This window comes from Brenneria goodwinii, assembly GCF_002291445.1.
In the GTDB taxonomy this organism is placed as follows: Bacteria; Pseudomonadota; Gammaproteobacteria; order Enterobacterales; family Enterobacteriaceae; genus Brenneria; species Brenneria goodwinii.
Window position 1 is genome coordinate 634,259 of sequence record NZ_CP014137.1, and the last position, 57,671, is coordinate 691,929.

At 52.7% G+C, this 57,671-nt stretch carries 53 protein-coding genes and 1 tRNA gene (2 of these 54 running past the window's edge); 33 read left to right on the plus strand and 21 right to left on the minus strand.

Annotated features, from left to right (window positions below; translation table 11 throughout):
* The 4 genes from dgcA to ACN28R_RS02865 all read right to left on the minus strand — a co-directional run.
* Positions 1-781, minus strand: partial view of an N-acetyl-D-Glu racemase DgcA gene (gene dgcA, locus ACN28R_RS02850; protein ID WP_095833528.1) — the 5' portion only. 200 nt of this gene lie to the left of the window's left edge; 781 of the gene's 981 nt are visible here — the first part of the coding sequence; the start codon lies at positions 779-781; the stop codon falls past the left edge of the window.
* Positions 778-1,779: an N-acetyltransferase DgcN gene (dgcN, locus tag ACN28R_RS02855; RefSeq protein ID WP_048638037.1), complete on the minus strand. Its 1,002-nt coding sequence runs from the start codon at positions 1,777-1,779 to the stop codon at positions 778-780. Before dgcN ends, dgcA begins: the two co-directional genes overlap by 4 nt.
* A 591-nt stretch (positions 1,780-2,370) precedes the next feature.
* Positions 2,371-3,834, minus strand: a complete 1,464-nt coding sequence (locus ACN28R_RS02860) for a coniferyl aldehyde dehydrogenase (protein ID WP_095833529.1) — start codon at positions 3,832-3,834, stop codon at positions 2,371-2,373.
* A gap of 69 nt (positions 3,835-3,903) precedes the next feature.
* Positions 3,904-4,047 carry a hypothetical protein gene (locus ACN28R_RS02865; RefSeq protein WP_183096828.1) on the minus strand — a complete coding sequence of 48 codons (144 nt, stop codon included), beginning with the start codon at positions 4,045-4,047 and terminating at the stop codon, positions 3,904-3,906.
* A 406-nt stretch (positions 4,048-4,453) separates the two neighbouring features.
* Between ACN28R_RS02865 and alaC the strand changes: the two genes are divergently transcribed.
* Positions 4,454-5,695 carry an alanine transaminase gene (gene alaC, locus ACN28R_RS02870; RefSeq protein WP_095835705.1) on the plus strand — a complete coding sequence of 414 codons (1,242 nt, stop codon included), beginning with the start codon at positions 4,454-4,456 and terminating at the stop codon, positions 5,693-5,695.
* A gap of 167 nt (positions 5,696-5,862) precedes the next feature.
* On the opposite strand, the gene ACN28R_RS02875 is transcribed toward alaC, so the two are convergent.
* On the minus strand, positions 5,863-5,922 hold the full coding sequence (locus ACN28R_RS02875) for a membrane protein YpdK (RefSeq protein WP_349874647.1): 60 nt from the start codon (positions 5,920-5,922) through the stop codon (positions 5,863-5,865).
* 363 nt (positions 5,923-6,285) lie between these two features.
* Between ACN28R_RS02875 and ACN28R_RS02880 the strand changes: the two genes are divergently transcribed.
* The 5 genes from ACN28R_RS02880 to ACN28R_RS02900 all read left to right on the plus strand — a co-directional run bounded on the left by ACN28R_RS02880 (position 6,286) and on the right by ACN28R_RS02900 (position 13,575).
* A complete protein-coding gene (locus ACN28R_RS02880) occupies positions 6,286-6,783 on the plus strand; it encodes a YbaK/prolyl-tRNA synthetase associated domain-containing protein (protein ID WP_082153040.1) in 498 nt (165 codons plus the stop codon).
* Between the two features lie 206 nt (positions 6,784-6,989).
* Positions 6,990-8,372, plus strand: a complete 1,383-nt coding sequence (dbpA, locus tag ACN28R_RS02885; protein WP_095833530.1) for an ATP-dependent RNA helicase DbpA — start codon at positions 6,990-6,992, stop codon at positions 8,370-8,372.
* 1,055 nt (positions 8,373-9,427) lie between these two features.
* Entirely contained in the window at positions 9,428-11,638 is a 2,211-nt protein-coding gene (locus tag ACN28R_RS02890) for a bifunctional diguanylate cyclase/phosphodiesterase (RefSeq protein WP_145957955.1), read from the plus strand.
* Between the two features lie 141 nt (positions 11,639-11,779).
* Positions 11,780-12,643, plus strand: a complete 864-nt coding sequence (locus ACN28R_RS02895) for an amino acid ABC transporter substrate-binding protein (protein ID WP_048638040.1) — start codon at positions 11,780-11,782, stop codon at positions 12,641-12,643.
* A gap of 11 nt (positions 12,644-12,654) precedes the next feature.
* Entirely contained in the window at positions 12,655-13,575 is a 921-nt protein-coding gene (locus ACN28R_RS02900; RefSeq protein WP_220701137.1) for an amino acid ABC transporter substrate-binding protein, read from the plus strand.
* A 561-nt stretch (positions 13,576-14,136) separates the two neighbouring features.
* Here ACN28R_RS02900 and ACN28R_RS02905 read toward each other — a convergent pair.
* Positions 14,137-14,565 carry a SemiSWEET family sugar transporter gene (locus ACN28R_RS02905; protein WP_095833532.1) on the minus strand — a complete coding sequence of 143 codons (429 nt, stop codon included), beginning with the start codon at positions 14,563-14,565 and terminating at the stop codon, positions 14,137-14,139.
* Between the two features lies 1 nt (position 14,566).
* Positions 14,567-15,973, minus strand: a complete 1,407-nt coding sequence (dalD, locus tag ACN28R_RS02910) for a D-arabinitol 4-dehydrogenase (protein WP_095833533.1) — start codon at positions 15,971-15,973, stop codon at positions 14,567-14,569.
* Between the two features lie 411 nt (positions 15,974-16,384).
* Between dalD and ACN28R_RS02915 the strand changes: the two genes are divergently transcribed.
* The 3 genes from ACN28R_RS02915 to ACN28R_RS02925 all read left to right on the plus strand — a co-directional run bounded on the left by ACN28R_RS02915 (position 16,385) and on the right by ACN28R_RS02925 (position 18,860).
* Positions 16,385-17,293 carry a DUF808 family protein gene (locus ACN28R_RS02915; RefSeq protein WP_048639849.1) on the plus strand — a complete coding sequence of 303 codons (909 nt, stop codon included), beginning with the start codon at positions 16,385-16,387 and terminating at the stop codon, positions 17,291-17,293.
* Between the two features lie 73 nt (positions 17,294-17,366).
* A complete protein-coding gene (locus tag ACN28R_RS02920; protein WP_048638042.1) occupies positions 17,367-17,552 on the plus strand; it encodes a hypothetical protein in 186 nt (61 codons plus the stop codon).
* An 825-nt stretch (positions 17,553-18,377) separates the two neighbouring features.
* Entirely contained in the window at positions 18,378-18,860 is a 483-nt protein-coding gene (locus ACN28R_RS02925) for a YjjA family protein (RefSeq protein WP_048638043.1), read from the plus strand.
* 78 nt (positions 18,861-18,938) lie between these two features.
* On the opposite strand, the gene ACN28R_RS02930 is transcribed toward ACN28R_RS02925, so the two are convergent.
* The gene (locus ACN28R_RS02930) at positions 18,939-19,337 is read right to left on the minus strand and encodes an H-NS family histone-like protein (RefSeq protein ID WP_095833534.1); all 399 of its coding nucleotides are present in this window, start codon (positions 19,335-19,337) and stop codon (positions 18,939-18,941) included.
* 813 nt (positions 19,338-20,150) lie between these two features.
* Here ACN28R_RS02930 and ACN28R_RS02935 point away from each other — a divergent pair.
* The 4 genes from ACN28R_RS02935 to ACN28R_RS02950 all read left to right on the plus strand — a co-directional run bounded on the left by ACN28R_RS02935 (position 20,151) and on the right by ACN28R_RS02950 (position 24,426).
* Positions 20,151-21,749 (plus strand): UbiD family decarboxylase, encoded by a 1,599-nt coding sequence (locus ACN28R_RS02935; protein ID WP_095833535.1) that lies wholly within the window; start codon positions 20,151-20,153, stop codon positions 21,747-21,749.
* A 62-nt stretch (positions 21,750-21,811) separates the two neighbouring features.
* Complete coding sequence (locus ACN28R_RS02940) at positions 21,812-22,771, plus strand: ABC transporter substrate-binding protein (protein WP_095833536.1); 960 nt, start codon at positions 21,812-21,814, stop codon at positions 22,769-22,771.
* Positions 22,772-22,813: 42 nt separating this feature from the next.
* Complete coding sequence (locus tag ACN28R_RS02945) at positions 22,814-23,602, plus strand: ABC transporter permease (protein WP_236840176.1); 789 nt, start codon at positions 22,814-22,816, stop codon at positions 23,600-23,602.
* Positions 23,593-24,426 (plus strand): ABC transporter ATP-binding protein, encoded by an 834-nt coding sequence (locus ACN28R_RS02950; RefSeq protein ID WP_095833537.1) that lies wholly within the window; start codon positions 23,593-23,595, stop codon positions 24,424-24,426. Before ACN28R_RS02945 ends, ACN28R_RS02950 begins: the two co-directional genes overlap by 10 nt.
* 168 nt (positions 24,427-24,594) lie before the next feature.
* Here the strand turns inward: ACN28R_RS02950 and ACN28R_RS02955 are convergent.
* Together ACN28R_RS02955 and ACN28R_RS02960 are read right to left on the minus strand one after the other, a co-directional pair.
* Positions 24,595-24,669 (minus strand) — tRNA-Arg (locus ACN28R_RS02955).
* Between the two features lie 85 nt (positions 24,670-24,754).
* Positions 24,755-25,702 (minus strand): formate/nitrite transporter family protein, encoded by a 948-nt coding sequence (locus ACN28R_RS02960; protein WP_048638051.1) that lies wholly within the window; start codon positions 25,700-25,702, stop codon positions 24,755-24,757.
* 358 nt (positions 25,703-26,060) lie between these two features.
* Here ACN28R_RS02960 and mlaA point away from each other — a divergent pair, with 358 nt between their 5' ends.
* The 3 genes from mlaA (at position 26,061) to ACN28R_RS02975 (ending at position 29,526) form a co-directional block, all read left to right on the plus strand.
* On the plus strand, positions 26,061-26,822 hold the full coding sequence (gene mlaA, locus ACN28R_RS02965; RefSeq protein ID WP_048638052.1) for a phospholipid-binding lipoprotein MlaA: 762 nt from the start codon (positions 26,061-26,063) through the stop codon (positions 26,820-26,822).
* Positions 26,823-27,198: 376 nt separating this feature from the next.
* Positions 27,199-28,788, plus strand: coding sequence for a malate dehydrogenase (quinone) (gene mqo, locus ACN28R_RS02970; RefSeq protein WP_095833538.1), 1,590 nt, complete (start codon positions 27,199-27,201; stop codon positions 28,786-28,788).
* A gap of 441 nt (positions 28,789-29,229) precedes the next feature.
* On the plus strand, positions 29,230-29,526 hold the full coding sequence (locus tag ACN28R_RS02975) for a YfcZ/YiiS family protein (RefSeq protein ID WP_095835709.1): 297 nt from the start codon (positions 29,230-29,232) through the stop codon (positions 29,524-29,526).
* Between the two features lie 92 nt (positions 29,527-29,618).
* Here ACN28R_RS02975 and ACN28R_RS02980 read toward each other — a convergent pair whose 3' ends face one another.
* From ACN28R_RS02980 to ACN28R_RS03000, 5 genes are all read right to left on the minus strand, one after another.
* The gene (locus ACN28R_RS02980) at positions 29,619-30,581 is read right to left on the minus strand and encodes a Csu type fimbrial protein (RefSeq protein ID WP_095833539.1); all 963 of its coding nucleotides are present in this window, start codon (positions 30,579-30,581) and stop codon (positions 29,619-29,621) included.
* A 4-nt stretch (positions 30,582-30,585) separates the two neighbouring features.
* A complete protein-coding gene (locus ACN28R_RS02985) occupies positions 30,586-32,982 on the minus strand; it encodes a fimbria/pilus outer membrane usher protein (RefSeq protein WP_095833540.1) in 2,397 nt (798 codons plus the stop codon).
* Positions 32,983-33,007: 25 nt separating this feature from the next.
* Positions 33,008-33,796, minus strand: coding sequence for a fimbrial biogenesis chaperone (locus ACN28R_RS02990; RefSeq protein ID WP_095833541.1), 789 nt, complete (start codon positions 33,794-33,796; stop codon positions 33,008-33,010).
* A 17-nt stretch (positions 33,797-33,813) separates the two neighbouring features.
* Positions 33,814-34,341 carry a Csu type fimbrial protein gene (locus ACN28R_RS02995; RefSeq protein ID WP_095833542.1) on the minus strand — a complete coding sequence of 176 codons (528 nt, stop codon included), beginning with the start codon at positions 34,339-34,341 and terminating at the stop codon, positions 33,814-33,816.
* A 179-nt stretch (positions 34,342-34,520) separates the two neighbouring features.
* On the minus strand, positions 34,521-35,066 hold the full coding sequence (locus tag ACN28R_RS03000; protein ID WP_048638057.1) for a Csu type fimbrial protein: 546 nt from the start codon (positions 35,064-35,066) through the stop codon (positions 34,521-34,523).
* Between the two features lie 848 nt (positions 35,067-35,914).
* Between ACN28R_RS03000 and sixA the strand changes: the two genes are divergently transcribed.
* Positions 35,915-36,400, plus strand: coding sequence for a phosphohistidine phosphatase SixA (gene sixA, locus ACN28R_RS03005; protein WP_048638058.1), 486 nt, complete (start codon positions 35,915-35,917; stop codon positions 36,398-36,400).
* Positions 36,401-36,454: 54 nt separating this feature from the next.
* On the opposite strand, the gene smrB is transcribed toward sixA, so the two are convergent.
* Positions 36,455-36,991, minus strand: a complete 537-nt coding sequence (gene smrB / locus ACN28R_RS03010; RefSeq protein WP_048638059.1) for an endonuclease SmrB — start codon at positions 36,989-36,991, stop codon at positions 36,455-36,457.
* Positions 36,992-37,162: 171 nt separating this feature from the next.
* Between smrB and prmB the strand changes: the two genes are divergently transcribed.
* Genes prmB through ACN28R_RS03040 form a run of 6 tightly spaced genes read left to right on the plus strand, consistent with a single transcriptional unit; the run spans position 37,163 to position 41,757 of the window.
* Positions 37,163-38,095: a 50S ribosomal protein L3 N(5)-glutamine methyltransferase gene (prmB, locus tag ACN28R_RS03015; protein WP_095833543.1), complete on the plus strand. Its 933-nt coding sequence runs from the start codon at positions 37,163-37,165 to the stop codon at positions 38,093-38,095.
* 52 nt (positions 38,096-38,147) lie between these two features.
* Positions 38,148-39,233: a chorismate synthase gene (gene aroC, locus ACN28R_RS03020; RefSeq protein WP_095833544.1), complete on the plus strand. Its 1,086-nt coding sequence runs from the start codon at positions 38,148-38,150 to the stop codon at positions 39,231-39,233.
* Between the two features lie 6 nt (positions 39,234-39,239).
* Positions 39,240-40,070, plus strand: coding sequence for a penicillin-insensitive murein endopeptidase (gene mepA / locus ACN28R_RS03025; RefSeq protein ID WP_095833545.1), 831 nt, complete (start codon positions 39,240-39,242; stop codon positions 40,068-40,070).
* A 7-nt stretch (positions 40,071-40,077) separates the two neighbouring features.
* The gene (locus tag ACN28R_RS03030) at positions 40,078-40,878 is read left to right on the plus strand and encodes a sulfite exporter TauE/SafE family protein (protein WP_048638063.1); all 801 of its coding nucleotides are present in this window, start codon (positions 40,078-40,080) and stop codon (positions 40,876-40,878) included.
* Positions 40,878-41,435, plus strand: coding sequence for an elongation factor P hydroxylase (locus ACN28R_RS03035; RefSeq protein WP_095833546.1), 558 nt, complete (start codon positions 40,878-40,880; stop codon positions 41,433-41,435). Before ACN28R_RS03030 ends, ACN28R_RS03035 begins: the two co-directional genes overlap by 1 nt.
* A 34-nt stretch (positions 41,436-41,469) precedes the next feature.
* The gene (locus tag ACN28R_RS03040; RefSeq protein ID WP_095833547.1) at positions 41,470-41,757 is read left to right on the plus strand and encodes a YfcL family protein; all 288 of its coding nucleotides are present in this window, start codon (positions 41,470-41,472) and stop codon (positions 41,755-41,757) included.
* A 56-nt stretch (positions 41,758-41,813) separates the two neighbouring features.
* Here the strand turns inward: ACN28R_RS03040 and ACN28R_RS03045 are convergent, their stop codons facing one another.
* The 4 genes from ACN28R_RS03045 to mnmC all read right to left on the minus strand — a co-directional run bounded on the left by ACN28R_RS03045 (position 41,814) and on the right by mnmC (position 45,904).
* Positions 41,814-42,125 (minus strand): AzlD domain-containing protein, encoded by a 312-nt coding sequence (locus ACN28R_RS03045; RefSeq protein WP_095833548.1) that lies wholly within the window; start codon positions 42,123-42,125, stop codon positions 41,814-41,816.
* On the minus strand, positions 42,122-42,772 hold the full coding sequence (locus ACN28R_RS03050; RefSeq protein ID WP_231604360.1) for an AzlC family ABC transporter permease: 651 nt from the start codon (positions 42,770-42,772) through the stop codon (positions 42,122-42,124). The genes ACN28R_RS03045 and ACN28R_RS03050 overlap by 4 nt, the downstream gene beginning before the upstream one ends.
* A gap of 179 nt (positions 42,773-42,951) precedes the next feature.
* On the minus strand, positions 42,952-43,815 hold the full coding sequence (locus ACN28R_RS03055) for an AraC family transcriptional regulator (protein ID WP_095833550.1): 864 nt from the start codon (positions 43,813-43,815) through the stop codon (positions 42,952-42,954).
* A 70-nt stretch (positions 43,816-43,885) separates the two neighbouring features.
* Entirely contained in the window at positions 43,886-45,904 is a 2,019-nt protein-coding gene (gene mnmC / locus ACN28R_RS03060) for a bifunctional tRNA (5-methylaminomethyl-2-thiouridine)(34)-methyltransferase MnmC2/FAD-dependent 5-carboxymethylaminomethyl-2-thiouridine(34) oxidoreductase MnmC1 (protein ID WP_095833551.1), read from the minus strand.
* A 159-nt stretch (positions 45,905-46,063) separates the two neighbouring features.
* On the opposite strand from mnmC, the gene fabB reads away from it, so the two are divergent.
* Together fabB and ACN28R_RS03070 are read left to right on the plus strand one after the other, a co-directional pair.
* Entirely contained in the window at positions 46,064-47,278 is a 1,215-nt protein-coding gene (fabB, locus tag ACN28R_RS03065; RefSeq protein ID WP_048638070.1) for a beta-ketoacyl-ACP synthase I, read from the plus strand.
* 284 nt (positions 47,279-47,562) lie between these two features.
* Complete coding sequence (locus tag ACN28R_RS03070; RefSeq protein ID WP_095833552.1) at positions 47,563-48,762, plus strand: MFS transporter; 1,200 nt, start codon at positions 47,563-47,565, stop codon at positions 48,760-48,762.
* On the opposite strand, the gene flk is transcribed toward ACN28R_RS03070, so the two are convergent.
* Complete coding sequence (flk, locus tag ACN28R_RS03075) at positions 48,742-49,932, minus strand: flagella biosynthesis regulator Flk (protein ID WP_095833553.1); 1,191 nt, start codon at positions 49,930-49,932, stop codon at positions 48,742-48,744. The two genes, ACN28R_RS03070 and flk, sit on opposite strands and share 21 nt — an antisense overlap.
* 183 nt (positions 49,933-50,115) lie before the next feature.
* On the opposite strand from flk, the gene pdxB reads away from it, so the two are divergent.
* The 8 genes from pdxB to cvpA all read left to right on the plus strand — a co-directional run.
* Entirely contained in the window at positions 50,116-51,252 is a 1,137-nt protein-coding gene (pdxB, locus tag ACN28R_RS03080; RefSeq protein WP_095833554.1) for a 4-phosphoerythronate dehydrogenase PdxB, read from the plus strand.
* A gap of 254 nt (positions 51,253-51,506) precedes the next feature.
* On the plus strand, positions 51,507-52,517 hold the full coding sequence (locus ACN28R_RS03085) for an aspartate-semialdehyde dehydrogenase (protein ID WP_048638074.1): 1,011 nt from the start codon (positions 51,507-51,509) through the stop codon (positions 52,515-52,517).
* Entirely contained in the window at positions 52,517-53,338 is an 822-nt protein-coding gene (gene truA / locus ACN28R_RS03090) for a tRNA pseudouridine(38-40) synthase TruA (RefSeq protein ID WP_048638075.1), read from the plus strand. Before ACN28R_RS03085 ends, truA begins: the two co-directional genes overlap by 1 nt.
* Before the next feature lie 76 nt (positions 53,339-53,414).
* Positions 53,415-54,077: a DedA family protein gene (locus ACN28R_RS03095; RefSeq protein ID WP_095835710.1), complete on the plus strand. Its 663-nt coding sequence runs from the start codon at positions 53,415-53,417 to the stop codon at positions 54,075-54,077.
* A 229-nt stretch (positions 54,078-54,306) separates the two neighbouring features.
* A complete protein-coding gene (gene accD, locus ACN28R_RS03100; RefSeq protein ID WP_048638076.1) occupies positions 54,307-55,221 on the plus strand; it encodes an acetyl-CoA carboxylase, carboxyltransferase subunit beta in 915 nt (304 codons plus the stop codon).
* Between the two features lie 90 nt (positions 55,222-55,311).
* Positions 55,312-56,580 carry a bifunctional tetrahydrofolate synthase/dihydrofolate synthase gene (gene folC, locus ACN28R_RS03105; RefSeq protein ID WP_095833555.1) on the plus strand — a complete coding sequence of 423 codons (1,269 nt, stop codon included), beginning with the start codon at positions 55,312-55,314 and terminating at the stop codon, positions 56,578-56,580.
* The gene (dedD, locus tag ACN28R_RS03110; protein ID WP_095833556.1) at positions 56,570-57,280 is read left to right on the plus strand and encodes a cell division protein DedD; all 711 of its coding nucleotides are present in this window, start codon (positions 56,570-56,572) and stop codon (positions 57,278-57,280) included. The genes folC and dedD overlap by 11 nt, the downstream gene beginning before the upstream one ends.
* Positions 57,281-57,438: 158 nt before the next feature.
* A protein-coding gene (cvpA, locus tag ACN28R_RS03115; protein WP_048638078.1) for a colicin V production protein crosses the window boundary here: on the plus strand, positions 57,439-57,671 show its start. It continues 259 nt past the right edge of the window; only the first 233 of its 492 coding nucleotides appear in the window; the start codon lies at positions 57,439-57,441; the stop codon falls past the right edge of the window.

The window sequence follows — 57,671 nt, forward strand, 5'->3', positions numbered from 1 at the left end:
TGGCGCGCAGACGAAGAGCTTCTGTCAGACCGCCGCTTTTGTCCAGCTTGATATTGATCATGTCATAGCGCCCGGCGATGGCTGCAAGCGAATGGCTGTCATGACAGGACTCATCGGCGCATATCGGGATCGGGTGCGGCAGTTCGGCCAATACGGCATCTTTTCCGGCGGGAAGCGGCTGTTCGATCATCGCAACGCCTAACGCAGCCAGTTCCGGAACCAGTTTCAGGTAAAGTTCGGCATCCCATCCTTCATTGGCATCGACGATCAACCGTGCGGATGGCGCGCCTTTACGCACCGCCGCCACCCTGGCCAAATCGTCTTTATCCGCCAGTTTCAGCTTGAGCAACGGGCGGTTGGCGTTTTGCTGTGCGGCCTGCTGCATTCGTGCCGGCGTATCCAGCGACAAGGTATACGCCGTTTCCAAAACCTGTGGCGTCGGCAAGTTCAGACGCTGCCAGATCCGCTGATTATGCTGTTTGCATTCCAGATCCCAAAAGGCGCAGTCGAGAGCGTTACGCGCCGCACCTGCCGGCAGACGGGTTTGCAGGCGCTCGCGATCCAGACCATGACGGATATCGTCGCTTAGCGCGGCGATCTGCGTCATCACGCTTTCGATGGATTCCCCGTAACGCGCGTACGGCGTACACTCTCCATAGCCGGTTGCGTCACCGCAACGAAGCGCAACCACCACCACGTCTGCCTGACTTTTACTGCCGCGCGAAATGGTAAACGTACCCTGCAGCGGCCAACTTTCATGGAATAGTTCTATCTCGGTCATAGGCTGGCCAATTGGTCGACAAGACGGCCTACGCCCTGGCGGAACGGATCCACGACAGGCAGACCGAATTTTTTCTCAAGATCGGCCATTAGTTGTAATGCCTCTTTTTCACTGAGTGCCGCCGTATTGACGGAGATGCCGACAAAACGCGCTTTAGGATTGGTTAAATGTGCGACCGATAAATTCAAAGCCATGCAATCGGCGATATCGGGAATCGGGTAGTCAACGCCGCGCATGGTTTTACGGGTAGGCTCATGACACAGCACCAGCGCGTCTGGTTGCGCGCCATGAATAATCCCGGTGGTCACGCCGGCAAAAGACGGGTGGAACAGCGAACCCTGTCCTTCGATGACATCCCAGTGGTCTTCATCATTTGCGGGAGCGATGGTTTCAACCGCACCGGCGATAAAATCGGATACTACGGCATCAATACTTACGCCAGCGCCGCTAATCAGGATCCCGGTTTGGCCGGTAGCCCGAAAAGTCGCTTTGCCGCCTCGTGATAGAATTTCCTTTTCGATCGCCAGAGCGGTGTACATTTTACCGCAGGAACAATCGGTACCGACCGGCAGTAGGCGTTTACCCGCACGTTTGCGTCCGTTGGCGACCGGAAACGTTTGCGACGGATGGCGGACGTCGAAGAGCGACCGGCCGAGTTTAGCCGCCAGTTCGCGTAGTTCCGGCACGTCAGCCAGTCGATTATGTAAGCCGGCGGCCAGATCCATGCCGCTTTCCAGCGCTTCGCGCAATACGGCGATCCACTGTTCTGAAATGATCCCGCCACGGTTGGCGACGCCAATGACTAACGTTTGCGCGCCTGCTGCGCGGGCGGCGCTGATGTCCATATCCGGTAAATCGCAGTCGGCATGGCAGCCGCTCATACGATATTGACCAACACAGTATTCCGGGTGCCACTGTTTAATTCCGATAGCAACCTTTGCCGCTAACTGATCGTGTGCATCACCAAGGAATAATAAATAAGGTTTTTTGATATCCATTATTCATCCTCATAAGTACTAGAGCGTAAGTCATTAATAAAGTGGTTGGGATAAAACTTCACTGGCATAAACATAATCTGCCGATTGATAATAACTTCAGCAATATAATTGTCAATAACAACACTTATTAAGTGATAACCTCTGAGTTTTTCGCATTTCATTGAAATTAAATCCACATATTTGGTGATTTATTGAAATTAAATATTGTTGTTTGCTTTTATTTTCAAATGTTGCGGTTTTTTATAAATGGCGAAAGGCATTAAACGCGGAAAATATTTTATTTCATTGAATTTATTAAGTTTTATATTTTTATGTTTTTTGGTGTTATGCTCTAATTTGGTGAGTTGACTTATTATGGTGCCCCAAAATAATGCATTGCTATTTTTTGTTTTTTATTTGTTAATCAGAAATAGGTTTCATATTATCAATATCAATGATGCTAATGCTTTTACGGTTTACCAGAAGAATAGTTAATATGCCTGTTAGCGGCAATTCGTACGTAAGATTGCCGCCATTTCCCAGGCGGCCAACACGGGTTGACGTCGGCCGACCGGTATACCGTTATCGCAAGGCTGTTACGCCTCCGTCGGATTACTCGTTCCCCATACGGTCGAGCTGTTCATCCACAAAGGCTCTGGTCTCGTTCCCGTATGGCGTACGCATAGGGAGATTGGAGTGGCCTTCTTCGCTCTGGATGAATAGCGGACGTGCGTGGCTAAAACGTTTAAAGCCTTCTATACCGTGATAGGCGCCCGTGCCTGATGCCCCGACGCCGCCGAAGGGAATATCATGGACCAGAACATGGGATAGGGCGTCGTTTATCACCAGCGCGCCGGAGAGGGTATGCTCACGTAACTGGTCGATTTCAGCCCGATCGCGGCCGAAATAATAGGCGGCCAGCGGTCGCGGCATACGATTGATGGTATCGATGCATTCGTCATAGGTGGAATAGCCTTGTACGGGCAGAACCGGGCCGAAGATCTCTTCCCGCATCGCAAGCGCCGAATCTGGAACGTTCACTAATAGCGTAGGCGCCATTTTATGTTGTGCTTCACTGTCCAGGTTTTCATTGGCCGGGTTGAGCTCGAAGACCTCTGCGCCCAGACTGGCTGCTTCTTTGACAAGCCCGTGCAGGCGGTTGAATTCCTTCGCATTGATGATGGCGGTGTAATCCGGATTGTCCTTTAGCGTCGGATAGGATGATGCGATAAACGCCTGTGCATGTGCGACGAATTCCTCAATTTTATGTTGGGGCACCAAGACGTAATCCGGTGAAATACAGATCTGGCCGGCATTAAAGGTCTTCACCGTCAGAATCCGTTCGACAGCCTGACGCAGATCGCTGCTTTCAGAGATGATGACCGGTGATTTGCCGCCAAGCTCCAGCGTAACCGGGGTCAGATTTTCTGCCGCGGCTGACATGATCTGTTTACCGGTCGCCGTGCTGCCGGTAAACACCAAATGATCGAACGGCTGCGCGGAGAAGAAGGTTCCGGCGCTGCGGCCCTGTACCGTCGAGATCTCTTCCGGGGAAAAGTGTTCGGCAATCAGTTGGCAGAGCAGGGCGGAGCCGTTCGGCGTCGTGCTGGAGGGCTTGAGTACGGCGCTGTTGCCCGCGGCGATAACATCCGCCAGCGGCCCAAAGGTTAGCACCAGCGGGAAATTCCACGGACTGATGATGCCGACGACGCCAAGCGGGCGGTAGTCGATAGAGGCCTGGGTATCAGGAAAAGGCGAGACGCGCGTTTCGCTTTCCATCCAGGCGGTTAAATGGTCATGAGCGTGTTGCAGCGCGGCAACCGATCCCAGTATATCGGAAATCAGGGTATTCATCGGGCTTCTGAAACCAAAGTCCTTGCTGTAAGCCGCTGCGAAAGCCTCTTTGTTCTGCTTTAGCAGGCGGATCGCGCGCAGCAGACGATCCTGCCGTTCCGCGGCGGAAGGGGGGAAACTGCGATTATGCTTTTTGAGCGACGCCAGTAACTGAGTAAAATCCTCATACGATGCCGAGCGGTTATTCACGATTAGCGCTGCTGGTGGTGTTTGATTTGCCATGATGATCGCCTCTTATCAATATTCAGGGTTATTCACGATAATAAAGGGACAAGCCTGTTCGGTGAAGTCTTATCCAGCCTGCTCCCCTATCGTCATGACCATGCGGAAACGGGCTTCGCTACGCATCATTTTCACGTATCCTTCCGCCGCCTGTTCCAGGGTTATCGTCTCGATTTTGGCACGGATATTTTGCGGCAGGTTGAAGTTGAGCATAGTCTCGAATTCGCTTGGCGATCCGGTGACCATACCTTAGGTTAAGCCGGCAAAACCCTATTCCACCGTAAATGCATCGGTGTGGCAGATCTCACAGGCTTCGACGGTTTATGTGTAAGGAAATATCTATTTTTATAAGCGCGTTTTCACGGCATATTATTTCCCTCAATACGTGCAATGGCGGATGAACACGATGGAAGCGGCTATCGGCGCGCTGCGGCACGCCATCCGCCGCCAAGCGATGGCGCAAAATGTGACGGGGTTATCCGATCCGCGCGCCGGAAAAAATTTATGCGGCGTTGTCTCGACAGATTCCCGAATCTGGGATAGTTTGGGTCACGGGTTCGTAAACCGAACCCAGGCGTCGCTCGGACGGTCCGGGCGCTTACGTTACTTCGAGGATGTTATGGCTGATTCTACTTCTTCGCGCCACTTTACGCGCATCGATCGTCTTCCCCCCTATGTCTTTAATATTACTTCTGAATTGAAAATGGCCGCCCGTCACCGTGGTGAAGACATTATCGATTTCAGCATGGGTAACCCGGATGGCCCAACGCCGCCGCATATCGTAGAAAAACTGTGTACGGTGGCCCAGCGTGAAGATACGCACGGTTACTCGACATCCCGAGGGATCCCGCGTTTGCGCCGGGCGATTTCGCGCTGGTATGCCGATCGCTATCAGGTGGAGATCGATCCGGAAAGCGAAGCGATCGTTACGATTGGATCCAAAGAGGGGCTGGCGCATTTGATGCTGGCAACGTTGGATCATGGCGATACCGTACTGGTGCCGAACCCAAGTTATCCGATTCACATATATGGCGCGGTGATCGCCGGAGCCCAGGTTCGCTCTGTGCCGCTGGTTGAAGGCGTGGATTTCTTTAATGAACTGGAACGGGCGATCTGCGAAAGTATTCCTAAACCGAAAATGATGATCCTGGGTTTCCCATCCAACCCTACGGCGCAGTGCGTCGAACTGGATTTCTTTGAACGGGTGGTCGCTCTGGCGAAACAATACGGCGTGCTGGTGGTTCACGATCTGGCGTATGCCGATATTGTTTATGATGGCTGGAAAGCGCCGTCGATTCTGCAGGTGCCCGGCGCCAAGGATATTGCGGTCGAGTTTTTCACGCTGTCGAAAAGCTACAATATGGCCGGTTGGCGGATTGGATTCATGGTGGGAAATCCGGAACTGGTCAGCGCGCTGGCGCGTATCAAAAGCTATCACGACTACGGTACCTTTACGCCGCTTCAGGTAGCGGCGATTGCCGCGCTGGAGGGCGATCAGCAGTGCGTGCTGGATATTGCGGAGCAATATCGCCAGCGCCGCAACGTACTGGTTCGCGGGTTGCACGAAGCCGGCTGGATGGTGGATGAGCCGAAAGCGTCAATGTATGTCTGGGCTAAAATTCCGGATGCCTATGCCCATTTGGGATCGCTGGAGTTCGCCAAGCGCCTGCTGTCTGACGCGAAAGTGTGCGTGTCGCCGGGGATCGGGTTTGGCGATTATGGCGATACGCATGTGCGTTTCGCGCTGATTGAAAATCAGGATCGTATCCGTCAAGCCGTTCGTGGTATTAAATCGATGTTCCGTGCGGATGGTATTTTGCCGCCGTCGAAATCTTCCGCGGGTAAGGCTTCCGCTGTCTAAGTCGTTGTTCCAACATAAATGAAAAACGGGCTGAAAGAGACGCTGCTTTCAACCCGTTTCTGACGCCTGAATCGGCTGATTTGTGATTTGCTGCACGGCTTTCGCTTATGTGTGCATCTACATCTTTGCCCGAATACTTGGTGTTTCCCTGTCGGACAAATAATGGGTTACTCAACCATCAACATAAAAGTACTCATCCAAACAACCAGACAGAATGAGATACCCATAAAAAAATACTTCACCGATATATTCTCCAGAAGAAAACACGCCAGCAACGATCCCGATTGTGCGTTTTATTATGGAAGGGAAAACGCTGTACCGTTTGCACTGCGCAATCGGATAAACGTTTTCCCCATTGTCATCACCAGGGCTCACACCAGTTATGACGGGATCGGCGCTCAATCTACGCCGAGTGAGGGGCATAATTCAAGTGGTCTTCGATACTATATTTATAGAAATAGCATTAAAAAGCGTTCGCTGCGTTCAGGCGTCGTGATGTAAAAGTCAATGTACGGCAAGGCGGCGCTGAAATAGAATTTGTTTTAGGCTGTCCGTTGATGATGCAACACGCAAGGATTACAGAAAACACAATGAAATCTAACGATATTTATCAGCAACTGCGCGCGCTGTTGGATCAACGGCAGGCGCGTTACCGGGTGGTGACGCATGCCAGCGCGGGGCGTTCCGAAGAAGTGGCGAAACTCAGGGGAACCCAACTCGGCCAAGGGGCGAAGGCCTTGGTGTGTCATGTAAAAGGCAATGGCGTGCGTCAGCATGTTCTGGCGGTTTTACCTGCGGACCAACAGGCGGACTTATCGCGTCTGGCTAAAGGTATTGGCGGGAGTCGCGCTTCGCTTGCCAGCCCGCAGGAAGTGGATGATTTGACTCACTGTGTGTTCGGCGCCATTCCGCCGTTCAGCTTCCATTCGGCGCTATTACTGGTAGCCGATCCGCTCCTGTTTACCCGTTTTGATGAACTGGCATTCAACGCGGGTTCGCTTGAATGCTCGGTGATTCTGAATACGCAAGATTATCAACGTATCGCACAACCGCGTTTACTGCCTTTCATTCGTCAGCCGGAAGCGTGAGGCGAGTTTACCTTGGAGCCTGGCGCATATTATCCCGGTCGGAGTGACGTCTGGAAACACGGCCGCTCCTTGATATTTTCATCCCCGCACGTCATGTAAATCGGGCAATAGCGATCATCTCTGTTATTATGGCCGCAAATCACGCGCCGGTTCGCTGAATCGGCGTCGCCTTTCTTATGTTGCCTTTGGTAATAAGAGTAATCATTGTGAGCACAACCTCTTTTTCTTCCCTCCCGCTGCCGACCGAGCAGTTATCCAACCTTGACGAACTGGGCTATACCGCCATGACGCCGGTACAGGCCGCGACGTTGCCCGCGATTCTGGGCGGCGCCGATGTTCGCGCCAAAGCGAAAACCGGAAGTGGCAAAACGGCCGCGTTTGGTATCGGTTTGCTCAATCATATTGTGGTCGGGGAATTCACTACCCAGGCGCTGGTGCTGTGTCCGACGCGGGAACTGGCCGATCAGGTGAGCAAAGAGCTGCGCCGTTTGGCGCGTTTTACGCAGAATATCAAGATCCTTACCCTGTGCGGCGGTCAGCCGCTGGGGCATCAGATCGACTCCTTGGTTCATGCGCCGCATATTGTGGTTGGCACGCCAGGGCGGATTCAGGATCACCTGCGCAGACAGTCGCTATCGCTGGATGCCCTGAAAGTGCTGGTGCTGGATGAAGCCGATCGCATGCTGGATATGGGATTCAGTGAAGCAATTGACGATGTGATCGGTTATACGCCGTCTCAGCGTCAGACGTTGCTATTTTCCGCTACCTATCCGACTGAAATTGAAAAAATCAGCGCGCGTGTGCAGCGTCAGCCATTAAATGTTGAAGTCTCCGATAACGATGATCAACCTGTTATTGAACAGCGTTTTTATGAAACCAGCAAAGAGCAGCGCCTGCCGTTGCTGATTTCCCTATTAAGCCACCACCAGCCCGCGTCCTGTGTGGTGTTTTGTAACACCAAGCGGGATTGCCAAAGCGTTTTTGACGAATTGGACGCGCGTGGCATAAGCGTACTGGCGCTGCACGGCGATTTGGAGCAACGCGATCGCGATCAGGTGCTGGTGCGTTTCGCTAACCATAGCTGCCGCGTGCTGGTCGCCACGGATGTCGCGGCCCGAGGACTGGATATTAAAGATCTGGAATTGGTGGTGAATTTTGAGCTGGCTTTCGATCCCGAAGTGCATGTTCACCGTATCGGCCGAACCGGCCGCGCGGGTATGGAAGGGCTTGCCGTCAGTCTGTGTACGCCGCAGGAAATGAGCCGAGCCCATCTGTTGGAAGATTATCTGGGGATGCGTATTAACTGGGCGTCGGCGGCCGGGCTTGGCCGGAGTGAAGTGGCCTCGCTGGAGCCGGAAATGATGACGCTGTGTATTGATGGCGGCCGCAAAGCCAAAATCCGTCCGGGTGATATTCTCGGCGCGCTAACGGGAGAGGCCGGTTTAACGGCGGCGGAAGTCGGTAAAATCGATATGTTCCCGGTTCATGCCTATGTCGCTATTCGTAAAGCCAGCGCGAAGCGGGCGCTCAAACAGCTACAGCAGGGAAAAATCAAAGGGAAGAACTGTAAAGTAAGACTGTTGAAGTAAATGTTGCACAATACCGTTCAGGATCCGGTAGGCCTGAACGGGTGTCCGCTATCATCCCATCATCCCATCATCCCATCGCCCCGAAGCGCAAATCGATATTTCGCCCAGTAAGAGGAAACAGCAAGAATACTAACGCATTGACTCTAAGCGGCTAAAACGGTAAAAAAATTGAATAGGTTGATAATGATTTTCTGAGATGGCGCCCATCCTGGGCGGTTTTCGGCGCAGATGGCGCACATCCAAGGGTCAGAACGGATAAACGCGGAAGGTCAATGCCGTAGCCACGTGAAAAAGATAGGTGAATAATAATACTGATACAAATTAGATGTTGTGTGGTAGGCTGGGAAAAACCGGCTTTTAGGCGGGGCACCATGGGAATCGGCCTATTACGCTTGAGGGGAGGGAAGGCGCTGGCATAAATTATTATTTAAAGAGATCAAGGACAAGCAAGGTATTCACAAGAGTAACTTGTGCTGCCTATTAAACCACGCACGATAGGTGTGTTATTATTTGATTGTGTTTAAAAAACATCCGTTTTATTAAGCTGGAATAATAATTTAGCGTCTTTTAATTTGTTTATTTATTATTTTATTCCAAATAGGTATTGTAAATATAATAACGCGTCGCTTTAACGTTGCATTTTCTTTCTGCCATAACAATAACTTCTTTCAGATAATGGGTTGTAGACCTTATTTTTAGTGGTATAAAAGGGAGAGGGATATGAGCATTCTACTATATTAATTATCATTTATTTTCTAAGTGACTATATTTTATGGGTTTATTTGGGAAATAAAACGGCAGTCATATGAATCTTCAGGAGCAGGTTTGACCACGCTTTCCTGCCTCAGGCCGAATCAAGCGCTATTTAGTCAAGCGAATAACGTGGGAGTCTAATAGGGAAAGGAGATAAAAAATAGTCCCTTACCCGATTAATAATAGATGGAAGCTCCAGATTTTTTCTTCTTTGAACGTTCGTGCTCTTTTTGTTTTTTTTGCTGCAATATATTTCACTCTCAAATACACAAACATTTGTAACGGATGAAGAGTTTTGGCTGATGATATCTCGGACCAGAGTAACTGAGGAATTAGACGAACAAGCACCGGAGGGAAAAGGTTCTGTTCCCCTGTATCGTCGGCAAGGTTGGCACCGTTCGATTTTAGGGCGAGTGACGTTATTCCTTCTCATCGGTATTCTTTTTTCATATGGCGTAGGCGCGGTGGCGGGGTGGTTTATCGTCGATAAAAACTCGCAGGAACAGTGGCGACGCCAGGCTGACACCAATGCCCACATCATGAGTTATCTCGTCCGAAGCATATATACGTCGGTCGTTGCCCGTATGGATGAAGCCGGGCTGGTCACGGGCATCGTGACGGAAAATTTTCTGGGCGATGACGAGTCTATTCTGCAAACCGGGTTTAATCCTGTCGATGTCCTTTCCCTGATTGCCATGCAGACCAATAATCGCGTTTGGCTGTTCCACTATCGTGAAAAAGAGGGATTTGCCAGTATCACGGATGCAAGCGGCAATCGCGGGGGTGACGTTCTGAAACTGGAGGATCGCGAACTGGCCGCGCCGGATGCGCTGATGAGCACTTTCGCTGGTTTTGTCCGTATTGAGGGTAAAACCTATTTTGCCAGTGTTCTGCCTATTCTGACGCCGACAGGGAAGTTGCTTGGCGCCGTGGTGAGCAGTATCGGCGAAAAGCATGAGCTTTACCGTATCCACGATACCTTGCTACGCAATTCGCTTATCGGACTATGGGTTGTGTTGCTGGTGACGGGGGTGATTATCAGTCTGCTCATGCGGCAATTTTTTCACTCGGTACCGACGCTGATTCAGGCTCTGACACGCATTGCGCATGGCGATACCGCTAATGTTACGCCGCTCCAGCAAAGAAATGATGAAATCGGCCATTTGGCCTTCGCCATCGAAAAACTGCGGCAGGCCATGGTGGAACGAGAGCACCTGCAACAGATCAAAGATACCGCGCGAAAAATGGAATACATGGCTCACCACGATCATCTGACCGGCCTTCCCAATCGTACTTTTTTCAGTGGGGCGTTGGAAAATTCAATCGCCATGCTGAAATCTAAAAACGCGCATTTTAATTTGATGCTGCTCGATCTCGATTATTTCAAAAGCGTCAACGATACCTACGGTCACCCGGTGGGGGATGCGCTGCTGATTAATGTCAGCGAGCGAATTTCCTTATTGATCGGTAATGAGGATATTGTTGCCCGGCTGGGAGGGGATGAGTTCGCGCTGATCCAACAGGTTAAGGGAAAACCAATACAGGAGGCGCGACAGTTGGCGGAGAAAGTGATCTCGGCAATATCGGCGCCTTTTTACTGTCAAGGGTATGAGTTTTGCGTTGGGATCAGCATCGGTATCGCCAGTGCGCCGCTGCATGGCGAGACATCGCATAGCCTGATGAAGAATGCGGATGTGGCGCTTTACGCGTCTAAAAGCGCCGGTCGAAATAATTATCACTATTTTGAATATGGGATGGTCATGCCGAGTTCGGTTCAGGATATCAAAGAACTGGATATTGAAGGCGCGATGTCCCGCAAGGAGTTTGAACTTTATTATCAGCCGCTGATAAGACTGTCGGACAATGCCATTGTCGGTTATGAGGCGTTGGTTCGCTGGCGTCATGACGCCCGGGAATTGCTGATGCCGGATATGTTTATTACGCTGGCGGAGAAAACCGGGCTGATTATTAAACTGGGCGAGTGGGTTATCCAGCAGGCTTGCGCCGATGCCATGCTGCATTTTTCCGAACATCAATGCGTTTCGGTGAATATATCGGGTATTCAGATTCACCATCCCGGACTAACCGATACTCTGGCCGATGCGCTGGAGAAAAGCGGATTGCCCGCTTCGCGTATTGAGCTTGAGATAACGGAATCTATTTTGCTGGATCGTCGAAGCGCGTTACCCGTGTTGCAGCAGATACAATCCATGGGAATTTCTATTGCGCTGGATGATTTGGGTACCGGCTATTCATCGCTGGACTGCCTTGCCGATTTTCCTTTCTCCCGGGTCAAGCTGGACAAGGGGTTGGTCGCCGACCTGGAAGAGAGCGAATCGAAGCGCGTTATTGTGAGCGGCATCATCAGCTTGGTGAATCAACTGGGAATGGAATGCGTTGCGGAAGGTGTTGAAACCGAACGGCAATTGGATCTGTTACGTGATGCAGGGTGTCAATATGCACAGGGTCACCAAATAGGTGAAGCGCTACCGGTAACAGCAATAATAGGTTGAACTATGCGGTATTTATTGAATGGCTTGCAAAACCGAATAAATGGATATGCACGGATAACCTATAAGGTCGCGTCACGCATTTTCAATCGCGCATATCACGCTTGTCAGGCAAGCTCCAGGCGAGGCGTTATCATTGCCATTATGCTGTCATTGCCGTTGCAGTCGGCGTTTGCTATCGAACCAATGGATGACGCGCTGACAAGAATCGCCCAGAGCAAAACGATCAAAATAGGCCACCGGGTTGATGAGCCGCCGTTTTCCTACTCGGTGGACGGTCACGCTGTCGGTTATTCGGTCGATCTCTGCCTGCGTGTGGTGGAGGGAATAAAAAGGTATCTGAATAGGGATGATATACAGATTATTTTTATCCCGGTGACAACGGCGACGCGTTTTCTCCTTATCCGTAATCACGGGATCGATCTGGAGTGCGCCGCAACGACGAATAATCGCGAAAGACGGAAAATGGCCGAATTTACCTATCCCCATTTTGTCACCTCGACTCGCTTTGTTGCGTTGAAGCGTACCGGCATCAAAAAAATTGCCGATTTGGCGGGACGCAGCGTCTCGGCGAGCAGCGGCACGGTCAACTTTGAGCAGTTGAACGCAGCGAACACGCGCATGAAGCTTAATATTTCCGTGGTACTGAAAAAACTGAATAAAGACGCCTTTGAACTGGTGGCGAATGGCAGCGTCTCGGCCTTCGTCATGGATGATATTCTGTTGGCGGGGCTGGTGGCTTCTTCCGCCAATCCATCCGATTTCGTTCTTTCAGAAGACTATTTAAGCCGTCCTGAACCCTATGGCATTCTGATGCCGCCGGGAGAGCCGATCTTCAAACAGGTCGTGAATGCGGAACTGCGTCATATTTTCGCCCAGGGTGAAATAAATGCCATTTATGACAAATGGTTTCTTTCCCCGATCCCGCCGGATGGCGTCAATCTTCGCTTCCCCATGCCGGAAAGCCTTAAGGCGGTTCTGGCGCAGCCGGAAGAGTACCTCGACTAAAGGAGAGATGGATGATGTCCGGATATCACAAACGTTTGCGTCATTTTCTTATTGTCTTGTTTATTGTCGGGGTTACGGGAAGCGATTTGTCGCGGGCGTCCGGAATGAGTTCCACGCTTGATCGGATCCGTCAGACCGGGACCATCCGCATTGGCTATGGCGATGAACCGCCGTTTTCCTATGTCGGCCCGGAGGACAGGGTGGTTGGTTATTCGATCGATTTATGCAAACGTATCTCTGAGGCGCTCAGAATAAGACTTGGAATGGACAAACTCGACATCGAGTATGTGTTTCGGACACCGGCCAATCGAATACAGCAGGTCAGTAATGGCGCTATCGATATTGAATGTGTGACCAGTACCAACTCGTCAGAGGAACGGCGCCGCAATGTGGCATTCTCTCTCAGCTACTTTATGGTGGGCACCCGCTACGTTTCCTTGCGTAAAAACAATTTGCATACGCTGGAGAGCCTGCGAGGCCGGAGCATCAGCATTGTCCTAGGGACGATCAATGCCAGTCAAATCAATCGGATCAACCGGGAAATGAAGCTGAATCTTTCCGCCGTGGTCACGGATACCATACAGAAAGCCTTTGATATGGTTAGCCAGGAGCAGGTTTCCGCCTTTGCTATGGACGATATATTGCTGCGAGCCATGATCGCCCGCACGCCCAACCCGCAGGATTACGATATATCCGATGAAGTCATCGACGACGACGCGAAATACGGCTTTATGATGCGCCGCGACGATGAAGAGTTCCACCATGCGGTTAACGACGCGCTGCGACAGATTTACGCCAGCGATGAGATCTATGAGATTTACGATCGCTGGTTTACTAAGCCGCTTCCCGGTATTCAGATCAACCTCAATTATCCATTGAGTGAAAAATTGAGGCGGGTTTTTTTGACGGCCGACACCGTCGGTGCGGAATAAACGCCATCCCCGGTGATACGCAGAAAGCGACCGTTACCAGCGGTATTCGTATCGGTACGCCGGCTATTACCACGCGGGGATTTGGCGAAAAGGAGTCGCGCCTGTTGGCTAATCTGATTGCTGATTCGCTCGATGCTCCGCAGGATGAGGCCGTGCAGGTATGCGTTCGCGATGCGGCTCTGGCATTGTGCGGTCAATTCCCGGTATATGGCGGCGACAGTTAAAAAAGCGCGTTGCCTCTTTGCCTTGCATAATGACGACCGGCCCAACGCAACGTTGTCAATGGGTTGACACGAGGTTGATGACAAACCTTCCCAAACCCGTCATTCCCGCGTAGGCGGGAATCAGCCAATGGCTGTTTACGGTTTCAGCAGGAGATTCCCGCCTACTACTGCGGGAATGACAGCGCTGGGGCTGTGAAGGATAGCAGAGATATATTAGGGGCTTTGTCAATGGGTTGACACCCGCTTAGAGCGGGTGTTTTCATGGCATCGGGGGCTAACGGGTTTGCTGTGTCTTCTCGTTTAATGTTTACGGCTTCAGCTTAGGGTCGTTGTTGATTCAAACCTGCTTACTTTTAAGTACGCCAGCGGCGGACAAATGATTTTGGGGCGGCGTCGACGATAAAGGCGCGGTTTTTATTTTACGGAGTTTGCGCGGTTTGATCTCGCGTTCGTTGTACAGTTTTAGCGCAATAACCACCACGGCCAGTAACATGGTAATGCCATTGGCCGTCATTACCGGAATGTCCTGTATATTAAACCCGTAAGCGGTCCAGCAGGAAACCCCGAAGAACAAGGACGCATACATGCCCAGCGAGATACCGGTGGTATCTTTATTACGAATAATGTGAACCACCTGCAAAAAGAAAGAACCGGTGGTTACCCATGCCGCCAGTGTTCCCAACGCGATCGGCCAGCGATAAAGAACCCCTATCGACAGTGCCGCGGCGATAAATGTTCCCGACACAATCATCAAATGCTTTTTCATGTTATTCCCCCTTTAAGGCATGGAAGGTGGTTTCAACCTCATCAACAGCCGCGCGCAAATGGTCGGTAAAGTTTTTTTGACGACGAACCATGCCGAATAATGCGGATTGGTCAGCAAATGCGGCCAGCGGGTCATCCGCGGTGAAAATACTTTCCACATCAATGCTGTCAATCGCGCGATCTTCGTAACTGAACGGCAACGCGTTATTGTGATACCGCTGCAGAAACAGAAAAAACAGCGCGGGTAAACGCAGCGTTGCCTGCGGCGTGTTCCCCTGGCGGTAACAATCCTTCAGGGTTGGAACGATAAAACCATGTAACTTGGCGATGCTATCGGATGACACGCGAGCGACGGTATCGCGAACCCAACGATTACCAAAACGCGCGAGCACGCTGTCGCATTCAGCCGGCAGATCGAGATCGATGCCTCGCTGTTGCAGCGCCGGGCCGACATCTTGCAGGACGTAATCGCGGATCCAGTCCGTCACGTATTGAGGCAGGCTTTCATCGATATAGCGTTTACCCTGCAATGCTCCGGCCCAGGCGATGCCGCTGTGGCTGGCATTGAGCAGGCGAATTTTAGCTTCTTCGACCGGCGTAACGTCGTCAACAAATTCGACGCCAACCTGTTCCAGCGCGGGGCGTTTACCGGCAAAGCGATCTTCAATCACCCAGCGGGCAAAACTTTCGCAAGACAAGGGCGCGGCATCACCGGTAATGCCTTGCTGCGCTATGCGTTCATAAAGCGAATCGTCAAATTTCGGCGTGATGCGATCGACCATGCTGTTTGGCGCGGCCGTTTGCTCCGCCATCCAGTCAATCAGATCCGAACGTTGTTTCGCCGCCAGAAATTCACGCATACCCTGAGAGAAACTGTCGCCGTTCTGGCTCAGGTTATCGCAGCAGAGCAGGGTGACCGGGCCGCTTTTTTGCCGTTGGCGAGCGGTCAGAATCAGCGTCAGCGCTCCATATAAAGTATTTATTTCACCTTCATCGCGAAGGTCGGCCTTTATGGCGGGATGAGATAAATCAAGGTGACCGTCGTCATCCAGGAAGTATCCGCCTTCGGTAACGGTGAAAGAAATAATTTCAGTGCTTGGGGCTGCCCCTACGGCGACGGTTGAAGCGAGACGGCTATCCCACAGCAGGATCTGATCGACTGCGTCAATGGTTTCATAGCTGCGCTCTCCTTCAGGAGAGATTGTTTCGAGTGTATAGAGGCCGTTCTGGGATTTGAGCTGTTGCAGTGTTTTTTGAGTGGAGCTATTGCGGATGTTGGATAACGCCATATGCCAATGGTTGTCACCCTGTCGTCGCAATTGATTGAGATACCAGGCCTGATGCGCCCGGAAAAATGCGCCTGCACCAAGGTGCAGCCAAGTTGAAGTATTTTTTGTCGGTATAGGCAAACTTTATCCTTACTCCATTGGAGATTATTTATCCACTGTTAAGGTTAACATTTTTTTTGTGATAATAAAAATATAATGATTATTAATAAGTTAGTAATCTAACAGTCGGTTTTTAAACATGTTTTGAAGAATAAATGACCTATACTTCCACAAAGAGTGCGTTTTTTAGCCGGATACACTGCGTTGTCGATTCAATGGCATAGGCGTTTAGATAACAAATTGATTTTAAACATATAGTTTTGTTTTTCTATGCGCTGAGCGCGATTTCGCCCGCCACGGACATGGCGCCGGGAGACAATGGGTAACGGTGAGGGTAAATGGGAATATTTAGCGATTCCAGCTATGATGGTTTTCTGGAACGCAGGCTTGTCCTTGCCGCTAACATAATATGGATCAATGGGGAACAACACTTTGGCTGGAGCAAGTTTATTGACGCTTCTGGATGATATCGCCACGCTGCTGGATGATATTTCCGTCATGGGGAAAATGGCCGTTAAGAAGACAGCCGGTGTCTTGGGGGATGACTTATCACTGAACGCCCAACAGGTAAGCGGCGTTAAAGCAAACCGCGAATTACCCGTTGTTTGGCGTGTTGCAAAAGGTTCCTTGCTCAATAAGGTGTTTCTGGTGCCGGTAGCACTGCTTATCAGCGCATTTATTCCTTGGGCGATTACGCCTTTACTGATGGTTGGCGGCGCCTACCTGTGTTACGAAGGCGTGGAGAAAGTGATGCATACGCTGCGTCACGGTAAGGAGGAGAAAACGCCGGAGGCCCGACAACAGCGATTGCTGGCGGCGGCTCAGGCTGACGCATCCTCTTATGAGAACGATAAAGTAAAAGGCGCGATTCGTACTGACTTCATTCTCTCCGCGGAGATTGTCGCCATTACGCTGGGTATTGTGTCCAATGCGCCGCTGCTTAATCAGGTTGTGGTGTTGGCTGGCGTTGCGCTTCTGGTCACCGTTGGCGTGTACGGTATTGTGGCCGGCATTGTTAAGCTCGACGATGTGGGCATGTGGCTGGAACAGCAGGCTTCTGCTATTGCCAAAAAGATAGGGGCCGGGCTGCTGGTGCTGGCGCCTTTACTGATGAAATTTCTCTCCGTTGTCGGTACGTTGGCGATGTTTTTAGTGGGTGGCGGTATCGTGGTGCACGGCGTGCCGCTGCTACATCATACGGTTAGCGATTTCGATGCGCGATTCGGCGGCTTTACCGCCGTGCTGATCGCCAATCTGGCAAATCTGGTGATTGGCTTTATCGTCGGCGCTATCGTGTTGTTGGTGGTGAGTTTGATTTCCCGTTTACGGAGCAAGAAATAAAAACGCTTTCTGACCTGACTTCCTACGGAATTTGGCGATTCTGATGAGCGTAGTTAACTAAAAGGGGGATAGAATGAGGCCGGATATTACCAAAGAAGAAATCTCACAGCTCAATGATGATGTTAATCTGCTGAAACAGAACGGTTTTCTTGATGACGAAGTCTATGACGCTTTACGCATACTTGAGTTGAGGCGCCAGACGGGAAAGATGGAGTTTATCAAGCGGGCGTTGTTTGAGAAAAAAACGGATAAAGCGTGATACCGTCGGATACGTCCGAGTGAGTAGTAACGCCTGTACGATGTGCTTTGTGGGCACCATTTCTTCTTATACAGCGAAGGAAATGCCCACAATGCCGCTTTTGTCACCATGGAAGCGGCGCGGTATCTCTCATGTACATAAACACACCGGTCAATAGGGCGACAATGGCAATAAATATAACCGTAAGCCTCAAAGCGCTTCCTCTTCCTTAAATCATGTTTGGCTAATCAGCCAGAATGGCTGCCTAAACCCTCTTACGGCGACAATGATAAAAGCGATCGCCGGTTTACTCATCGTTGTTACGTTAGGGCCGGCATCGAACTCAACCAATGTTAACGGCGGGTGATCAATGAGCCCTGCATTGAATAACAATGCAGGGCATGAGGATAAAATAAAGATCGCAAATGGTCTACCGGCATCTATCGCAACGGGTTATTGATATGGAATAAACAACAGAGTTTAACGTTTGCGTGTTTAGGCGAGGGGAGTTAAGAACCTATAATCAACGTGTTTATTGCCGATTGTTTTTTTCACGGTATACGGGGTTGCGAATGGACGATGAAACACTGGGTGGCTAATGCAAGATGAAAATGAGACTTGAAGTAATTAACGCCGAATCGTCTCTCAATGTTTCTGACTGTTGGGGCGCCGCTGGCTTTATTCGTCACCTGGTTTGGGGAAAATTACATCACGCTGGTGGAATAAACCGCCATGTAATTATTCTTAATTTTCAGTCAAACGGACCAAGAGATCTGGTTGCGATTGACGCTATATACTACGCTGTATTTCCCCTGTATGTCAGATTAAATAGAGAGTAAGAGTGTTATGAAATCAATCAGAGGCGTAGTGAATATCATTGGTTTGGCAACCCTTATGATGACAGGCTACGTTCAGGCTGCAAGTTTACAGGACTCGCTTTCCAGTGCTATCGGTCAATTGGGGCAGAATAATTCTTCGTCTGGAAGTCTGAGTGGGTTAACGGGTTTGCTCAATGGCGGCAATGAAACGCTGAGCGCTGGCAACATGAATAACGCGGCAGGGATCCTGCAATATTGTGTGCAACAAAAATTGGTTTCGACAACCAGTACGGAAAACGTTAAAAACCAATTGTTGGATAAGCTGGGTCTGACTTCTCAGCAGGAGCAACAACAACAGACCGATTATACTCAAGGGTTGGCCGGCCTGCTGAATACCAGCGACGGCAAACAGTTGAATCTGAATAGTATCGGGAATACGCCGTTGGCTGAAAAAGTTAAAACTAAAGCCTGTGATCTGGTATTAAAACAGGGTGTGAATTTTATTTCCTGATCATTTTCCTCTTTAAGGTTTAAGGGCCAATTGATTGGCCCTTCTGCTTTTATATCCGCTGGTTCTATCGCGTAAGAATCAGATCTCAAACTCTTCCAGCGTCTTGCCGCTTTCAAGCGCGGCCGTAATGGCTTTTGGCGTACGGCCTTGACCCGTCCAGGTTTTTTCATCGCCATTCTCATCAATATATTTGTATTTGGCGGGACGAGGCGCACGTTTCGCTTTATTTGCTTTAGGTTTTATACCGTCTAATAGTTCAGCCGGATCGATACCATCTTCCAGTAGCTTGGCGCGTAAGGCTTCGATTTTTGCCTGACGTTCAGCCTGCTCTTGTTGGATCTTGGATTCTTCTTCACGGCGATCTTCAACAATAGCGGTAAGTTTTTCCAGTATTTCTTCCAGGGTTTCCAAAGAGATCTCGCGGGCCTGGGCTCGTAATATACGAATATTGTTTAGTACTTTGAAGGCTTCAGTCATTTGTTTCCATCCTGATGGTTGAAGAGACATAAATAGCATACAAGATATTTTATGATAAAACGAAGGTGTTATGCCGATATATACATAAAATTTTATGATAACAGAAATCTGCTCCTTCCCTCTACAGGGTTATACTTTGCACGGGCGTCTTGCCGAGAATGATTTCAGAAAATCCGACGGTGATATGAAGACGCCGGTAAGAGGAAGCAGCGGGTATAGCCAACGGGGGAAATATATCCTCAGGTGTGCCTGATTGTAAATGTTTATCGGTTGGCGATTTTATCAATCCAAAGCCTTTTTGATGTCGAATGGTTTTATATTTTACGTGCTGGATTATTTCATTGATTCATTTTTTTAACGTATATTAAATATTTTAAAAATAAATGTCTGATATGTAAAATATAACAATCGTTACCTTTACTTCCGTTCTGAGAGTCTCAGTCTATATGCAATTTATCTATAGATAGTTTTTTTTCTCAGTTGCCAATGTTATATCGATATGTTTTTTTATGACCTCTTTGTTTAATTCTCTGCTGAAAGATTGGACGCGCGCCACCTTGATGGTGATTCCGCCGACATATATCAGTCAGGACGTTGATACTGCCACGGATGCCGGGACAGAGATATTTATACCCGTCGTCTTTCAAGTTGCAGGCGCGTTGGCTGTTCTTATTACTCGGCTCATTTCGGAGCCTCTCCCGTAAAGGGCCAACGTTTGTGTTGCTCAACACGACAACGTTTTGTTCTGCATCTCGAAATCTATTGGGTATATCAGACTAATTCGTACCCAAATTAACGTGATAAAGGTTAACGATGAAGGATAATGAATCTTTTCGGCAGTTTATCGAACGGCTGAGAAATGAGGATGAACTCATTGATTTCAGGCAGCCGATAGATATTCGCCATATTGCGACATTGGTCGATCAGTCCGATAAAGCCATCATGTTTCATGATGTCATCGGCTACGATATCCCTGTTGTCTCCGGTATTATTCGTTCCCAGAAACGCGTCATCATGTCGATGGGGTGCAATGCCTATTCGGAGATTGAGGCAAAGCTCAAAAAAGCGATTGATAACCCAATCCCGCCGAAACAGGTAGATACGTCGCCAATAGAGGAAGTGTTCCTTGAAGGGGACGGTATCGATCTGTATAAACTGCCGATTCCCATGAGTTCGATCTATGACGGCGGCCCGATGATCACTGCGGGCGTGGTGATTGCCCGCGATCCGGAGTTCGGCCTTAATTCAGGCATTTACCGCTTTATCGTCAAAGAAAAAAATCTTACCGGTATCGATCTCGTTACCCCAAACAACATGCGGCTTTTCGCACAGCGTGCGTTTGAGGCCGGCAAACCCTGTCCCATTTCCATTTCGATAGGTACGCATCCTTATGAAATTATGGGATCGGGTTTTCGTGCGCCGTTAGGCGTCGACGAAATGGCGATTGCGGGCGGGCTGCGCAACGCGCCTGTCGCGCTTGCGCCGGGTCGTTTGATCGATGTTCCCTGCATCGCGGACGCGGAAATCGTCATTGAAGCGGAAATCCTGCCAACGGGATGGATCTACCCTGAAGGTCGTTTTGGCGAGTTTACCCGGCTGATGGGCGGCCTTCACTGGAATCCGATCGTGCGGGTAAAAGCGATCCGCAGACGCAAAGACGCCATCTATTATGCGCTGCACATGCCGTGGGAGAATACCTGGCTTGCCGCGCCTACGCGTTACACCCAAATCCGCCAGGCGCTGAAAACCGCAGGTGTGGCGGTCAAGGATATCAACGTAACGTTAGGCGGGTGCGCATTCTGGCACGCCGTTATTTCCATCAGAAAGCAGGCGGGGGAGGGGAAAAACGCCTTACTTGCCGCGCTCTCGGTCATGGATCTTAAACATGTTGTCGTGGTTGATGATGATATTGATGTCTTTAATCCGGTGGATGTCGAATGGGCAATCGCCACTCGCGTTCAGGCTGACAAAGATCTTGTCGTCATCAGCGGCGCAAGAGGTAAACCGCTTGATCCCAGCCTGCCGGTGATGCCGCCCGGCGTGGTGCCGACGACGGCAAAACTGGGCATCGACGCGACCATTTCCGAGGGGATCCCGAAAGAACGATTCGAACGCATCGCTTACGCCTATGCTGATAGCGCGCTGTTACAGGCGTATATCGCAGGAAAAGCGGACGCGAGCGGCGCTACGGCGGACGATACGGATATTGACGCCGTAGCCGATGAGATCATGGCGGTGATTCAAATAGCGCCGCGTTTTTACACCGAAATAGCGGATACCTTCTCGCAATATAATTTCGAAACCATTGCTCGCGCGTTGGGCAAATTGCATAGCATGGAACGGCTTTGGCAGGATTCACGCGGGAGGATGTGCGAGCGAGGTTCAAAATTTGCCGTCCAGTTTCCGCAGTAAACACCATCTATTGATCTTTATTGGCCGTCAACATCAGGCTCTTTCACCTTCGGGGAAATATTATGATAACGAAACGCTCAATACTTATTGGGGGACTGGTTGCCATAAGCGGACTGTTTTCGACCGCCTTTGCCCAGGAAACCGTCATCAAGATCGGCGCCGCCCAGACATCGGCGGCTTCGTTGCCGGTCATCGTTGCCGAACAGGAAGGTTTCCTTAAAGAAGAGGGACTCTCCTATGAACGTTTCGATTTCAAAGGCGGCGGCCCAGCCATTCAGGCGCTTGCCTCCGGCAGCGTCGATGCGTGCATCTGTGCGGTCGAGCATGCGGTTCGCCTTCAGGAGCGGGGATTGGGGGGGAAAGTGCTGGTATCTTTGGCCGATCGCCACAGCTATGCTTTGCTGTCTGACACGGGATCATCCGCTAAGCGTCTTGCTGATTTAAAAGGCCGGAATATCGGTATTACTTCCGCGGGCAGCCTGACGGATACCACGATCCGTTACGCCATTCGGAAAATCGGTCTTGATCCCGATAAGGACTTTAGCCTCATCGCCGTTGGCCGCGCCAGTGCGCAGCGGGCCGCCATTCAGTCCGGCGCGATCTCCGCCGGCATGTTTACCACGCCCGATATTCAGATCACCCTTGCCGACGGCGGCAAGTTCAAAATCCTGGAAGATTACCGCACGCTGGCCTACCCCTCGCAAGGTTTGATCGTGACTAACGTCTGGCTGGAGAAAAATCCGGATAAGGCCGCCAGACTTGCCCGCGCAATCAAAAAGGCGCTGGCGATCATTCACCAGAATCCTCATGTGCTGACGAAAGCCCTGAAGGAGATGTTTCCCGAGGTTAAAGATGAGGCGCTGATCCAGCAGATTATCACTGACGTCACCTCCGGCTATCTTTCGACCGACGGCGTGCTTTCACCGGAAAGCTACACCGTGCTTGGCGAGATTGCCCGGACGGTAAATCCCGATGAGAAGGTCTCTTCCTACGAGGATATCACCATCAAAGATCATCCCTAAGAGAGGGGCCGATGTTTTTCATTACCTTGACCAAGGCTCATCATGATTAAGAACAGCAATACGGGTTTACCTGTTCGGCGGCAGATCCTGTGGCATTCGGCAGTCGTTCCTCAGGCGGCGCTGATCCTCGTTCTGCTTTTGCTCTGGGAGCTTGCCTCTTATCATTTGTACAATCCCTTCTGGGGCAGCCGCCCCAGTATGATTGCGGAGCGTCTGTTTGAACTGGCGGCCGGCGGTCATCTGTGGATGCATACTTCCACGACGCTGCTGGAGGCCGCTGCCGGTCTTCTGCTCGCGGCGGTCGTCGGCGTGCCCGCCGGTATTGGGCTTGCCTGCGCGCCGCGGCTTGCGCGCCTCCTGGATCCTATCATCATGGGGCTCTATGGTTTGCCGCGGGTGGCGCTGGCGCCGCTTTTCATTCTCTGGTTCGGCATCGGCCTGTTTTCCAAAATCACCATGTCGTTCACGATGGTGATTTTCATCTTCATTCTCAATGTGATGGAAGGCATCAGAACGATTGATCCCGACCAACTCGATTTAATGAAGTCGATGCGCGCCGGTCGGATATATATCGCCCGAAACGTGCTTTTCCCCGCGGTTGTACCGTGGATTCTGGCTTCTTTTCGTATCGGCGTCGGCCTTGCGCTGATTGGCGCCGTGGTGGGTGAGCTGATTGGCTCTAATCGGGGGCTGGGGTGGTACATTGAAAGCTCCGGCGGCCAATTGGACACGACAGGGGTATTCAGCGGGCTGGTTGTGCTCATGCTTTTGGCTATGCTGGCCAATTACCTGATCGGCTTCATTGAAAAGAGGGTAATCCGATGGCGCTAATGACCAATATGAATCTATCCGCTAAGGCGCTGACGGATTCCCTGCCGCAGCCGGACCAGCCGTATCGTGCGCAGTTGCGGGATCTCAGGGTGACATTCCCTCTGCCGGACGGCGCGATGCTCAATGTTATTTCTGGTATTTCGTTGACGGTATCGGAAGGCGAGTTCGTTGCTATCGTCGGCCCGAGCGGGTGCGGAAAATCAACGATCCTGCGTGCGCTTTGCGGGTTGCTTAAGCCTTCGGGGGGCGTTGCCATCGTGGATGGAAAACCCGTGACCAGCACACCGCCCGGCGTGGGTTTTATGTTCCAGAAAGATGCGCTTTTGCCCTGGCGGACAGTGAGCGGCAATATCCGCATCGGCGCCGAGCTTGGCGATATGCCGGCGCAAGAGCGGGACGATCGCATTGCCGCGCTGATAAAACTCTTGGGTCTGGACGGTTTTGAAAATGCCTGGCCGCATCAGCTTTCCGGTGGAATGCGCCAGCGTGTTTCACTGGGACGCCTGCTGGCTTATCAGCCGTCTTTGATGCTGATGGACGAGCCTTTTGGCGCGCTTGATTACCAGACCAAGATCGCCATGGGCAGGGAACTGCTCAGGTTATGGGAAGCGGAACGTCGTTCTATCATCTTTGTCACCCACGATATTGAGGAGGCCGTGGCGCTCGCTGACCGGGTGATTGTTTTCAGCGCCCGTCCGGCAAGCGTTATCGCCGATTACAACGTGACCTTACCGAGACCGCGCCAACTGCGCTCCCTGCGCGGCAACCCGTCCTTTATTCAACTCACGGAGGCCATCTGGTCACATTTGGCGATGCCTGCCTGAATCCATCGGCCGACGCAATCCGGCCGCCTGATTGGCGGCGATATCGCCATCTCTGCGGATCCTGGCAGGAACATAAATTCAGTGAGGTAATGCAAAATGGCAGGGTGCCAGATTGTAATTTAAAATCAGTAAGATAAAGGTGATTTTGGCGGTATGAATAGAATATTTTGGTGTCCCCGACTGGAATCGAACCAGTAACTAGCCCTTAGGAGGGGCTTGTTATATCCGTTTAACTACGGGGACTTGGCGCGGGTCATTATACTCATTTTGACCCGGAGAATAAGCACTTAACGGTTTGTTTGCTTAAACTGTCAGCAGTTGGGCCGCTTTATTTCTTACCGCGGCTTTGCTTTTTCTGCTCGCCCGGCTTTTGCGCCGCGTTGTTGCTCATGTCGTTGCGCGTTTGGGCGTGGCTGATCAGGGCAAAAATAAAGGTGCCGCCGATGATGTTGCCCGCCAACGTCGGTAGTGCAAAAGGCCAGATGAAGTCCTGCCAGGCGATTTTGCCGATAAATACGAGATAAAAAATTTCCGAGGCGCCGGCAACAATATGGGTGAGATTACTGAATGCGATCATCCAGGTCATGATGATGATGACCCATATTTTGGCCGAACCGGAGTGCGGCAGCATCCAGACCATGGTGGCGATAATCCAGCCGGAAACGACCGCGTTGGCAAACATTTCTGTCGGCGAATTTTTCATGACTTTCATGGAGATTTCAATCAGCGCCTCGCGGGTGGCGCCGTCAAACACCGGCATGTGGGTGAAGGCCAGTGCGGCAAGCGCGGTTCCCACCAGGTTGCCCGCCAGCACCAGTCCCCATAAGCGGAACAACAGATAGAAATTATGGCGTGCCGGCCGGTGCATCACCGGCAGCACGGCGGTGACGGTATTTTCGGTAAATAGCTGTTGGCGGGCCATAATGACGATCACAAACCCAATGGTGTAGCCAAAACTTTGCAGTAAAAAACCACCGGGAACGCCAACCAGATTAATGTGCAGCATGCCGATAGCCATGAACGAGGTTCCCATGGACAAGCCGGCGGCGATGGCCGACCAGAACAGCGCCATGCCGTCTCGTTCCAGCTCTTTTTGACCTTCCTGACGAATCTCTTCATGTATGGCGGCGGCGGGCGACGGGAGCATTTCTGCATCAAGCTCGATCTCTTTTCCCTGGTTTTTTTCTTCGCTGTCTACTTCATTGTTTTTTTTATCATGTTGGCGTTGGTTGGCTTTTTCTTTATGTATAGGCTGTTTTACCGACGGTTGATTCATCTGTACTCTCTCTGCTGTCCCTTTATTGTTATAAGCGTAGTCGCTTTCAACCTGGGTGGTATCACCAGCTTGCGGCTCCGATGCTATTCTCGTTATGTCGGCGGAAGGGGAAAGTGTGCAGTCCGGCTGCTAAACTGTGCGTGATGCCGGCATGTGTGTGACGTCACGACGACAGTTTGGGGATCGTCTGATAAATACCTGAAAATGCACAAGCTAAAGTAGAAGCAGAGCAATAAAATGTTACACTGTCGGCCGATATTCCGCCCTTTGCTTCCCATCCTGATGGGCCGAGCAGGCTCTGGGAATGCCCCATTCTCAGCCTCGGGTATAACGCAATATAATCAGGGAGAACAAAAATATGAATTACCGCCTGAGCGGGGTGCTGCTTGCCAGTTTGTTACTTCTCGGCTGTGCCAGTTCCGGGGATCGGTCTCAAGAAGGGCGTTCAGACCCGCTTGAAGGTTTTAACCGTACCATGTTCAGTTTTAACTATGATGTGCTGGATCCGTATCTGGTGAGACCCGCGGCCGTTGCATGGCGAGACTATGTGCCGTCCCCGGCGCGTAATGGGCTGAGCAATTTCTTTGATAACCTGTCTGAGCCGGCGTCAATGGTCAACTACTTTGTCGAAGGCAAACCGTATAAAGCCATGGTGCATTTCAATCGGTTTTTCCTGAATACCCTGTTGGGAATGGGCGGGTTGATTGATGTGGCGTCAATGGCGAATCCTAAATTGGCGAAAGAGGAACCTCGCCGTTTCGGTAGCACGCTGGGTAATTATGGTATGGGCTATGGACCGTATGTGGTTCTGCCTGGCTATGGCAGCGCCACCATCCGTGAAGATGGCGGCGGTGTCGTTGATACGCTTTATCCGACGTTGAGCTACCTGACATTCTGGATGTCGGCGGGTAAATGGGTGCTGGAAGGGTTGGAGACCCGGGCTCAACTGCTGGATTCCGACGGATTGCTGCGCAATTCTTCCGATCCGTACCTGATGATACGTGAAGCCTATTTCCAACGGCATGATTTTCTGGCCAGTGACGGGAAGATCACTCCGCAGGTGAATCCCAATGCGGCAGCGATTGAAGATTCTCTTGGTGAAATCGACTCCGCCGAGTAAGCGTATCGTATGTTCGTTCTGTTCCAAGGCACCTTCGGGGGCCTTTGGCTTTTATAAAATGCTGCGGAACGCCTTTTTCATCGATAGGTAAAATGGTTTGTTTCTTAAAAGTTATTACAATGTTGTCTATTTTTTTACTTACAAAAATTTCATTTCCACGCATGGGTAACAATAATGTTACACCGACAGCCGGAATTGACGCCCTTTGTGCTGAAAAGAGTCAGCCAATTGATTTTTTTTGTTAAAAACCTTATTAGCAAAAAGGCCATTAGTGACTATTTTCTATCATGAGGACGATGATTGCGCTGGCGGTAAGGGATGTCTGGAGAGTCTATTTGCCTGCAATTATAAAAATTCAATGAATAGAGATATAAGCATGAAAAAACTACTCACTATGATTTTATGCCTGGGTATGGCTAGTGTTTCCCAGCAGGTCGCGGCGGAAGAAAATACGACGACCGCAGCCGAAAAAACCACGGATGTTGTGCTGATTGGCGGCGGGATCATGAGTTCGACGCTTGGCGCTTATTTGCAAGAGCTTCAACCGGACTGGTCTATCGACATGATAGAGCGTTTGGATAATGTGGCGGAAGAGAGTTCCAATGGCTGGAACAACGCGGGAACCGGCCACTCAGCCTTTATGGAACTGAACTATACCCCGGAAAACCCTAATGGCCCGATTAATATCAGCCAGGCGGTGGCCATCAGCGAAGCATTCGAAATTTCGCGCCAGTTCTGGTCATATCAGGTCAAGAACGGCATTCTTCACGACCCTAACTCTTTTATCAACAGCGTTCCGCATATCAGTTTTGTCTGGGGAGATGAAAATACCCGTTTCCTGAACCAGCGTTATCAGGCGCTGCAGCACAGTACCCTGTTCCGCGGTATGGAGTTCTCTGAAGATCCGAATAAGATCAAAGAGTGGGCGCCTTTGATTATCGAAGGCCGCGATCCGGCGCAGAAGATTGCCGCCACGCGTATGCCGATCGGTACGGACGTCAACTACGGTGAAATTACCCGCCAGTTGGTTGATTCACTGAAGAAGAAACAGAATTTCGCTCTGCACCTTAATTCTGAAGTCAGGGCTATCACGCGGAATGCGGATAAAACCTGGAGCGTGACGTACGCCGATTTGAAAAACGGCGAGAAAGAGTCGGTCATCAAAGCCAAGTTTGTCTTCATTGGCGCTGGTGGCGCGGCATTACAGCTGTTGCAGAAATCCGGCATTCCTGAAGCCGACGCTTATGGCGGTTTCCCGGTGGGGGGCGAATTCCTGGTGACGGATAACCCTGAGGTGGTGAAACGTCATATGGCGAAAGTCTACGGCAAGGCCTCTGTCGGCGCGCCTCCAATGTCGGTTCCCCATCTGGATACCCGTATTTTTGACGGCAAGCCCGTCGTGTTGTTTGGGCCATTCGCCACCTTCTCCAGCAAGTTCCTGAAAAATGGGTCGCTGTGGGATCTGATTGGTTCGGTTACCTTCTCCAACGTTTTGCCAATGACTCACGTGGGGCTGGATAATTTTGACCTGGTTAAATATTTGATTAGTCAGGTGATGATGAATGACGACGACCGTTTCGCCGCCTTGAAGGAGTATTTCCCTGACGCCAAGAAGGAAGATTGGAAACTGATCGTTGCCGGGCAGCGCGTCCAGGTCATCAAGAAAGATGCCGATAAAGGCGGGGTGTTGAAGTTGGGCACCGAGATTGTCAGCTCGCAGGATGGTTCAATCGCGGCTTTGCTGGGGGCTTCTCCCGGCGCCTCCACCGCTGCGCCAATCATGCTGAACCTGATGGAAAAAGTGTTTAAAGATAAGGTCGCTACGCCGGAATGGCAGGCCAAACTGAAGGAAATCATCCCTTCATATGGTCATAAGCTGGATGGAAATATTGAAATGACCAATGACATTCGGCGTTACACCAGCAGCACCCTGAATTTGAATTACATTGAAGTTAAACCGGAATAACGGGTAAGACTTCTCTCTGAGGCCGCGAAAGCGGCCTTTTATTTAGGCGCGGCGCCATGACAGGCTAAAGCGGTGTTTTTCATTCACGTCATGGTCGATGCACGGAATAGCCATATCGTTGATTAAATGTATTATTCGAGTATGTAAAATGATGCAAAACAAGATCGGTCTAACATTCCGGCTATTTTGGACAAGGAAAGATCACGTAAATTTTACACAGGCACAACAATAGAGTGTGACAAATATCACTAAATGCCCCTATGGACAGTAAGTTCTAGTGCTGTGGCGACTCGGTGAGTAGAATAGGAGCGAATAACCATTTTTTGAACCAGATCATATCTGCATATATACCCAATAGATTTCGAGTTGCAGGAAGGCGGCCAACGCACCGGCGGCTTGAAAGATGAAGGTTATAGGTTACTGCCCGTAGAGGAGCAAATGATGACGAACTCGATCAACAAATGTAGTGCTGAAGAAACCGCCGCTTGCTGCTGCGTAGATGTTGGCACGGTGATGGATAATACCGATTGCACCGCGTCTTATAGTAAGGTTTTTGCCGATCGCGCCGAGGCCGAAGCGGTGCTGAAAGCGTTGACGGATAAAGCCCGCTCTGTGGAGTCCGAACCTTGCCAGATCAACAGCAAGCTGGACACCGTGGACGGTGGCGTGAAGTTGGATATCGATTTTATCTTCAGTTGCCAGGCCGAAACGATGATCTTCCAACTGGGCCTGCGTTAATTTCTGCGATGCACTCCGGGGCCATGCGCGGCCCCTATTTTTATTCTTCTCCTTGCCATTCCCGCTGATCTCCCCGTAATGAAGGGGCGAGCCTAATTAATGGTCACGGTTACCGTGACGGTATCGGTATAGGCGCCTGCCGGCTGGTTGGCCTGGGCGCTATTGATGCGTGCGGTATAGGGAATACTCTGTACCAGTCCTAATCCGGTGTCGGCGTAGTCGGCATTTTCGGTCCAGGCGATGTTGTCCCGATAAATCTGATATTGCAGATAGTATGGCGTGCCGTTTACGCTGGCTGTCATTCTGCGCCAGTTGTCATCATCGGGATGTGAACTGGTCAGCTTCACCGTATAGGCGCCGTCCTTGGTGCAGTTTACGCCGATGCTGCTGCTGACCGGCGGAAAATCGGCGGGCAGCGCCGCGATGCCGAAATTGATATTGGGAGCGCTGGCGATCAGGCAGTCATTGGTGATGGTCAGCGACAGACTCAGCGTGGATGTAAGGGTGCCTTCGCTGTAAACGCATAACCCCAATACCCCGACGCTGCATACCTTGTAATCCCATTTGATCGTGATGACATCGGTATAGGTTCCGGCGGCGACGTTATTGCCCACGCTGGTTTTGATGTAGATGGGCAGCGTGCCGTCGGAGGCATTGAACAATCCCAGCAGCCCCAGAAAGGTGGTCTGGCTCCAGGTATTGCTGGAGCCAATATCGTAGAGCGATGCGCAGCCGGAATCCATGCACAACGTGTAGGCAATATAGTCGCTGCTGCTGTCGCGGCGTAGCCGCATGGTGTTGCCGGCGGCATTAGTGTCGCCGACAATCGTCGCCGTAATGGTGTTGGTGCTGATGAGACTCAGAACACTGCCGCTGCAACTGAACCCGCTGCCGGAGGTGACTATCTGCGATGTTCCGTTAACGCCTACGACGGAAGAGGCGTACGGACCGAGAACCGTGCTGCTGGCGGGCGCCGTACAGGCGGAAAATCCATACGGCGCGACGCTCAGCCCCAGTATCAGCACAGCGATGCGTAATAGCGAACTCTTCAGCATGGTTTTATCCTTTATTGTCTGTTTGGCAGGTCAGCGGACCGATACTCGCCATCATGGTCAGGTTTTTGGGCAGGGTGAATTCCACCCGGCAGGTCTGACCGTCTTCCTGTTTAAACCGTAAACGGTTAACGGCGCCAAGATTGGAAAAATACGCCAGTCCATCGTGGCCGCTGATGGTCGTGGCGCCGCTGACCTCCTCGGTAACCCAGGTGCCGATAGCCAGCGGCTGGCCCTGACTATTACGTAAAGCAATATTGGCGGAAAGCACCTGATGGATGGGGAAGGTCACGACGATACCGCTGCCTTCCTTGACCGAAATGCGATCTTCTACGCGGGGTGTTTCCACATTGGCGGGAAGCGGCAGCGGATCGATGGCTACATTGGCCGAGTAGTTGGATGTCACCCAGGGCACCAGCAGATGTCCCCGTCGGTTGGTTACCCCCACCAACTGGTTTTCGTACTTGACCGGCACCCCTTCGTAGCCTTCGGTATCGACGATGATGAAGGCATCGTTAATGCGATTGCTGGGAAATAGGCTGCCGTCCATATAGATCAGCGAACCGCTGCTTTCCCCCCACTGCGTGGTGTTGCCTTCATTACCGTAGACGCCGCCCTGCAGCAGATTGTAAGGGCCGCGCCAGCTCAGCGAGCCCTGGTGATAAGGATTTTTCCCCGCGGCGTAAGCCAGGTTCCAGCCGAATCCGCCGTCGGTAGGTGCGGCGCGGGTGACCCCCAAGCGGGGAGCGTAATTGCTGTTCGCGTCACGCTGCACGCCGGCGTTGATGGTGTCGCTTGAACCAAAGGGAACAACCAGTTGGATCTGCGCGCTGTAGTCATTTTCTCCCAGCGTTTTGTTGAGGGCGGCGTAGATCGAACTGTTTTTCCACAACTGACGGCTATAAGACAGGTTCAGTAATTTGATGCGCGAACGATCGGACGAGGTGATATCGAAATAGCCGACGCCCAGCGTACCGTTTCCCTTGCCGAACAGCTGGGTGCTCAGTGTGGCCTGATTGCTCTCGCGGCTGAGGGGCATATCGCTGTAAATGGTGGTCAGATCGCGATACGACGGGTTGCGTTTGGCATGTTGCAGGTTCAGCCCGAATAATTGGGCGTAATAGGAATATCCCAGCGTGTATTGCTGGCCGCTGGCGTTTTTTTCGCTTTGGCTGTACGACGCGCTGACCGTTCCCCAGCGGCCAACGGTAAAATCGGTGCCTGCGCCCGCCAGATACAGATCCTGCATCGCTTCCGCATGGCTGGAAAGCGTCAGCCAGTTGGTGAGGCCGTAACGATAAATGCCGCTGAAAGCCGGGTTGGAGGAATAGGCCTCATTTCTGAATCCGTAGCCCTGGCGCAGCGCGCCCACCGATAAGTCGAAATCGCTCAGACCGGCGCGCAGCAGTTCGTTGGAAACATAAAACGGGATGGTGGTGGACACCTGCCGCCCCTGAGCGTCGGTGGTGATGACCGTCGCTTCGCCGGCGCCGTTGAGATACGGCGTATTGGTTAGCGTGAACGGGCCGGGATTCAGGGTGGTGCTATTGGCCCTATACCCATTAATAAACAGATCCAGCGTGCTGGGAACCGCTGCCGAGCCGGTATACTGCAACATCGGATAGGTCACGATGTCGGGGCGCAAACCAAAATTGCGGCTGACGCGCGCGCCGCCCATGCGCACGGAATTGCTCCAGGTCAGCGAGTTGCTGACCAAATCCCCCACCTGATAAGTCAGTACGCGATCGCTGTCGCTGTAGCGCCAGTAAGTATCGAAGCGTCGATAACCGTCAGGCTGGCCGCCGGTGCCGTTTTCGGTTCTGAAGTTGTAGATGCCGGTGTTGGACAGAATGCCGTAGTCGCTGAACAGGCGCTGTTCCATTAGGGTATTCAGCGTGTCTGCGCCGCCGGACGGGGCGGAGTAATAGGCGTTATAGTTAAACAGCAATCCCACGCTGCTGCGTGGTTGGATACGTTCCGAACCGATAGCTCCGCCCTCGACGCTCTGTTCGGGGAGCCAGGAAGGCGGTACGGTCAGTTTTAATCGCTGTTGACTGGGATCGTACTCCGCTTTGACGCCAGGCAGTTGATTGACATTAACCTGTCCCCACGTTTTTTTCGGCAATCTGATTTTATTTTCTTCCAGTACCGAGGCATCTACATAATAATTTCCATTGCGATAATTAACTGGTACAACGATATTATTACTCTGATCGTTGACGACAAGGGTTAAATAATAAACGGCTTCATCAATTGACGGCCGGACTCGCGGCGGCGGCGGCAGATCGGTATATTCTTCCGCATAGGGCGATGCAGAATAAAAAAATAATAGACAGACGGCAGAGGCCAATAATGCGTGAGGCGCCGCGATGGCATATTTTCTCACGTTAATGACTATCTTCATTATATCCTTGCTAATAAAGAGCACGTTATTTACGTTTAATCAGAACCGGCTCGGTAATATCGGATAAATTGGTAAAAAGCTGCTGGGAACTTCCCGGCACCGCGGTGCCCGCCGGCAGCGGCCAGCGCATTTCCTGTCCGGGTAGGACATAGCCCAGAAAACCGCTGGTCATGGTGATTTTGTTGCTGGCGCCGTCCGGCGTTGTCGACCAATACACATTACTGAGCCGGGCGTGAACCCGTCCGTTATTACGCAGGGAAAGATAGGGTTTCCCCGCGACCGACACGATACTCCAGTACAAATCTGGCCGAATCGGACCATCGATGGCGCGTTTTTTGCCGGGACGCTCCTGCGTCCATATGCCTTCGCCGTCAATAAATAACGGCAATAGATAGCGCATTTGAAACTGCAATCCCATTTTCGGCGTCTGCCGATCGCGATAGGGTTCGGCGATCTCGTCGATAATGATGCGATAGGCGCGTTCGGTATTAGCCGGCGCCGGGGTGGCGCGCATCAGACGAATCATATGGCGCTTGCCGGGATCGAGCGAGGTGAAGGGCGGCGTGGCGATGACGTCCTGCTGTTCGGCATAGCGGTCCTTAAAATCCACCTGCTTCCAGGCCATAATCCGGATTTGCATTCCCACGGGCGCGCTGCCCTTGTTTTCCAGCCACAGGGCGGAGGCGTTTTCATCGGACTCGATAACCTGATAAATCGGCCAGACGAGAATATTGCTGGCGGCGAAGCAGCGCGCGGCGCTGATAGCCACTATCAGCATAACTAATTGAATAAAAATGACTAATTTTTTCTTCATGTTTTATTATGCCTATTTTAATAGGTCACACTGACGGTTACGCTATCGGTATATTCCCCTGCCGGCGGCAGCGGCGCGGCGCCGAAATATCGTGCATACACGGTGTAGGTCTGCGTGGCGGCGGGAAAAGATGAAATGCTCATCGCCAAATCACCGGTTCCCCATACCTGCGTACGCGACGCGTCGCGATAGAGCTGATACGGCAGCGAACGCGTTCCCGCCGTATTCATGACGTAGCGCCGCGAACTGCTTCCGCCGTGCAGCCCATAGTCCAGTTCGATGGACACCGTTATGCCGGGCGTGCAAGTCACGACAATCGATCCGTTGCCCGCCGAACTGGCCACGTCGACATTGGCGACGGCGGCGCTTTGCGTACCGAAATCGATGTTTCCCAGATCGGATATACTGCTGCCGACGTTATTGCCGAACGCGCATCCTTTCTGAATTTCCGCGCCTACGGTAAAGGTGCTGCTCACGGTCAATGCCCCGGCTGGAGCGGCGACCAGTGGCAGCAAAGCGATGAACAGCATTGGTCGGCATGACATTCTGCTTTCCTGTCGTTAATCAAGGGGGGCAGTAATAACGGGGACATCGGGCCGAAAAGGGTGTGGCCGCTCCCACTGCCTGATGGCATAAGGGATAAATTCGGGCTGCATTCGCGCTTCCTTGTGATTTAACCATCATAAAAAAGGCCAAAACCAAACGGTGATGGCCTTGAACATCACTACCATTCAACGGTGGCGGCAACCGTATCGGTATAGGTGCCTGCGGTTGGCGCCAGAATGGTTTGATCCGAAGGCAGAATGCGGGCATGAACGGGAATGGTTTGCGCGCTCCCGGTGGCGGTGAGAGCAATGCCGGTGGTGTCGTTCAGCGGTATTTCCGTGGTCATATTGGCGTCGGTGTATAAACGATAGGGAATATTGTAGCTGCCCCCGCTTGATGCCAGCGTTCGTAGCGAGCTGTTGTCGTTTGCCCCTGTACCGATGCGCACGGTTGCGGGCGTGCCGGTTGAACAGATCACCGTTAATCCGCTTCCGGCGGTGCTGGTCACCTGACCGTCAATATTGGTGGCCAGACTGTCGTGCGTGCCGAAATCGATGGAGCCCCATGTGCTGCCGCTACTGGTGCCGCTGTCCACCGCACATGCCGTGGTAATGGTTAATGTCACTCCGATATTGCCAGTGACCGTTTCACTGTGCGCGACTGAAGCGCCGCCCAGCGCAAACAACGCTACCAGGGGAGGTAAGAGCGTTTTCTTTGCATTCATATTAACTCCTTTATATTTAACCGCATTTATTTCACCAGTAATAAGAAACAGGCTGGATAATTCATCGGCATACCTGTCGTTATTCCCGTCGCTGGTGGCGTATTAACCATTTATTAATAACGATAAAGTTAATCATTATTATGGATGATATTAATCGAATGGCTGAGCCTTCTGTGTTTTCAGCGTGTTTGGATGTTTTCATGGTGAAAATAAAAAGTACCGCAGGGAGATTAATATGATTATTAATATATTAATCGTAACGTTCCACATAAATAATAGTGGCGAATGCTATTTGTAATGCCAATGGTTATTTCTCCGCGCCTGATGATGCAATTATCTATGACGGGATTTTATTTTTATTTATTAAGGATAATTAGCCTATCAAATTAAAGATAGAAGCAGAATGGATGTTTAACAATGCGTGCATATTGATATGTAATAAAAAAGTTTAAAAGGTAATGATGTTGCTATTTTATGTTTTTTTATTCCTTGTTCTTGGGTTTTTGTGGTGTTTTAATCCAAAATGATGATCTTTATCTCTACCTTGGCTAAGGGCGTACGAAAGGAGGAACGGTGAGCTTGAGATGGCGTTTGAATGTGACCACCGGCTTATCGTAGATTGATTTTGGTGGAAATAACCGGTTCGCTGCAATTTGTCATACCTGACGAGCCCGCGGAAGGAAGCGAAAACACCCACTTTATTTAGTGATTAAATTTACAACAGGAATCTGTAATAATAACCTCTCGTTGTAAGCTGACATGGTATCAGGCTGGCCTGTTTTACATATCAACTTATTGATTCGTAATCATTTTGATTACAATGTTTGTCATCAACATAGCGGTGTGATATGCAAGTTTTGATTATGCGTCATGGTGATGCCGTACCTGATGCTGCCAGCGATTCGCTGCGGCCCCTGAGTGCGCGTGGTTATGATGAATCGCAGAAGATGGCGTTTTGGTTGAATAACCAGGGGATGAATATCGATCGCATTTTGGTCAGTCCTTACCTGCGCGCGCAGCAAACGTTGGCGGCGATTAGGGATATTTTGCCATTGTCCGTGGAGGACGAATGCCTGCCGGAGCTAACGCCCGGCGGCAATGCCAAATTAGTCAGCTATTATCTGCAAACGTTGGCAAGAGAAGGGACGGACTCGGTGCTGGTGGTCTCTCACCTGCCATTGGTCGGCTATCTGGTCGCGGAGTTATGTCCTGCCGAAACGGCGCCCATGTTTGCGACTTCGGCCATTGCCTGCGTCAGCGTCGATGCGCAATCGGGGCAAGGGGTGTTCGACTGGCAGGTCAGTCCGTCTCAGCTGGCGCGGAAGATTTCATAACCAAGGCGCTTCTTGCCAACAGACGGTATTGTCTGGGCGCCGCCCGGGTTATTTTTACGACGGCGCATCCAGGGTGACGAGCACCAGCAACGCGGCATCTCCGCCGAACTCTTTGGGCGCCTGGTGAAACGCCAGTACATCGGGATGTTGCGCCAGCCACAGCGGCGTCTGCTGTTTCAGAATATGTTTGCCGTGACCGTGCATGACGCAGGCGCAATAGACGTGTTCCCGGCGGCAGGCGGCCAACAGCGCCCCCAGTTCCTGCTTGGCCTGCAATTGCGTCAGGCCATGCAGATCGAGAAACAGCTCGGGGGAGTAGTCTCCCCGCCGCAGTTTTTTCAATTCATAGTGGTTGGCGCCAGGGCGAACGTAACGAGTCGGTCCGTCGCTTTCCAACTGCGGCTGAAATTCGTCTGAAAAATAAAAGCTGGCATCGGCCTGCTCCTGCAATGCCCGTCTGGGCGGCAACTCGCTGAGTTTGCGGCGTACCGGCTTATGGAGATAGGTATCCTGGCGTAACTTTTTAGTGCCGGAGACTGAAGCGCGAAAGAGCTGTAATTCTTCGTCATTCAGTGCGTATTTATTCTTCATTGGTCGTTCACTCTACATCAACATCCCGCCAGTTTACCTTTTCTCTGTTCCGCCGCTAAATAAAAGTCGGCCTAACCCTTAGCTCTACGGGTTATAACTGCTGATTTGTCGCGGGCTTCATGGCAAACTAGGCGTCAATTTTCCATTCAGATGTGTCTGCGGAGGATAACCTTGGACAAAATTTTCGTCGACGAGGCCATCAACGATCTTCATACCATACAGGATATGTTGCGTTGGGCTGTCAGTCGGTTTAACGCAGCCAATGTCTATTATGGTCACGGGACGGATAATCCGTGGGATGAAGCCGTCCAACTGGTTCTGCCCAGCCTGTTTTTACCTCTTGATATTCCAGAGGATATGTATACCTCCCGTTTAACATCCAGCGAGCGCCATCGCATTGTCGAACGCGTTATTCGCCGGGTAAATGAACGCATCCCGGTCGCCTACCTGACCAACAAAGCCTGGTTCTGCGGCCTGGAGTTCTATGTGGATGAGCGGGTGCTGGTGCCGCGTTCGCCTATCGGCGAATTAATCGGTAATTACTTCGGTGAATTGCTGCCAAAAGCGCCCGGGCATATTCTGGATATGTGCACCGGCAGCGGCTGTATTGCGATTGCCTGCGCCCAGGCTTTTCCGCAAGCGGAAGTCGACGCGGTGGACATCTCTACGGATGTGCTGACCGTGACCGAACAGAACATACAGCAACACGGCATGGAACATTGCGTTACGCCCATCCGTTCCGATCTGTTTCGCGACTTGCCCGCGATCCAGTACGACCTGATCGTGACCAATCCGCCTTATGTCGATGAAGAAGACATGTCGGATCTGCCGCAGGAGTTCCGCTATGAGCCAGAATTAGGGCTGGCGGCAGGGAGCGATGGTCTGAAACTGGTGCGCCGTATTTTGGCTTGTGCGCCGGACTATCTCAGCGATGACGGCGTGCTGATTTGCGAAGTGGGCAACAGCATGGTGCACCTGATCGATCAATATCCCGATATCCCGTTCACCTGGCTGGAGTTCGACAACGGCGGTGACGGGGTATTTATGTTAACCAAATCTCAACTTATTGATTGCCAATCGCATTTCAGCCTATACCGTGACTGATTCGATGCATAAGTTAGAACCACTATTTATACTTATACGCTAAGGAGCTGTGATGGCAGGAAACAGTATTGGGCAATTTTTCCGCGTCACCACGTTTGGTGAGTCCCACGGAATTGCCCTGGGCTGTGTGGTTGACGGCGTGCCGCCGGGGATCCCGCTGACGGAAGCCGATCTGCAACACGATCTGGACCGTCGCCGCCCGGGAACGTCCCGTTACACGACTCAGCGCCGCGAACCCGATCAGGTCCGTATTCTTTCCGGGGTATTTGAAGGCGTTACCACCGGAACCAGCATCGGTTTATTGATCGAAAATACCGATCAGCGCTCGCAGGATTACAGCGCCATTAAGGATGTTTTCCGTCCGGGTCATGCAGATTACACCTATGAACAAAAATACGGTCTGCGCGATTATCGCGGCGGCGGCCGTTCTTCGGCGCGTGAAACCGCGATGCGGGTCGCCGCCGGGGCGATAGCGAAAAAATATCTGCAACAGATGCATGGTGTGAAGATCCGCGGCTATCTCTCGCAGATCGGGGATGTGACCTGTGAGCTGAAAGACTGGAGTCTGGTTGAACAGAATCCCTTTTTCTGCCCGGATGCCGACAAATTGGAGGCATTGGATGAGCTGATGCGGGCGCTGAAGAAAGAAGGCGATTCCATCGGCGCCAAGGTCAGCGTGGTAGCGGAATCCGTTCCCGCCGGGTTGGGAGAACCGGTGTTTGATCGTCTTGACGCCGATCTGGCACACGCCCTGATGAGTATCAATGCGGTGAAAGGGGTGGAGATTGGCGACGGATTTGCGGTCGTGACGAAACGCGGTAGCGAAAACCGCGACGAGATTACCCCGCAGGGTTTCCAGAGCAACCACGCCGGCGGTATTTTAGGCGGCATCAGCAGCGGCCAGCACATTATTGCTCATCTGGCATTGAAACCGACATCCAGCATCATGGTGCCGGGAAGAACCATTAACCGTCAGGGCGAGGCGACGGAAATGGTGACCCGCGGGCGTCACGATCCCTGCGTGGGGATCCGTGCGGTGCCGATTGCCGAAGCGATGATGGCGATTGTGTTAATGGATCACCTGCTGCGCCAGCGTGCGCAGTGCGGCGATGTTGAAAGTCAGGTTCCCCGCTGGTAACACATGATGAAAAAAGGGTTTATTGGGTTTATCGCATTGGCATGCTGCGCACCGCTATGGGCGAAGACCCCCTGGCAGGAAATCACGCACCCGGTTGCGGGCGCGTCTCAGGCCATCGGCGGCTTTTCCAACGGTTGCATCATCGGCGCGCAACCGCTGCCGCTGCAGTCGCCGGATTATCAAGTCATGCGCGTCGATCAACGACGTTACTATGGCCATCCCGATCTGTTGGCTTTTATTACCCGTCTGAGTTCGGCGGTTAAACGCCGTACGGCCGCCAACGTATTGATTGGCGATATGGGGATGCCGGCCGGCGGGCGTTTTAGCAGCGGTCATGCCAGCCATCAGTCCGGTCTGGATGTTGATATCTGGCTGCAATTGCCGAAACAGCGCTGGAGTGAGCAACAGCTTCTTAAGCCGCAGCCTATCGATTTGGTCGCGGGAAATGGCCGCCAGATTAATCCCCGCGTCTGGCAACCCGAAGTGGAGAAACTGGTGAAGCTGGCGGCGAAAGATAGCGAGGTGACGCGCATTTTCGTTCATCCGGCGATAAAAAAACAACTGTGCGCCGAAGCGGGTCAGGATCGCGACTGGTTACGCAAGGTCCGCCCGTGGTTCGGCCACCGTGCGCATATGCACGTTCGTCTGCGCTGTCCGGCCGATAGCCTGGAGTGTCAGGAACAGGCGCCGCCGCCCGCAGGCGACGGATGCGGAGCCGAGTTAACCAGTTGGTTCCAACCTAAGCAGCCGGGGCAGGAACCGCCAGTCAAAACCTCTCCGCCGCCGTTGCCTCCTTCTTGCCAGGCTTTGATCGATAGACATTTTGCCGCGGAATAAATGAATTATGGATTGGTTTGTTGTTGGGCCAGAAATGTTGGCCATTCTGTTTTTTGTCGCGGTGTTGGCGGGATTTATCGACTCTATCGCCGGCGGCGGCGGTTTATTATGCGTACCGGCTTTGCTTGCCGTCGGGCTATCGCCCGCACAGGCGCTGGCGACCAATAAATTGCAATCCATGGGCGGATCGTTTTCAGCCAGCCTCTATTTTATTCGCCGGCGGGCGGTTAATTTGGGGGAACAAAAGCTGGCGATCGCCTTGACGTTCGTCGGCTCAACGTTTGGCGCCTGGCTGATCCAGCAGATCCACGCCGATTTTCTACGCCAACTGTTGCCGATGCTGATCATCGGCATCGGCCTCTATTTCCTGCTGTCGCCGAAAATTGGCGATGAAGATCGGCAACACCGGCTGTCAGGACTGCCGTTTGCGTTGATCGCGGGCGGCTGCGTCGGGTTCTATGACGGCTTCTTTGGTCCGGGGGCCGGATCGTTTTATGCATTGGCCTTTGTCACGCTGAGCGGTTTTAATCTGTCAAAGGCGACGGCACATGCCAAAATCCTCAATTTCACCTCTAATTTCGGCGGGCTGCTGTTTTTTATGCTCGGCGGGAAAGTGGTGTGGGGCTTAGGCGCGGTGATGCTGGCGGGGCAGTTTATCGGCGCGCGGCTCGGCGCCAAAATGGTGTTGAGCAAAGGGCAGAAACTGATTCGTCCCATGCTGGTGATTGTTTCCGCTATCATGAGCTGCAAACTTATTTATGACAGTCATGGTCATGATATCGCACAGTGGCTGGGGCAATTTTTCTGATGACGACAAAGACCAACACGCACCACTATCAGCAATTAATTGATATTTTTAATGATTGCTTTAGCGAAGAGTACAACACCCGCTTAGTTAAGGGGGACGATGAGCCCATCTATCTGCCGGCGGACGAGCAGGCGCCGTATCATCGGATTATCTTTGCGCACGGTTTTTATGCCAGCGCGCTGCATGAAATTTCCCACTGGTGCGTCGCCGGCGAACAACGGCGTTTGCAGGTGGATTTCGGCTACTGGTATTGCCCCGATGGGCGTGATGCACTGACCCAGTCTCAGTTTGAATCCGTTGAGATTAAACCGCAGGCATTTGATTGGCTGTTTTGCGTGGCGGCGGATTTTCCGTTTAACGTCAGCTGCGACAATCTGAATGGCGACATTGAGCCGGATCGTATTGCTTTTCAACGCCGGGTTCATGCACAGGTGATGCTCTATCTGCAGCAGGGGATCCCGACACGCTCCGCGCGCTTTATTAATGCGTTGCAATCGTTTTACAATACGCCGCCGCTGACGGCAGAGCGCTTTCCCTATCCAGCCGATCTCTGCTGAATCGTGCTGAAAACCGATTAACTGAGGATGATAAATGATCGCAGAATTTGAGGCGCGTATTCTGGCGCTGATTGATGACATGGTGGAGCATGCCAGCGACGACGAACTTTTTGCCGGCGGTTATCTGCAAGGTCATTTGACAGTGTCAGTGGCGGCAGCGGAGGAGAACGGCGAACATACTCCGGAAGCGCTTTATGCGCGGGTTAGCGGCAGTATTGATAACGCCATCAAAAACGGTGAGCTTTCCCCGCCGGATCAAGTCCTGGTGAATGAGATGTGGGAAAGGTTATTTCAGCAGGCGATGAGCCGGCAAACGCATTAACTCTGATTATCTTGTGCCGGCGGGCCGCCCGCCGGAACGAATAGCGCGCAGTTCTTTTAAAACAGCGTGCATAGCAGATAAAAGAACAACAAACTGAGCAGAACGCAAATAACCATACTGCGGATAAAAAACGCGATAATGACGCTAAAAACCGCTCCCCAGAAATAAGGATTATCAGGAAACGGCCGCAACTCCCCCTGCGTTAGCAGAATAACGGGCCCACAGATCGCGCTAAGCAGACAAGGCGCCGAGTATTTCAGCGCTTCATGCACCAGATCCGGCAGTTTTACCGGCGTTCGGGGTTCAAGGAAGATATAGCGGTTGAAGAACACGATCCCGGCCAGCGCGCACAGTAATAACCAACTCATACTTTCTCCCCCGCGGTGCGTGAAACCATGACGGAAAACATCATTCCGCAGAGGCCGGAAATAATTATCGCCCCTTCCACGTGGTAGTAAGACAGCAGCATAGACGCAAGCAGAGAGAATACCACGCCGGAAAAGACGCTGAGGCGATTGATCATGGGTACGATTAGCGTAATAAAGGTGGCGATAATTGAAAAATCGAGATGATATTTCCCCAGATCGGGAATGGCGTTCGCCATAAAAATGCCCAGCAGGCTGCATATATTCCAGCAAAGATAAAATACCAGTCCGGCGCCAATCAGATACCCCGGCGTCAGCACGGCTTTATTCTTTTTCGCCATGCTTAGCGCAAAGAGTTCATCCGTAAGCAGAAAACCGATTGGAATACGGTAACGGACATGTAATAGGGAAACGAACTCCCTGAGCGTCAGTCCGTAAATAAAATGTTGGGCGGTCAGAAAAAAGATGGAAACAACGATGGTAAACAAACTGGCGCCGGACATCAGCAGGCCCAGCGTGACGAGTTGCGCAGCGCCGGCAAAGATGATGGCGGACATTCCGACGGCCTGCCATAGGCTCAGCCCGGATTGTATCGCCATTGAACCCGCCAGAATCCCCCACGGAATGACCGACAGGCACAGCGGCAACATCGCCACCGCCCCGGCGCCAAAGCCACGCCATGGAGATAGCGTTTTCTTTTCATCTGGCGTTAACCAGCCAGCCTCCGGTGTATTCATAGATAATCATATCCTCAGAAGAAACTATGAATACAGCCTACGGTGATAGCGTAATGATGTATTGAATAAAATTGCTCAGTAAATAAATACCGCTAACCTGTTATCTGATAATTCGCAGGGAAATTCAGCGAGCGTATAAATTCGCCCGGTGTAATTCCCTGGGCTCTTTTAAAGTGGCGATTGAAATGACTTTGATCGGAAAAACCGCACAGCGAGGACACCGTTAATATGCCGTGTCCGGCCAGTAATAATGATTTGGCTTTTCGCAACCGGGCATGAACTAAATAAGCGTGCGGCGTCATGCCCACCGTTTTTTTGAACTGGCGTAAAAAATGCCACGGGCTGAGCATTGCGACATTCGCCAGTTCGATCAGCGACACATTCTGTTCGGGGCAGGCATCGATTAACGCTTTAGCGTTGGCGATATGGTTACCGGAATCCGGTAAGTCGCGTTCAGAAATACGGCTTTTCCCATATTGCATGATCAACCAGGCCAGCGATGAGAAGAGCAATGTTTCTTTCAGCAGCGAGTTGCTTTCCTGCGTTAACAAGGTAAATGTCAGGCGCAGCTGTTCCGACAGACCGGGATCGTGCACTACAGCATCAGGAAACCAGGGGATCGCCCCCTGAGATTGTTGAAGGTCGCGGGAAAGGGAACGCAGCAAATCAAGGGTGGGATAAATCGCCCGATATGACCATCCGCCAGCGACGGCCGAATGTCCGGTATGAATTTCATCGGCGTTCACCAGGATAATGTCGCCCTTGGGCGCAACATGCTCGCCGCCGGTGCGGTAAAATCGCTGCGCGCCTTCTTCAATCACGCCGATACAGAAATTTTCATGAGCGTGGCGGGAGAAGCGCTGCCGTTTGTAGCGAGCTTGCAGCATTTCCAAACCGCCGAACTCTTTAAAATGGCGAAAATGGGCTTGTTCCCGTGTCTTTTCCTTTTCAGCCATTGAGCGCCCCCATGATGTTGCCGCTTGGTATAAAATTGCCGTCGGTGTTTAACCTGTACCTGTTTTACTCTTAAACCGGCCTGCCTTTCAGCAGTTTTCTGATCCAAAAACGATTAGGATTGAGCGCAGCCAGCGTTTCGCGGTCCAGCGGCAGCGGTTCATCAAAAATTTGAGCGGCCAGAATCTCGGCGGCCAATGGCGCGGAGCACAGTCCCCGCGATCCCAGCGCGCCGATAATGAACAGGTTGGGGTAGACCGGCGCCAGCGGGAGATTTTCCGCATGGCGCAGCGATTGCGGCAGATCCTGATAGCACGCAAGCGTCTGTTGATAATCCGCTACCGCGCCCACTAAAGGCAGATGATCGCGCAGCGCGCAACGGACGCCCTGACGCGCCTGACGGCCGCTCACGTCAATCTGCCGCGCCCATTCCGCCTGCGGCAGACAGTGCAACAACCGCTGACGATTTTCCTGTTGCTCTTCTTCCCGGTAGTCGGCGCCGCTATCGCCGCGTTGATAGCTGGCGCCGATGCAGTGCGCCTGGTGCTGCGGGCTGACGGGCGTCAGATAACCGTCATAGCAAAGTACCTGTTTTAGCCGCTGTAACGCCGGCGTCGTCGGGATATGGCTTACCTGGCCGCGAACCGCATAGCATGGCAGATGTTGGGTCTGGGGCCACTCCGACAGTTGATAGCCATTGGCCAGAACCAGTACGGTATGTTCCATTTGCTGATGGTTATTCAGCCTCAGTCGCCAGCCCGTGGCGGCTTGCTCAATCTGGGAAACCGTCGTGTTCATGTGTATGCGCAGCCCCTGTCGCCGGGCCAGTTCCAGCGCCGACGCCGTTAACTCCGCCGGACACAGCCAGCCGCCATCGGGGTAGGTGATGCCCCCTGCGCCAAGCGTCAGGTTGTTCAAGGCTTCAAGCTGCTCCGCGGTGACGCCGAAAACCAGTTCCGGCGGCCATTCGCCTTGTAAAATATGTTCAATTTTACGCGCGCTTTTCTGGTCATAGGCCAGTTGGCTGACGCCGCACCACTGATGTTCAAAACTGACGCCCTGCGCCGCCAGTTCGGCATAGTGGCGGCGCGCAAAAGTGAATGCGGCGGCGAAAAAACGCGACAGCGCATCGTGCTTATTATTCAGCAGGGGATACAGCGCGCCTTGCCGGTTGCCCGACGCGCCCTGCGCCGGTTGACCATCGGCACAGTAGAGCGTCACCGTCGCGCCGCGGCGTTGTAGCGCCAGCGCGGTCAACACACTGGCGATGCCGCCGCCGATAATGGCGATATCGTGGGTTGCGGCGGCTGGCGGACGAGCATACCAGGGGGCGGCGGAGGGAACGGAAACGCATTCCGGCAGATCCCCGCTCAGCATTTCGCGTTTTTGGCCGAATCCTTTGATTTTGCTGATGTTAAACCCCGCCTGCTGGAGCCCGCGCCGGACGAATCCGGCGGCGGTAAAGGTGGCGAATGTCCCTTGCCGGCGGCCAAGACGCGCCATGGCGTGGAACAGATTCTCCGTCCACATGTCCGGATTTTTGGACGGCGCAAAGCCATCGAGGAACCAGGCATCGACTTTATGATGCAGTGATTCGTCCAGGGTCGGCAGCAGCGTATTGACATCGCCGAACCACAGATCGAGGGTGACGCGCCCCTGCGCCAGTATCAGACGATGGCAGCCCGACAGCGGTAAAGGCCACTGCCGGCGCAATTCCTGCGCATATTTCGCCAGTTCAGGCCATTGGGCGTGAGCCGCGGCCAGATCGTGCCGGCGCAGCGGAAATTTCTCGAAGCTGATGAAATGCAGGCGACGTAACGGCGCCTGCGGCGACCGGGAATGGAAATCGTCAAAGGCCTGCCACAGCGTGAGAAAATTGAGGCCGGTGCCGAAACCGGTTTCCGCCACCACGCAAATCTCGCGCGGATGCGTCATAAAGCGTGCGGGGAACTGGTTGCCTTTTAAAAATACATAGCGGGTTTCCGCCAGCCCATCCTGATTCGAAAAATAGACGTCATCAAATTGTTGCGATACAGGTGTACCCTGTTCGTTCCAACTTAACGACGCGTGTTGGATGGAGCGGTTATTCACGGCAACTGACTCATTATTCAAGCGGTGTAGCGATTTTAACGATCGGAATGTTGAGGCGCAAATTTAGTGAAAGTTCGGCTGATCGGACTTGTTCAGCTTACAACTGTACGCTAAAGTGCGATGCGAAATCCCAAACTTTATAAGTGGAAGAGGTATTGAATGAAACGTGCAGTGATTACTGGTCTGGGGATCGTATCAAGCATAGGTAATAACCAGCAGGAAGTTCTGGCGTCTTTGCGGGAAGGCCGCTCGGGTATTACTTTCTCTCAAGAGCTGAAAGATTCCGGCATGCGTAGTCACGTCTGGGGTAACGTTAAGCTGGACACCACAGGCCTCATCGATCGCAAAGTGGTGCGCTTTATGAGTGATGCATCGATTTATGCCTATCTGTCTATGGAGCAGGCGATTAAAGATTCTGGTCTGAGCGACGATCAGGTTTCCAACGATCGCACTGGTCTGATCGTTGGTTCCGGCGGCGGTTCTCCGCGTAATCAGGTTGCGGGTACTGACGGCATGCGGGCGAAAGGTCTGCGTGGCGTGGGTCCCTATATGGTCACCAAAGCTATGGCTTCCGGCGTTTCCGCCTGCCTGGCGACGCCATTCAAAATCCGTGGCGTTAACTACTCTATCAGCTCCGCCTGTGCGACTTCAGCACACTGTATCGGCAACGCGGTAGAGATGATCCAACTGGGCAAGCAGGACGTGGTATTCGCCGGCGGCGGCGAAGAGCTGTGCTGGGAGATGGCCTGTGAGTTCGATGCCATGGGCGCGCTGTCTACCAAATATAACGAAACGCCGGAAAAAGCGTCCCGTACGTATGATGCCGATCGCGACGGTTTTGTCATCGCCGGCGGCGGCGGTATCGTGGTGGTTGAAGAGCTGGAGCATGCGCTGGCGCGCGGCGCGCACATCTACGGTGAAATCATCGGCTACGGCGCGACGTCCGATGGCGCGGATATGGTTGCCCCGTCAGGGGAAGGCGCGATGCGTTGCATGAAGATGGCGCTGCAGGACGTGGATGCGCCGATCGACTACATCAACACGCACGGCACCTCTACGCCGGTTGGCGATGTGAAAGAACTGGGGGCGATTCGTGAAGTGTTCGGTGAGAACATTCCGGCGATTTCCGCCACGAAAGCGATGACCGGTCACTCACTGGGCGCGGCCGGTGTTCAGGAGGTGATTTATACTCTGCTGATGCTGGAACATGGCTTTATCGCACCGAGCATTAACGTTGAAACGCTGGACGAACAGGCTGTCGGCATGAACATTATCACCAAGCCGACAGAGCGTAAACTGACGACGGTGATGTCGAACGGTTTCGGTTTCGGCGGCACCAACGCCACGCTGGTGATGAGCAAGTTTGAGAAGTAACCTCGCATAACCCGTCATCGCTCGCCTTGCATGACGTTGTCTCTCGCGCCCCGTGAACATCATGTTGACGGGGCGTTTGACTTTCAGTCAGCGCGAATCTTGACAGGCTGTGGGCTTCCCTGTTTACTTATCGGGTTCCACAGTGACCCGTTCCGGCACTGCGTAAGCGTTCACGTGATCCAACGCATCCACTGTCTGCGGTTTTCCGCAGATGGAGAGGCGCTGACGCTTGTGAACGGCTCCCGCCCTCTCTATCTTCAGCTGTTATCGATTTGGAGTAAGAGATGTCCCTCAGTTTTTTTCGTGTGAATAATGACCGTCCGGCCCGCGACTTGCTGGTATTGACCAGTGCCGTTTTCCTTTCCTATTTGACCGTCGGTATGGCATTGCCGGTGATCCCGATGTATGTGCATAACGAGTTGGGGCTGAATAATACGATGGTCGGTATCGCCGTCGGCGTGCAGTTTTTAGCCACCGTTCTGACGCGGGGATACGCCGGGCGTTTAGCCGATCAGCACGGGGCGAAACGTTCGACGCAGCAGGGAATGTGCGCTTTTGCCCTGGCTGGCGTTACCTATCTGCTGGCGGCGTTTGTGCCGCTGCCGGTGATAGGAAAATTTGCTCTGCTGGTTATCGGACGTTTGATTCTTGGTTTCGGCGAAAGCCAAATGCTGACGGGGAATCTGATTTGGGGAATCGGGCTGGTCGGGCAACAGCGCTCGGGTAAGGTTATGTCGTGGAACGGCATGGCGATTTATGGCGCGTTGGCCGCGGGCGCGCCCCTGGGTCTGTGGTTGCATCAATCATGGGGATTTATGGCCTTGGGGGTTGTTTCATTGCTGCTGCCGCTGGTTTCCTTACTGCTTAACTGTCGCATCCGTGCGGTTAAGCCTTATGGCGGAGTTCGTCCTTCCCTATGGAAAGTGGTGGGGTTGATATGGCAACCCGGCGTGGCGCTGGCTTTACAAGGGGTCGGATTCGCCGTTATCGGCACGTTCGTTTCTCTCTATTTTGCCGTACAGCAGTGGGGGAATGCCGGGTTTGCGCTAACGGCCTTTGGCGTCGCTTTTGTGCTGATGCGTCTGCTGTTTGGCCATTTGCCGGACAAGATCGGCGGCGGAAAAGTCGCCATTTTCTCCCTGATGATTGAAGCCGCCGGGCTGGTGCTGCTCTGGCTGGCGCCATCTGCGGTATTGGCCCTGGCAGGCGCGGCATTCACCGGTTTTGGCTGTTCGCTGATATTTCCCGCATTGGGGGTGGAAGTGGTGAAACGCGTGCCTGAGTCGGTACGCGGTACGGCGCTGGGCGGGTATTCCGCCTTTCAGGATATTTCGTACGCCTTTACCGGCCCGTTAACCGGTGTTTTAGCCACCTCGCAGGGATACGCTTCCGTGTTTATTGCCGGTGCGGTTTGCGCCGTGCTGGGCATCGCCGTCACGCTGAATTTTTCCATTAACCAGCGCTTAGAAGAGAACCCACAGTAAAAATATCACTACGCAGACGCTGGCAATCACCACAAACATGGGTTTTTGAAATAGGGATTGCCAGTTAAGCGGCAGTGCGGCAATCAGTGGATTGAGCAGCGGCTGCGGGGCTGTCCAGTCGGTTTCCGGCGATCGCTGTATGCGTTGGCTGTACAGAAAAGTAAGCGCTTCGCTGAGTTGCATCGGCGTCATCAGGGCTGGCAGGCTGGCATTGAAACGGTTTTGCATATAGTCCGACATCATTTGCTGCTCTTGCGCATCAAGGGGATGTGGTAACACCGTCTGTAATAGCGAGAGATTCGACATCACGTGGTTAGACGGCGGCGCGAGCGCCGTTGCCGCGCCGGGCGCATTGGCGGTATTCGCCGCGTTGGCGGCGGGTTGACCCGGCGCTGAATCGTTAGCGGTAAATACTGTCGGTTGTGAAGGTGGCGTTTGCGTTTGATGTAATGACGCCTGCGCCTGCAGGAACTGAGTCAGTAACTGCAGATTTTTCGCCGGTATGGCATCGCCCGAATTTAGATTTTGCATCGTCATCAGCGTTGCCCAGATTTTTGCCGGTTGTTCTCCCGTCTGCGAGGCCAGCCGGGCGACCAACTGATTCAGGCTTTGTTGTTCGGCAGGCTGTAGGGGACGATCGAGAGGATTTGACGGCGATGGCTGTTGGACGGCCGTGGCGTTGGCGGTCGGTTGCGGCGATTGCCCGTTTTGTAAAAACGTAACGACCTGCTGCAACTGAGTTTTGTTCAGCGAACTCAAAACGGTATGACCGAACTGCTGACGGATAAAATCACTTACCGCCTGACGATTATTTCCGTCTGGCAGCATCGTGGTTAAACGCTGTATCAGCTGCTGCCGGCCGGCATTATCCTGATGTTGTACTTCGCTTAATCGTGTCTGCAGCAACTGTTCCGCAGGCTGATAGTGGCGTGACATCAGTTCGGCGCTTTCCGTCAATCCCAGCCCCTGTTTTACCCCGTTCCAGACTTCCGTCGTTTTTAACGTGCTGAGCGACACAATTTTAACGATCAGGTTCTCAAGCGTGGTGCGTTGCGCTAGCGTCAGCGGCCGATCGCCGCCGTCGGCGCCGGTGGGCGAGGTGGCCGGCGAAGTCGCGCCGATGGAACGCTCGCCCGGCAGTGGGGCGCCTGGACCGCTTACAGGTTGCATACCAATCATCCTCACTGCAGGCTGCTAATGGGAGGAATCATAGCAAGCTCTATGATCAACAGATAGCCCTGAAACCATTACGGAGGTTAACTTCCGCCAACCAATAGCGTTGGGCTTCCTCCGCATTCAGTGGCAAAATAACCCCCCTATTTTGGGCCGGGTAACAGATTATCGGGGAAGACAATGAAGATTCTGGTTGATGAAAACATGCCGTATGCACGCGAACTCTTTAGCCGACTGGGCGATGTTCAGGCCGTGCCGGGGCGTCCGCTGCCGCGTGAGGCGCTGAATGGCGCCGCCGCATTGATGGTTCGCTCAGTAACCAAAGTCAATGCCGAACTCTTGACCGGAACCTCTATTAAGTTCGTCGGCAGCGCCACCGCGGGCACCGATCATGTCGATCAGAACTGGTTGGCGGCCAACGATATTGGCTTTTCGGCGGCGCCGGGTTGCAATGCGATCGCCGTTGTCGAATACGTCTTTTCTTCCCTGCTGATGCTTGCCGAACGTGATGGATTCCAACTGCGCGATAAAACCGTCGGCATTGTCGGCGTCGGTAATGTCGGCGGCCGACTGAACGAACGCCTGAAAGCCTGGGGGGTAAAAACGCTACTGTGCGATCCGCCCAGAGCGGAACGGGGAGACGCTGAAGATTTCCTGCCGTTTGCAACGCTGGTGCGGGATGCCGATATCCTGACGCTGCATACGCCGTTATACCTTGACGGACCGTATAAGACGCACCATCTGGTTGATGCGTCGGTACTGAATGACTTTGCCGAAGGCCGTATCCTGATTAACGCCTGCCGAGGGCCGGTGGTGGATAACGCCGCCTTGCTGAATGTTTTGAATCAGGGGAAAAAATTCAGCGTAATTCTCGATGTCTGGGAGCCGGAACCGGCTTTGTCTACGGATTTGCTGGCGTTGGTCGATATCGGTACGTCGCATATCGCCGGGTATACGCTGGAAGGCAAAGCCCGCGGCACCACTCAGGTTTTTGAGGCCTGGAGTCGATTTATCGGTAATCCCCAGCAGGTGGCGCTGCCTTCCCTGTTGCCGAAACCGGAGGTCGCCGAAGTGATACTAACGTCGCAGTTGGATGAAGCGTTATTAAAGCGTCTGGCGCATCTGGTGTATGATGTGCGCCGGGACGATGCCCTGCTGCGTCATGCGGCGCATCAGGAAGGCGGATTTGATCGCCTGCGTAAAAATTATCAGGAACGACGCGAGTGGTCGTCACTCCATGTTGTCTGCGCCGACAGCGACAGCGCGGACTGTCTGAATAAGTTGGGGTTCAACGCCACGGTAGTGGTGAATCGTTAATCACTTTCTTCATCTTTGCTGTCATCCTCGCGCGGGTCAACATCAGGAATGGTTGTTAACGCCGCTGGCGTCGAACCCCAGGACGGGGCGCGCAATGCGGGGATCTGCTTTTGAAACAATATATTGGGGAGATTCCCGCCGGCGCGGGAATGACGATTTGGCAAGGAATATCAAAGAAAAATACTGGGTCACAGAATGGGCGATAGGCTTATCGCCCATGGATGTTTCATTCATAAGTTTGGGGAGAAAACCACATGTCTGACGGCTGGAATATTGCTCTGCTGGGCGCCACGGGGGCTGTGGGCTCGGCGTTGCTGGAGTTATTGCAGGAGCGTGAATTTCCGGTGGGTGAACTGTATCCGCTGGCCAGTGAACGTAGCGTGGGTGAAATCATCCGTTTTAACGGCAGATCCTGTCCGGTAGAAGATGCGGCGGATTTCGACTGGTCACAGGCCCAGTTGGCGTTTTTTGTCGCCGGTCAGGAAGCCAGCGAGCGTTATGCCGAAGAAGCGGGCAATGCCGGCTGTCTGGTGATCGACAGCAGCGGCCTGTTTGCGTTGGAGCCGGATGTTCCGCTGGTGGTGCCGGGGGTGAATGCCTATACGCTGGCGGATTATCGTAACCGCAATATCGTTGCGGTGGCGGATAGCCTGACCAGTCAACTGCTGAAGGCGATTAAACCGCTGACGGATGCGGCGGGTTTGTCCCGTCTGCATGTGACGAATATGCTGTCGGTTTCCGCGCGCGGTAAAGCGGCGGTGGATGACTTGGCCGGACAGAGCGCGAGTTTGCTGAACGGCATTCCGCCTGAAGCGGGGTTTTTCCCTAAACAGCTGGCGTTCAACCTGTTGCCGCTATTGCCGGATCATGAAGGCAGCGTGCGCGAAGAGCGTCGCCTGGTGGATCAGGTGCGGAAAGTCTTACAGGATGACGGGCTGCCGGTTTCCGTTACCTGCATTCAGTCGCCGGTTTTCTACGGCCATGCGCAAGTGGTTCACTTTGAATCGCTGCGTCCGATGTCCGCGGAGGAAGCCCGTGATGAACTGTTGCAGACCGATGATGTGCAAGTCAGCGACGAGCAAGACTACCCCACACAGGTTGAAGATGCTTCCGGCAATGTGCGATTAAGCATCGGCTGCCTGCGTAATGATTACGGCATTCCTGAACTCTTGCAGTTCTGGTCGGTGGCGGACAATGTCCGTTTCGGCGGCGCGCTGATGGCGGTGGAAACGGCAGAGCGTCTGGTGCAGGAGTATTTGGGGTAATGTCGGAATTGATTCAGGCGAAGGAGAATGCTTCGCTGAAAATTGCGTTGGGGATTGAGTATGACGGCAGCCGCTATTATGGCTGGCAGCGTCAGGCCGAGGTGGACAGCGTTCAGGCGTGTCTTGAAAAGGCATTAAGCAAAGTGGCCAATGAACCGATCGGCGTATTTTGCGCCGGCCGTACCGATGCCGGCGTACACGCGACAGGGCAGGTCGTCCATTTCAGCACGCAGGCGATACGCCAGGATGCGGCCTGGACGATGGGCGTTAACGCCAATCTCCCGTCCGATATCGCGGTGCGCTGGGTAAAAACGGTCGATGATGACTTTCATGCCCGCTTCAGCGCCACGGCGCGTCGTTATCGTTACGTCATCTATAATCATCGCTATCGCCCCGCGGTGCTTGCCAAGGGGGTCACGCATTTTTACCATCCGCTGGACGCCGAGCGGATGGAGCGTGCCGGTCAATGTCTGCTGGGAGAGAACGACTTTACCTCATTTCGCGCCGTACAGTGTCAGTCCCGCAGTCCCTGGCGCAATGTAAATCATTTAAAGGTTACGCGTCATGGCGCTTATATCGTGGTAGATATCAAGGCCAATGCCTTTGTGCACCACATGGTCCGCAATATTGTCGGTAGCCTGATGGAAGTCGGGTGCGGTAATCGGCCGGAGGCGTGGATCGCGGAGCTGTTGGCGGCAAAAGATCGCACGTTGGCGGCAGCGACGGCCAGGGCCGAAGGGCTGTATCTGGTCGCGGTGGATTACCCCGCGCGTTTCGCGTTGCCTCAACCGGCGATGGGACCGCTATTTTTACATGATTAGCTTTTAAGTGACGCGTTTCCGACCGTCAGAACAGGCGGCCGGGAATAGAGAAGCGACATCAAGAGAGATGTTTTTAATGGAATTTATACATTTTATTATTGATTTTATCCTCCATATCGACGTTCATCTGGCGGAACTGGTGGCGGAATATGGTGTCTGGATTTATGCCATTTTGTTTTTGATTTTATTCTGTGAAACCGGGCTGGTGGTCACGCCGTTTTTACCGGGCGATTCGTTGCTGTTTGTCGCGGGCGCGTTGGCCGCATTGCCGTCTAACGCGCTGGACGTCCACCTGATGGTTTTCCTGATGGCGGTTGCCGCGATCCTGGGCGATGCGGTGAATTACACCATCGGTCGCCTGTTTGGCGAAAAGCTGTTCAGCAATGCGGATTCAAAAATTTTCCGCCGTAGTTATCTGGATAAAACGCATCAGTTTTATGCCCGTCATGGCGGTAAAACAATAATTCTGGCGCGCTTTGTCCCTATTGTGAGAACATTCGCGCCGTTTGTCGCCGGTATGGGGCATATGAGTTACCGGCATTTCGCCGCGTATAATGTCGCCGGCGCGTTGCTGTGGGTACTGTTGTTTACCTATGCGGGTTACCTGTTTGGTGATTTGCCCGTGGTGCAGGAAAACCTGAAATTGCTGATTGTCGCGATTATCGTCGTCTCTATTCTGCCCGGAGTGATTGAAATCATCAGGCATAAAAGAGCGGCGGCGCGTGGCAATGTAAAGTAAATGAAATAAACTTTAACATCCGGTTTTACCAGTTTTTTATCCACAGTACCGGAACGTTATGGTTTAATGGGCAGCATTTATGGTCTGTTCCTGGAACAATCCCTGGCGCCAATGCCTGGTATCGCCATCAGGGCGAGTCTCCGGCGTTTTTTAGTTGGTTGTGTTGTCAGGGGATAGTTAACGTGAACAGCGGACTGGCGTTTGCCAGGTTCAAGCAGAAAGGTTATCAATGAGCTGGATTGAACGAATTCTTAACAAAAGCAATATCACGCCGACCCGTAAAGCGAATATTCCTGAAGGCGTTTGGACTAAATGTGATAGTTGCGGCCAGGTGCTTTATCGCGCAGAGCTGGAGCGTAATCTGGAAGTTTGCCCTAAGTGCGATCACCACATGCGTCTCTCCGCGCGCGCTCGTCTACAATCTTTCCTGGATAAAGAAGGGACGGTAGAGTTAGGCAGCGAACTGGAGCCGAAAGATATCCTGAAATTCCGGGATTCTAAAAAATACAAAGATCGTTTGGTTGCCGCGCAAAAGCAATCTAACGAAAAAGATGCGCTGATTGTGATGAAAGGCACGCTATACGGTATGCCAATCGTTGCGGCTTCGTTTGAGTTTGCCTTTATGGGCGGTTCTATGGCGTCGGTCGTCGGGGCGCGTTTCGTTCGCGCCGTCGAGCAGGCGATTGAAGATGGCTGCCCGCTGGTCTGTTTCTCCGCCAGCGGCGGCGCCCGGATGCAGGAAGCGCTGATGTCGTTGATGCAAATGGCGAAAACCAGCGCGGCGTTGGCAAAAATGCGCGAGCGCGGTTTGCCCTACATCTCTGTATTGACCGACCCGACTATGGGCGGCGTATCCGCCAGTCTGGCGATGCTGGGCGATCTGAACATCGCCGAGCCTAAGGCGCTGATTGGTTTTGCCGGACCGCGAGTGATTGAACAGACCGTGCGTGAAAAATTGCCGCCGGGCTTTCAGCGCAGCGAATTCCTGATCGAAAAAGGCGCTATCGACATGATCGTTCGCCGCCCGGAAATGCGTTATAAACTGGCGAAGATCCTTGCCAAGTTGACCAACTATCCGGAACCGAGTAATGAAGTGGTGGAGCCTCATCATGATGAGACGCCTGAATCTCAGGATGACGCATAGTTGAACTAATGAACGGGAAGCATGAATGCCGCATTGAGCAAAATTTGTGCTTCCCGTATAAAATGAACCGTAAGCCAGTGAACGGGACTCATGGATAATCTTCAAAAACCCCAAGCCACGTCGCCTTTGGTCACGTGGCTTCATTATCTTGAGCATCTGCACGGCCAGGCCATCGATTTGGGACTGGCGCGCGTAAAGCAGGTCGCCGAGAATCTTCAATTGTTACGGCCCGCCAATGTGGTCTTTACCGTCGCAGGCACCAATGGCAAGGGCACAACCTGCTGCACGCTGGAATCCATACTGTTGGTCGCCGGATTGCGGGTCGGCGTATACAGCTCTCCGCACTTGCTGCGTTATACCGAGCGGGTAAGAATCCAGGGGAAAGAATTACCTGAGGCGATGCACTGTCAGGCATTTGCCGATATCGAAGCCGGAAGAGGGGAGGTTTCACTGACCTATTTCGAGTTCGGCACCCTGGCGGCGTTGCAGATGTTCAAACAGGCCGAGCTGGATGTGGTTATTCTGGAGGTTGGTTTAGGCGGACGTCTTGATGCGACCAATATCATCGATGCGGATGTTGCGGCGGTAACCAGCATCGCACTGGATCACACCGACTGGTTGGGAAACGACAGAGAAAGCATTGGCAGAGAAAAAGCGGGCATATTCCGGCGGGGTAAACCCGCGGTGGTCGGCGAACCCGATATGCCGATATCTATTGCCGACGTTGCCGGCGAAAAAGGCGCCGTGTTGTTACGGCGCGGTCGGGACTGGGACTTTTCCATTCAGCACGACGGATGGAGCTGGCAGAATAAGCAACGCGAATTGTCAGACTTGCCGATGCCGAATGTGCCGTTAGCCAATGCGGCGACGGCATTGACCGCGTTGAATTATTCCCCCTTGAATGTGAATGATCAGGCGATTCGTCAGGGATTGCGTCTGGCGTCGTTGCCCGGCCGTTTTCAAATCGTCGGCGAGAACCCGCTGTTGATTCTGGATGTCGCCCATAACCCTCACGCCGCCGCTTATCTGGCGAGCCGATTGGCGGCGCTGCCGAAAAACGGGAAAGTGCGCGCCGTGGTGGGAATGCTGTCGGATAAAGACATCGGCGGCACGTTGAACCATTTAAAACCATTGGTTGATAAGTGGTACTGCGCCCCGCTGGAGGGGCCGCGCGGGGCGACAGCGGAGCAGTTGGCCGAACACCTGGATCATTGCCGGCAATTCACTGACGTAGCCGACGCCTGGCGCCAGGCGATGGCCGCGTCGGCAAAACAGGATATCGTCATTGTCTGTGGATCTTTTCATACGGTAGCGCATGTCATGGAAGCGCTGGATGAGGGGAATGCGTATGGCGAGTAAATTTCAGAATCGGTTAGTGGGAACGATCATTCTGGTTGCGCTGGGGGTCATTGTGCTGCCCGGCCTGTTGGACGGTAAGAAAAAACACTATGAAGACGAGTTTGCGGCAATCCCGCTGGTTCCTACGCAGGATGAAAGCAACGAAATGGATTCGCTGCCCGCGCTGAATCAATCTTTGCCCAGCCAGCCGCCGGAAGGCGCCGAAGCGGCAATGAAAGATAATGCCGCCGAATCCGATGCGGAAAATAGCGATGCAGGCGCTAAAGCGGAACGTTCCGCTCCCGCAACCAATGCGCCAGCGGTGACGCCGCCGCCCGTTGCCGTCGAGCGGCCGGTGCAAAAACCGGTTGAAGTCAAACCGCAGCCGAAACCGGAAGTTAAGCCCAAACCCGAACCTAAGCCGGAGCCGAAACCTGAGCCGAAACCGGAAACCAAACCGGCGGAACAGGCTCCTGTCGGACAGGCCTTCGTGGTGCAACTCGGCGCGCTGAAAAATGCGGATAAGGTTAATGAGATCGTCGCCAAGCTGCGTCTTTCCGGCTACCGGGCGTATACCGTCCCCACGACGCCGGTTCAGGGACAGATTACCCGCATTTATGTCGGGCCGGATGCGTCGAGGCAGAAACTACAGGCCTCGCTGGCGGAACTTCACCAGATCAGCGGGCTAAACGGCCAGGTTAGATCGTATAGCGCGCGTTAGGGGATTAACGCATCGGCGGGCTATTTTTGTTTGGTTCTCTATTAATAAAATCGGCGGAAATACGCTACGCAAACGTTTTCTTTTTCTGTTAGAATGCGCCGCGAACAGGATGACGTGGCGACCTGACGGTTGGCATCGTTCATTGATTAGGATGACTCATGATTTGGGTTGATTACGTCATTATTGGCATCATCGGATTTTCGGCGCTGGTTAGCCTTATCCGGGGGTTTGTACGTGAAGCGTTGTCGCTGGTAACCTGGGGATGTGCGTTTTTTATCGCCAGTCACTACTATGTTTACCTCGCTGTGTACTTCACCCGTTTTGATGACGAACTGGTACGTAACGGTATTGCTATTGCCATTCTGTTTATTGCGACATTGATTGTGGGTGC

Excerpts from the sequence above, each read along its gene's own strand:
- ACN28R_RS02940 (WP_095833536.1), top strand. The coding sequence starts at position 21,812 with ATGATAACGAAACGCTCAATACTTATTGGGGGACTGGTTGCCATAAGC.
- ACN28R_RS03035 (WP_095833546.1), top strand. The coding sequence starts at position 40,878 with ATGACGACAAAGACCAACACGCACCACTATCAGCAATTAATTGATATT.
- ACN28R_RS02985 (WP_095833540.1), bottom strand. The coding sequence starts at position 32,982 with ATGAAGATAGTCATTAACGTGAGAAAATATGCCATCGCGGCGCCTCAC.
- ACN28R_RS02925 (WP_048638043.1), top strand. The coding sequence starts at position 18,378 with ATGAAATCAATCAGAGGCGTAGTGAATATCATTGGTTTGGCAACCCTT.
- ACN28R_RS02905 (WP_095833532.1), bottom strand. The coding sequence starts at position 14,565 with ATGAAAAAGCATTTGATGATTGTGTCGGGAACATTTATCGCCGCGGCA.
- ACN28R_RS02975 (WP_095835709.1), top strand. The coding sequence starts at position 29,230 with ATGACGAACTCGATCAACAAATGTAGTGCTGAAGAAACCGCCGCTTGC.
- ACN28R_RS03070 (WP_095833552.1), top strand. The coding sequence starts at position 47,563 with ATGTCCCTCAGTTTTTTTCGTGTGAATAATGACCGTCCGGCCCGCGAC.
- fabB (WP_048638070.1), top strand. The coding sequence starts at position 46,064 with ATGAAACGTGCAGTGATTACTGGTCTGGGGATCGTATCAAGCATAGGT.
- ACN28R_RS02880 (WP_082153040.1), top strand. The coding sequence starts at position 6,286 with ATGAAATCTAACGATATTTATCAGCAACTGCGCGCGCTGTTGGATCAA.
- aroC (WP_095833544.1), top strand. The coding sequence starts at position 38,148 with ATGGCAGGAAACAGTATTGGGCAATTTTTCCGCGTCACCACGTTTGGT.
- ACN28R_RS02900 (WP_220701137.1), top strand. The coding sequence starts at position 12,655 with ATGATGTCCGGATATCACAAACGTTTGCGTCATTTTCTTATTGTCTTG.
- ACN28R_RS02860 (WP_095833529.1), bottom strand. The coding sequence starts at position 3,834 with ATGGCAAATCAAACACCACCAGCAGCGCTAATCGTGAATAACCGCTCG.
- sixA (WP_048638058.1), top strand. The coding sequence starts at position 35,915 with ATGCAAGTTTTGATTATGCGTCATGGTGATGCCGTACCTGATGCTGCC.
- ACN28R_RS02960 (WP_048638051.1), bottom strand. The coding sequence starts at position 25,702 with ATGAATCAACCGTCGGTAAAACAGCCTATACATAAAGAAAAAGCCAAC.
- ACN28R_RS03095 (WP_095835710.1), top strand. The coding sequence starts at position 53,415 with ATGGAATTTATACATTTTATTATTGATTTTATCCTCCATATCGACGTT.
- ACN28R_RS02950 (WP_095833537.1), top strand. The coding sequence starts at position 23,593 with ATGGCGCTAATGACCAATATGAATCTATCCGCTAAGGCGCTGACGGAT.
- mepA (WP_095833545.1), top strand. The coding sequence starts at position 39,240 with ATGAAAAAAGGGTTTATTGGGTTTATCGCATTGGCATGCTGCGCACCG.
- folC (WP_095833555.1), top strand. The coding sequence starts at position 55,312 with ATGGATAATCTTCAAAAACCCCAAGCCACGTCGCCTTTGGTCACGTGG.
- ACN28R_RS02995 (WP_095833542.1), bottom strand. The coding sequence starts at position 34,341 with ATGTCATGCCGACCAATGCTGTTCATCGCTTTGCTGCCACTGGTCGCC.
- ACN28R_RS02895 (WP_048638040.1), top strand. The coding sequence starts at position 11,780 with ATGCTGTCATTGCCGTTGCAGTCGGCGTTTGCTATCGAACCAATGGAT.
- dgcN (WP_048638037.1), bottom strand. The coding sequence starts at position 1,779 with ATGGATATCAAAAAACCTTATTTATTATTCCTTGGTGATGCACACGAT.
- ACN28R_RS03030 (WP_048638063.1), top strand. The coding sequence starts at position 40,078 with ATGGATTGGTTTGTTGTTGGGCCAGAAATGTTGGCCATTCTGTTTTTT.
- dedD (WP_095833556.1), top strand. The coding sequence starts at position 56,570 with ATGGCGAGTAAATTTCAGAATCGGTTAGTGGGAACGATCATTCTGGTT.
- ACN28R_RS03040 (WP_095833547.1), top strand. The coding sequence starts at position 41,470 with ATGATCGCAGAATTTGAGGCGCGTATTCTGGCGCTGATTGATGACATG.
- ACN28R_RS03000 (WP_048638057.1), bottom strand. The coding sequence starts at position 35,066 with ATGAATGCAAAGAAAACGCTCTTACCTCCCCTGGTAGCGTTGTTTGCG.
- ACN28R_RS03055 (WP_095833550.1), bottom strand. The coding sequence starts at position 43,815 with ATGGCTGAAAAGGAAAAGACACGGGAACAAGCCCATTTTCGCCATTTT.
- ACN28R_RS03050 (WP_231604360.1), bottom strand. The coding sequence starts at position 42,772 with ATGTTGCCGCTGTGCCTGTCGGTCATTCCGTGGGGGATTCTGGCGGGT.
- accD (WP_048638076.1), top strand. The coding sequence starts at position 54,307 with ATGAGCTGGATTGAACGAATTCTTAACAAAAGCAATATCACGCCGACC.
- ACN28R_RS02945 (WP_236840176.1), top strand. The coding sequence starts at position 22,814 with ATGATTAAGAACAGCAATACGGGTTTACCTGTTCGGCGGCAGATCCTG.
- ACN28R_RS02865 (WP_183096828.1), bottom strand. The coding sequence starts at position 4,047 with ATGCTCAACTTCAACCTGCCGCAAAATATCCGTGCCAAAATCGAGACG.
- mqo (WP_095833538.1), top strand. The coding sequence starts at position 27,199 with ATGAAAAAACTACTCACTATGATTTTATGCCTGGGTATGGCTAGTGTT.
- ACN28R_RS02935 (WP_095833535.1), top strand. The coding sequence starts at position 20,151 with ATGAAGGATAATGAATCTTTTCGGCAGTTTATCGAACGGCTGAGAAAT.
- mlaA (WP_048638052.1), top strand. The coding sequence starts at position 26,061 with ATGAATTACCGCCTGAGCGGGGTGCTGCTTGCCAGTTTGTTACTTCTC.
- ACN28R_RS02930 (WP_095833534.1), bottom strand. The coding sequence starts at position 19,337 with ATGACTGAAGCCTTCAAAGTACTAAACAATATTCGTATATTACGAGCC.
- truA (WP_048638075.1), top strand. The coding sequence starts at position 52,517 with ATGTCGGAATTGATTCAGGCGAAGGAGAATGCTTCGCTGAAAATTGCG.
- ACN28R_RS02890 (WP_145957955.1), top strand. The coding sequence starts at position 9,428 with ATGATATCTCGGACCAGAGTAACTGAGGAATTAGACGAACAAGCACCG.
- ACN28R_RS02980 (WP_095833539.1), bottom strand. The coding sequence starts at position 30,581 with ATGCTGAAGAGTTCGCTATTACGCATCGCTGTGCTGATACTGGGGCTG.
- pdxB (WP_095833554.1), top strand. The coding sequence starts at position 50,116 with ATGAAGATTCTGGTTGATGAAAACATGCCGTATGCACGCGAACTCTTT.
- alaC (WP_095835705.1), top strand. The coding sequence starts at position 4,454 with ATGGCTGATTCTACTTCTTCGCGCCACTTTACGCGCATCGATCGTCTT.
- ACN28R_RS02990 (WP_095833541.1), bottom strand. The coding sequence starts at position 33,796 with ATGAAGAAAAAATTAGTCATTTTTATTCAATTAGTTATGCTGATAGTG.
- smrB (WP_048638059.1), bottom strand. The coding sequence starts at position 36,991 with ATGAAGAATAAATACGCACTGAATGACGAAGAATTACAGCTCTTTCGC.
- flk (WP_095833553.1), bottom strand. The coding sequence starts at position 49,932 with ATGCAACCTGTAAGCGGTCCAGGCGCCCCACTGCCGGGCGAGCGTTCC.
- ACN28R_RS03085 (WP_048638074.1), top strand. The coding sequence starts at position 51,507 with ATGTCTGACGGCTGGAATATTGCTCTGCTGGGCGCCACGGGGGCTGTG.
- ACN28R_RS03045 (WP_095833548.1), bottom strand. The coding sequence starts at position 42,125 with ATGAGTTGGTTATTACTGTGCGCGCTGGCCGGGATCGTGTTCTTCAAC.
- ACN28R_RS02920 (WP_048638042.1), top strand. The coding sequence starts at position 17,367 with ATGAGGCCGGATATTACCAAAGAAGAAATCTCACAGCTCAATGATGAT.